Below are 56813 nucleotides of genomic sequence, written 5' to 3'. Positions count from 1 at the left end.
TTTGCCGCCCCAGCCCTGACTGACGACCTGGCCGGCCGGGAGGCCGAAGCCGAGGCTCCAGCCGTTCAGCGCGGCGCCGTTGTTGGTGACGGTGACCGCGCCCTGGTAGCCGCCGGCCCACTGGCCGACGACCGAGTACTCCACCGTGCAGACGGGTGCGGCCGCGGCTCCTGAGGCCGTACCCATGAGGGCGAGCGCGGTGCTCGCCATCGTGAGCGCCGCTCCGGAGAGCAGCGCGGACAGACGTGGGGGATGTCGCATGAGCGAGTCCTCGCAGCGAGGGCACACCACTGACGGTGTGCCGACCGGACGGATTCGCTCCCACTGGTCGGGGCAGACCGTAGCGTCAACCGACGCCAAGCAAAAGAGGTGTTGGGCAAATTCCCCGCCGATTGCCTTCGACTCTTCACGCACCTTGACGCCGCCGTGCCCCAACTGCACAGTGGGAGCGCTCCCACTGGTTCAGGGCTTGTTTCCGGAAACGTTCCGCTCTTCGCTCCCCCCGACTTCACGAGCCGCGAGGAGAACCACCCCCATGCCACGCCTCCGACCAAGAACGCGCCCCCGCCGGCAGCTGACCGCGCTGACCGCGGGGCTCTCCCTCCCTCTCGGTCTCACGGCCGTCGGTGCCACCACGGCCCACGCCGCCGACGTGCGGTGCAGCGTCGACCGCACGACCAACGAAGCGGCTGGTCCTGGCGGATCGGCTCCAGCCACGCCCACGGCGGCTACCGGAACCCGCTCGCCGCCTACGCGCTCAGTGAGTACGCCCCGCTCAGGCCCAAGCCGACCACCGGCGTCGCCGACGGGGCGGCCAGCCTCGACCGGCAGAGCTGGAGTTCTACCGCTGGCTCCAGTCCGAGAGGGCACCATCGCGGGCGGCGCCACCAACAGCCGGAAGGGCCGTGACGCCACCCCGCCGGCCGGCACCCCCACCTTCCACGGCCTCTTCTGCGACGAGAAGCCCGTCTGCCACGGCCCCGCGTCCAACCGGTTCTGGGTCCGGGCGGCCATCGCCCTGGCCATGGGCTCGTACGCGGAACTGCTCGAACATCAGCCGCCCCGCACCGAGCGGCCCCGCGTACGACGTCGTACGGCTCCCGCCTCCGCGCACGACGGCGGCCCGTCCCGCCCCCGGGAAGGGGCGGGACGGGCCGTGGTGTCCGGTGCTCCGGCGGTTACTCGACGATCTTCAGGAGCTTGTTGGCGGTGCCGGGGCTCGCGTTGCCGATCTTGTCGGAGGTGGCTCCGCCGACGAGGGCGTCCGCGACCTGGGTGGGGGTGGCGTCCGGGTGGCCCGCGAGGTAGACGGCGGCGGCGCCGACCACGTGCGGGGTGGCCATGGAGGTGCCGGAGATGGTCTTGGTGCCTGTGTCGCTGTCGTTCCAGTCGGAGGTGATCTCCGAGCCGGGGGCGTAGAGGTCCACGACCGAGCCGAAGTTGGAGAAGCTCGACTGCTGGTCGTCCTCGGTGGAGGAGGCCACGGTGATGGCCTCGGTGACGCGGGAGGGGGAGCCCTGCCCGGCGTCGGAGGACTCGTTTCCGGCGGCGACGCCGAACGTGACGCCGGAGGCGATGGCCTTCCTGACGGCCTCGTCGAGGGCGGGGTCGGCGCCGCCGCCGAGGCTCATGTTGGCGACGGACGGGCCCTGGTGGTTCTCGGTGACCCAGTCGATGCCCGCGATGACCTGCTCGGTGGTGCCCGAGCCGTTGTCGTCGAGGACACGGACGGCGACGATCTTCGCCTTCTTGGCTATGCCGTGGCCGGTTCCCGCGATGGTGCCGGCGACGTGGGTGCCGTGGCCGTTGCCGTCCTGGGCGGTCCCGTCGTTGTCGACGGCGTCGAAGCCGTCGGAGGCGCGGCCTCCGAAGTCCTGGTGGCCGACCCGGACTCCGGTGTCGATGACGTACGCGGTGACGCCCTCACCGGCGGCGTCGGGGTAGGTGTACTTCCGGTCCCCGGCGGTGTCGGTCTGGTCGACGCGGTCGAGGCCCCAGGACGGCGGTTCCTCCTGGGTGGCGCTGATGGAGAAGGTGCGGTTCTGGACCACCTTCGCGACCGCGGGATCGGCGGCGAGCCGCTTGGCCTCCGTCTCGGTGAGGTTGCTGACGGAGAATCCGTTGACGCTGGAGTCGTAGCTGCGGCGCAGGGTGCCGCCGTACTCCTTCGCCAGCTCGGACTTCCCGGCCTTGTCGGTCTTTCCGTCGAGCAGGACGACATAGCTGCCCGCCACGGCGTTCTGGGCGCCGAGGCCGTAGACGGTCCCCTCGGCGGGCGCCGGGCTCGCCCCGGCGAACGGACCGACGGCGACGGTCACGCCCGCCGCCGCAACGATCGCAGTCGCGACGGCGAGGGTGATCCTGAGGGTGCGGGCGCGCTTGTGAGTTGCCATGAAATGGCCTCTTCTCGTCAGGATTTGTGGGGGGTTGGGCCGCCTGCGGGAAGCTCTTCGGCGGCCCGCTCGAAACCCTGACCGATTGACGAGTGCAAATCAAAGGGCCTTCACAGATCCATGACCTTCTCACCAAGGTTTCTTGGAAAGAAAAGGGGCACTTCCGTGCAACTCACCTTTCGGTGAGGGGGTGTCGCAGGGAGGCCGGCCCGGGCCGCCGGTCTCAGCGAACGCCGAGGAGGTGTTCCAGGGCCAGCTGGTCGAGGTGCTCGAAGGCCATCGAGCGGGCCGCCGCCGCGTCCGCGTCGAAGGTCTCGTACGCCGTCGGGTCGGCGAGCAGCCCCGCGAGACCGTCGGCGGCCGTGGGGACGGAGAGCTCGGGCAGTCGGGAGACGGACTGGGCGCCGCGGACGTCCGGGTCCGCGCGGAAGGCAGCCGTGCGCTCCTTGAGGATCAGGTAGTTGCGCATGCAGTTCTTCGCGGACTCCCACACCCCGTCGGCGCCGTCCGTGCGCACCGGCTTGAAGTCGAAGTGGCGCGGGCCCTCGTAGCCGGCCGTCTCCAGCAGGTCCACCAGCCAGAACGCCTGGCGCAGGTCGCCCGCCCCGAAGCGGAGGTCCTGGTCGTACTTGATGCCCGACTGGCCGTTCAGGTCGATGTGGAAGAGCTTGCCCGCCCACAGCGCCTGCGCGATGCCGTGCGGGAAGTTCAGTCCGGCCATCTGCTCGTGACCGGTCTCCGGGTTCACCCCGACGAGTTCGGGGCGCTCCAGGCGCTCGATGAAGGCGAGGGCGTGGCCGATCGTGGGCAGCAGGATGTCGCCGCGCGGCTCGTTCGGCTTGGGCTCGACGGCGAAGCGCAGGTCGTAGCCCTGCTCGGTGACGTACTGGCCGAGCAGGTCGAAGGCCTCCTTGAGTCGGTCGAGGGCGACCCGGACGTCCTTCGCCGCACCGGACTCGGCGCCCTCCCGGCCGCCCCAGGCCACGTAGACGCTCGCGCCGAGCTCGACGGCGAGGTCGATGTTGCGGAGCGTCTTGCGGAGGGCGAAGCGGCGTACGTCCCGGTCGTTGGCGGTGAAGGCGCCGTCCTTGAAGACGGGGTGGGTGAAGAGGTTGGTGGTGGCCATCGGCACCGCGAGTCCGGTGCGGTCGAGTGCGGCCCGGAACCGCTTGACGGCCGCGTCGCGCTCGCCGTCCGGGGCGCCGAAGGGGATGAGGTCGTCGTCGTGGAAGGTGACGCCGTACGCGCCGAGGGCGGCGAGCCGCTCGACCGTCTCGACGGGGTCGAGGGCCGGACGGGTGGCGTCGCCGAAGGGATCGCGGCCCTGCCATCCCACGGTCCACAGGCCGAAGGTGAAACGGTCCTCGGGGGTGGGTGAGAAGCGCTCCGTCATGGTGTCTCCCTGGTACTGGCCGTCGGATTTGTTTTCTGAGATAACTAATACGGGACTGGGGCCGCCCGGCGCCAGACCCGACCGACCGAGTCGCTCCGTGAGCCGATGCCCGATGTCCGAACGGCGACGTCCGACGCGCATCGAGCCGCGAGCCGAGAGAAAGGTGACGGCGTGCCCACCATCCGCTCCGTCGTGATCGGCGTGGACAGCTCCACGCAGTCCGCCAAGGCCGTCGCCGTCGACGCCGACACCGGCGAACTCCTCGCCCTCGGCCGCGCCCCGCACACCGTCACCGGCACCTCCGGCGCCCGCGAGAGCGACCCCGAGGAATGGTGGACCGCCCTCGTCACGGCCGTCCGGGCCGCCGTCCGCGACACCGGTCTCCCGGCCGGATCCGTCACCGGCATCGCCGTCGCCGGACAGCAGCACGGTCTCGTCGCCCTCGGCGCGGACGGGCGCCCCCTGCGCCCCGCGCTGCTCTGGAACGACACCCGCTCCGCCCCTCAGGCCGCCGCCCTCGCCACCCGCCTCGGCGGCCCCGACGGCTGGCTCGAACGCACCGGATCGGTCCCCGTCGCCTCCGTGACCGCCGCCAAATGGCAGTGGCTGCGCGAGCACGAACCCCACCACGCGGAGGCCGCCAGCGGGGTCCGCCTCCCACACGACTTCCTCACCGAACGCCTCACCGGACTCGCCGTGACCGACCCCGGAGACGCCTCGGGGACCTGCTGGTACGGGACCGCCGACGGCACGCACGACCCCGGCGTCCTGGACCTCATCGGCCTCGACCCCGCCCTGCTGCCCACCGTCGCCCCCGGCGGCGCCACCCGCGTCGGCACCCTCGCCCCCGCAGCCGCCGAGGCCCTCGGGCTGCCCCTTACGGTCGCGGTGGCCGCCGGGACCGGCGACAACATGGCCGCCGCCGTCGGCCTCGGCCTCGGCGGCGCCGGACTCCTCGACCACCCGGTGGTCAGCCTCGGCACCTCCGGCACCGTCTTCGCCGCCACCCGCGCCCGCCCGGCCGCCCCCGGACTCGCCGGCTTCGCCGCCACCGACGGCACCTACCTGCCGCTCGCCTGCACCCTCAACTGCACCGTCGCCGTCGACCGGTTCGCCGGTCTGCTCGGCCTGGACCGGGAGGACGCGGCGCCCGGCGGGGAGGTCGTCGTCCTGCCGTACCTCGACGGCGAACGCACCCCCGACCTGCCCCACGCCGCCGGGCTCGTCACCGGCCTCCGGCACGGCACGGACCCCCGGGCCGTCCTCGGCGCCGCCTACGAGGGCGCCGCCTTCACCGTGCTGCGCGCCCTCGACCAGCTCCTCGCCGCCTGTGGACTCGACCCCGCCGAACCCTCCGTACGGGACAGGCCGCTGCGCCTGATCGGCGGTGGCGCTCGGGGCCGGACCTGGTCCGAGACCGTCCGCCGGCTGTCCGGCCGGCCCCTGGTCGTCCCCGCCGCCGACGAGCTCGTCGCCCTCGGCGCGGCGGCCCTCGCGGCCGGGGCGGCGACGGGCGCCGACCCGGTGGCCCTGGCGACGGCCTGGGGTACGGGAGCGGGCGAGGTCCTGCCCCCGCTCACCCGCGACTCCGCGACCTGGGACCGCGTCGAGGGCGTCCTGTCCGCCGCCGCGCCGGCGCTGCTGGGCGGGTCGGGCCGGTGAGGCGTGTTGTGAGCGGGCCCGGAGGTGGTGCCGTAGGAAACGGCCGTCTACCCTGACGAGAACGACGGGGGAGGCCCAAGTGGTGGCTTTGCTGGTGCTGTTCGGGATCTTCGGCGCGGCGGCGGCGTTCATGGTCGTCCTGTTGATGCGCAGGAACGGCGCGCGGACGGAGACGGCCGAGGGCCTGCTCGTGGAGCAGCAGGCCCGCCTTCAGGCCCAGCAGGACCGGGTGTCCTTCGCCGCCAGAGCCGTCCACAACTCGCCCCCCACGGCGAGTGACGCGTACAGCCGCAGAAGAGGCATCCGTCCCTAGCGGAGCCGAGAGGGCCGGACGGTTGTCAGTGCCCCTTCCCATGCTGACGGCATGGAGATCAACGAGCGGACACTCGCGGGGGCCTGGGAGCGGACGGCCACCGGACACGCCCTGCTCCACGAGGTGGGGTTGCCTCCCGTGACGCGTTCGCGCGACGAGCTGGAGCAGTGGGCCGGGCGTGCCGAGGGGGCGGAGGACGGCGAGCTGTGGCTGCTGCTGGCCGAGGACGGCACCGTCCGCGGCCATGACGGCCCCTACCGGGAGTCCTTCGCCACCCGCGATCTCGACGAGGCTGTCTACCTGATCGCCGAGGCCGTGATGAGCAGGCGCGGCGGAAGCGTCGAAGCGGTGGCCGACGCGCTGGAGCGGATCGATCCGGCGTGGGGCAGACGGTTCCGCAGCGGCGGACTGGACGGGTCGGGGACGGTCGAGGCGTGCGGGCGGGACCCGCTGGAGGGGCTCGCCTGGATAGCGCGGTCCTGGCGTGACCAGGACCCGTACACGATCCTGGCCTTCTTCCGCGCGGCGCCCGGGGAGTCCGTCGACGCCGAGCGGCTGGCCCTGCTGTACGGGGCCGATCCCGCGCAGATCGCGGCCGGTACGCGACTGAAGGACCTGCAGGCCCTGGCCGACGGCAGGGTCAACTGGGACCGCCAGTGGGAGAGCTGCTGTTTCGGCCGGGCCGGAGAGTGGACCTTCCTGCTGCACCACGAGAGCCCGCCGGGCGCCTTCGCCGACAAGGAGGCGTACGCGGCGCTCGGGATCGAGGAGAGCGTGTGGCTGACCGCCACCTCGGCGAAGGCCATCTACACCTTCGACTACATCAGGGACGGCCGCCGCGTCGACGACGACCGGGGCGCGCTCGAACTGATCTGGTACGAGCGCGGCCGTGCCCCCTATCCGCGGGGCGGCGAGCTGTACTTCCTCAACCGCGCCGTGCGCCGTGCCGAGCTGGACCACCCCGAACTGACCAGCACGTTCGAGCTGTACTTCCATGCCCTGGAGGAGTCCCTCGGCCTGAGCCTGCCGCGCCGCGACTTCGCGGAGGGAGAGGTGCGCGCCGCGTACTGGGCGGGGGAGCAGTCGTGAGTACGGCGAGGCGGCGCGCCCCCCGACCTTGTCCGAGGGGCGCAGCCGGGGGCGTCCCTCAGGCCCCGCCGGCCGTCGCCGTCACCTGGCGCTGGTGCACCCGCAGATGCAGGGTCGCCAGATCGAGGAGCGGAGTCGCCACGCCCAGCGCGCGCGCCCGGTCCGTGAGGTCACCGAAGAGGTGCTCGACCTCCGTGGGCCGGCCGGCCGTCAGATCGCGGTAGAGGGACGGCACCATCGGCGACCCGGACGCGGACACCACGGCCAGCGTCGCAGCCCGCTCCGCCTCCGGCAGGGGGTGCCCGGCCGCCGCGGCGACCGCCGCCGCCTCGTCGAGCAGCGCCGGACCCAGGACCGGACCGCCCGGCACGTCGTACACATCGCCGACCGTGCCGCGCATCAGGCTCGTGACCGCGCCCAGGGTGGTGATGAACACCCACTTGTGCCACATCGCCGTCACGATGTGCCCCGGCACGGGGGACGCGATCCCCGCCGTGCCCAGCGCCGTACGGACCGCCGCCGCGCGCGCGGAGTCCGTACCGTCCTGCTCGCCGAGCGCCAGGTGGGCCAGCGGGGCGAACCGGCGGATGTCACCGTCCTCGTCGAGCGAGGTGACGACCTTCGCCACGCCCCCGAGGACGGCCGCGGCGCCGAAGCGGGCGTTGAGGGTGTCCAGATGGGCGAGGCCGTTGAGCAGCGGCACGACCACCGTGTCCGGACCGACGGCCGGTGCCACGTCCTCGATCGCCCCGTCCAGACCGGTGGACTTCACCGACAGCAGGACGACGTCGTACGGCCCGTCCAGCGTGTCGGCGGTCACCAGGCGGGGCGTCAGGGCCCACTCCTCGTCACGGGCGACGACCCGGAGCCCGCGCTCGCGCAGCACCGCAGCGCGCGCCGGACGGACCAGGAAGGTGACGTCCTGTCCGGCGCGGGCGAGCAGGGCACCGAAGTAGCCACCGGTGGCACCGGCGCCGACGACCAGGATCCTCATGACTGTGAACCTCTCGTGGAGCGCCCCGCGGGCGCATGGGTGAGCAGGGGAAGGAGCAACCGGTGCGGCCGGGTGAGCGCGGCCGTCACCGGGTCGTCGTCCGGCGTCGAGGGGGCGAGCCCGGGGCCGGGGGCGACCAGGACGTCCGCGACGGGCACGGCCGTGCCGCAGCCCGTACACCTGCCGTCCGAGTCGAGCGGGGCCTCATCGCCGGAGTGCAGGAAGATCCGGCGCGGGCCGCCGCCACCCGGCGCGTAGAACTCCTCGCCCCAGGCGGTGAGCGCGCGGACGGCCGGCCAGAGCGCGACGCCCTTCGGCGTGAGCACGTACACCTCGCGGCGGCCGGTGCCCGTCTCGGGGCGCCGCTCCAGGACCCCCGCCCCGGTGAGGGTGGTGAGCCGGTCGGCGAGCACGGCCCGGGGCACGGCGAGGTGCGCGGCGAACTCGCCGAACCTGCGGACCCCGTAGAAGGCGTCGCGCAGGATCAGCAGCGTCCACCGCTCGCCGACGATCTCCATCGAGCGGGCGAGGGCACAGGTCTGGCCGCGGTAGTCGCGCGGAAGCGTCATGGCGGGAAGGCTAGCCCAGAAGAGTTCGGTGACTGAACTGTTTTTGCGGACCCGACCGTTTCCGGGTGGGCGACCGGACCGACTCCGCCCGGCGACCGGACCGGTTCCGCCTCCCCGACCCGACCGATCCCGGGTGCGGGACCCGACCGTTTCCGGGTGGGCGAAAGCGGCGACTAGGCTCTCGCTCACCATGAACCAGCCCACGGAGCCCAAGGCCGACAAGACGGGAGTGCGCAGGCACAATCTGAGCCTCGTCCTGCGGACCGTCCACGACGCGGGCGAGACCACGCGCGCGGCCGTCGCCGCCCGTGTCGGCCTCACCCGGCCCGCCGTCTCCTCCCTCGTCGAGCAACTGCTCGACCTCGGACTCCTCGTCGAGTCGGGCAAGACGTTCAGCGGGCAGGCCGGACGGCCGGGAACCGTCCTCAAGCCCGCCGACACCGGGCCCGCGGGCCTGGGCGTCGAGATCAACGTCGACTACGTCACCGTCTGCGTCGTCGACCTGACCGGAACCGACCGGGTCCGCCGCACCGAACGCCTCGACAATCGCGCGGCCGACGCCTCCGAGGTCCTCGCCCGCGCCGCCCGTATCGCCGCCGAGGCCGTCGACACGGCCGCCGGACGGGGCCTCGTCCCGGCGGGAGCCGGACTCGCCCTCCCCGGCCTCGTCTCCGGCGGAACGGTCCGCGAGGCCCCCAACCTCGGCTGGCACGAAGTCGCCGCCGAGCGCCTCTTCGCCGCGGCCCTCACCGCGCTGCGCCCCGCAACCGAAGGCCTCCCCCTGACCTCCGACAACGAGGCGAACATGGCGGCCCTCGCCGAGCTGTGGTTCGGCACACTCGGCGACCTCCGCACCTTCCTGCACCTCACGGGAGAGATCGGCGTCGGCGGCGCGATCGTCGTCCACGGCGAACTCCTGCGCGGCGCGCACGGCTTCGCCGGCGAGATCGGGCACCTCGTCGTCGACGCCGAGGGCCCCCGCTGCCGCTGCGGCTCGCGCGGCTGCCTGGAGCAGTACGCCGGGCAGGCGGCCCTGCTCCGGGCGGCCGGGGTCACCGGTGTCCCCGTCCTCGCGGAGCGCGCCGAGGCGGGGGACCCGCGCGCGCTCGCCGCCCTCGCGGAGGCGGGCCGGATGCTCGGACGCGCCCTGTCCGGCGCCGTGAACCTCCTCGACCCCGAGGCGGTGGTCCTCGGCGGCATCTACCCGCAGCTGATGCCGTGGCTGACCCCGGCGCTGACGGAGGAGCTGTCCGCCCGGGTCGTCTCCGGCCTCTGGACCCCGGCCACGGACCGGCTGCGCCCCGCCTCCACCGCCACCGACGCCTCCCGGGGCGCGGCGGCCCTCGTCCTCCACGACGTGCTGGCGGACCCGCTGGCGTACGCGAAGGGCACGGGGGCCTGGCGCAGCCTCAGAACCCTTTAGCCGCAGGCCCCGGCCAGCCGGACGGCCGGTCTGCATCGTGCCCGACCGGTCGTCCGTCGCTCGCTCAGACCGGCACGCCGTGGTTCCGCAGATAGGCCAGCGGGTCGACGTCGGAGCCGAAGTACGGCGAGGTCCGCACCTCGAAGTGCAGATGCGGGCCCGTCACCCGCCCGGTCGCCCCGGAGCGGGCGATCCGCTGCCCGCCGGAGACGCTCTGGCCGGGCGACACGTCGATACGGGACAGGTGGGCGTACTGGGTGTAGCGGCCGTCCGGGTGACGGATCACCACCTCGTATCCGTACGAGCGCCCGTACCCGGCGGTGACCACCCGGCCGGGACCGACGGCGCGGACCGTCGTCCCCGTCGGCACCGCGAAGTCCTGCCCCGTGTGGTAGCCCTTCGACCAGGAGCCGGGCTGGCGGTAGTACCCGGTGTAGACGTGCGAGGAGACCGGCGCGGTCCAGCCCCGCGAGGAGCCGGACGACGGGGTCTGCCCGGTCGGCTGCGCGGGCTTCGGTGTGTGCGCGGGCTTCCCCGCGCCGGCGGACAGGCCGGTCCGCTGCTCGTACTTCGAGGCGTGCCCCGTCCAGTACCAGTGGCCCCCGGACCTGTACCAGTAGACGTGGTCCTGGGCGTCCCAGCCCTGCCGCCCCCGGAACACCGGCTCGCCGGTCCGGCCGCTCCGGGCGGGGGCGGCGGCTCCGGTGCGCCGCTCGTAGGTGCTCGCGTGGCTGGTCCAGCGCCACTCGCCGGCCGCGTTCCTGAACCAGTACTTCGAGCCGTCCCAGCCGGCGTGCGCCGGGGCGGGTTCGGCGGCGGCCGTTCCCGCCCCGGCGCCGGCCAGGGCGACCGCCCCGACCGTCGCGACCACCGCGCGGCGCACCCCGTGCAGGGCCGTACCGCCCGGTCCGCCCGCCGACGTCGCGCGGGCGGCGTCGGCGCAGCCGGCGCAGCGGCAGTCCAGGGGTATCTCATCGGTGAATCCGGGGGTTTCCACGATCCTCTTCACTCCTGATTCGGGTCGGCCGGTCCGCCACTCCGGGTGTAGAAGGCCACGGTCAAGTCCTTGACCAGGGCCTGGCGTTCGAAGTCGTCGAGTTCGACGAGACCTCGGGTGGTCAGCCGCGTGACGGTGTCGTCCACGGCGTCGATGACCCCGGTGAGCACCGAGTCCCGGTGCTTGGCGTCCAGGGCGGCGATCTGCCGCCGTCGCATGGCGGCGGCGACCTCGGGGGCATATTCGATCCGGGTCGGCTGGGCGGAGAAGACGGCGATGCCGACCGGCCTGCACTCGGCGGCGAGCATGCGGGTGAGCGCGTCGCCCACCGCCTCGGCGTCCCGCAGCGTCGGCGCGTCGCCCCGGAAGGCGTCGGCGGGCAGCTGGGAGAGGACGCGGGCGGTCGCCGCCTCCACCTGTTCGCGCAGATAGCCGAGGTGGTCGTCCACCGAGAACAGCGCGCGGGCGGTGTCCCGTACCGACCAGACGACCAGCACCACCACCCGCAGCGCCGAACCCTCGGCGTCGACGACGGAGATGGGTTCGCTGCGCCAGTGCCGCAGCCGTACGTCCATGCGGTGGCGCAGCACGAACGGGCTGATCCAGACGAGACCGGTGCGCCGCACGCTGCCCCGGTAGCGGCCGAACAGGGAGAGCACCCAGGCGGAGCCGGTGCGTCCACGGGTGAGGCCGCCGAAGGAGACGACGGCCACGACGGCGCAGCCGGCGAGCGCGGCCCACTCCCACGGCAGCAGTTCGACGTGGCGCAGCGGGCGGGCCCGCCAGAGGACCGCGGCGGCGCCCGCGAGGGCGGTCAGCCCGGTGAGGACGGCGACCCAGCCGGGGAGCGCGGGACCGGGACGCTCGACGAGGTCGGGGTCGCCGGGCGGCGGACGTCGGGGGCGGGTGTCCGACGGGGCGGTGCGGGCGGGGGCGGGGGAGGGCTTGGTGGGAGCGTGCGGGTGTGCGGGCGCCGTGGTGGCGGTCGTGGACGCGGGTCCCGGCGTGGGTGCGGGCGCGGATATGGCCGAGGTGACGGATGCGGTGAGGGGTTCGGTCGCGGTGACGTTCTCGGGCCGGAAGAGGTCGTTCATGGGTATGCCGTCCGCGGGCCGGCGGATGCGGACGGGCAGGGGCCGCTTCTGTAGCTCGGTCATGAGGCCCTTCCGGCCGAACGGGAGATGACGGCACGTCGGATGATCTTCACGTACCATCGTTACAGGGGTGAATGTCCGGATTGCCGCGACGAAGGTCCTGAATGTCCGGGACTTTGGTCCCTTGGCCAAGGGGTCACGGAGGGTCGTTGTCAGTGGGGGTCCGTACTGTTCTCGGCATGACGACGACGACCTATCTGGAGCTGTCGCAGGACGACGGCGGTGCCCACAAGTTCTACGAAGTGACCGTCGAGGACCTCGCGGTGTCGGTCCGTTACGGCCGCATCGGCACGGCCGGGCAGACCCAGTGCTCCACGTTCCCCACGGCGGCGAAGGCCCAGGCGGCGGCCGCGAAGAAGATAGGGGAGAAGGTCCGCAAGGGGTACGCCCCGGCGGTCCGGGGGCAGCGGGCCGCGCGCTCCGTGACGCGCCGTGAGGTGGCCTCCGCGCCCTCCACCGCGCGCGCCGTCGCCCCCGTCCTGTGGCGCTTCCGGACCGGTTCGTCGGCCTTCGGTATCCATGTCGACGAGGACAACTGCTGGGTGGGCAACCAGGCGGGGGACGTGTTCACGCTCGACCGCTCCGGCGAGGTGCGGGCCCGGTTCAGCCTCCCCGACGGCGTCAAGTGCCTGGTCGCCGACGACTTCTGGATCTACGCCGGCTGCGACGACGGCAAGGTCTACGACCTCTCGTCCAAGCTGCCCTTCGCCGCGTACGACATCGCCACCGACGTCGACATCTTCTGGCTCGACATCCATGAGGGCGTCCTGCACGTGGCCGACCGCTCGGGCCGGCTCACCGTCATCGACCACGAGGACGAGCACCAGTGGGCGCGCGGCGGCCAGGGCGAGCACGCCTGGATGGTCCGCGCCGACGGCGACGCCGTGTACTACGGGGACACGCGGGGCGTCGCCGCCCACGCGCCGGACGGCGGTGGCGAGCTGTGGCACACGGCCACCGAGGGCGGCGTGCTCTTCGGCTGGCAGGAGGACACCGCCGTCTACGCGGGCACGGCCCGCAAGAAGGTCCAGCGGCTCGCGAAGAAGGACGGGCGCGTCGAGGCGGTGTACGCCTGCGACAGCGCGGTGTACTCCTGCGCGACCTCGCCCGGCGGCCGGTTCGTCTTCGCGGCCGACGGGGCCTCCTCCGTCTACTGCTTCGCCGAGGACGGCACCCGGTTGTGGAAGCTCGGTACGGGCGGCGGTTCGGCGCTCTCCATGCAGTACCGCGACGAGCGCCTCTACCTGGTGACCACGGACGGCTCGCTGGTCTGCGTGGACGCCGGTGAGGCGGCGATCGAGGCCGCCCAGGAGGGCACCGTCCCGGTCGCCAAGGACATCAAGCTGGCCGCCGCCCTGCCGGTCTACGAGCCGGCGACGACCGTCACGGCCGTGAGCGCCGTCAGTGACGTGCCCGCCGGATCGGTCGTCGTGGAGTGTCTGACCGAGTCGGGCAGGACCCGGGTGCGGGTTCTCTCCGAGGGCTACGACTCCACGTGGAACGTGCAGTTCCCGAGGGCGATCCGGGAGCCAGGCGCGCGGTACGTGGTCGATGCGCTGCACGCCGCAGCGGGGGGCTTCTACCGGGTCCGCGGCGACATCCGGCGGCTGCTGTGACCGGACCCGCCGAGGGCGCGGGCGCCTTCGAAGCCGCCACCGGCGACGGCCCGCCGGTGCTTCCGGCCGACGCCGAACAGCGGTCGCGGGAGCTGCGTACGGCCCTCGAAGGGCTGCTCCAGATCAGAAGGCTGACCGGGCCCCGGGAAAGCGACCCGAAGGCCGCGCCCGCCGACTGGGAGCGCCGGCAGCCCGTGCGTGCGGTGGCGCTCGCCCTGGAGTCCGGCGGGCTCGCGCCCTCGGCCGTCGACGCCTCGGGGGCGCGGACCGCCACCGGATACCGGGTCAGGGCGGGGGACCGGCCGGGGGCGGCCGTGGTGGAGTGGCTGGGGCCGCCCGGCTCGGGCGCCGCCCAGGAGGAGACGGCGGCGCTGGGCGAGGGAGTACGGGCCCTGGCGCGGCTCGGCTGGGAGGCCCTGCTCTACCGGGGGCCGCGCGGACGGCGCTTCCTGGAGGTGGAGCCGGCGAGGGGTTGAGGGCCCGGCCGTTTCAGGCGATCGAGGCGGAGACGATCGCCGAGACCGCGATGTTGCAGGAGGCGGTCACCCAGACCGCCGGGTGCGGCTCGGGGTCGACCAGCGTCGCGCCCAGCTTCCCCGGCGTGACCAGGTCCACGACCAGGAAGGCCACCGCCATCATCACCAGGCCCAGCAGACCGAACGCGGCGGTCGAGACGAGGCCCTTGCCGAAGTTGTCGTACGTCGTCCAGATCGAGGTGAAGACGATGCCGCCGATGCCGAGGAGGGCCGAGCTGAGCAGGATCGCGGCGTTGCGGTTGCGGTCCTCCCAGATCTGGCGCCCGAGCTTGCCGGGGGTCAGCAGGTCCACGAGAACGATGCCGAGGATCAGCAGGACCACGCCGAGGGCGCCGTAGGCGCCGGCCCGGCCGAGGCCGTTGACGATGTCGCTCATGGGGTGCCGGCTCCGGAAGATCGCGATCACGGGGGATCGGTGGTCAAGGACCGGCAAAATGTAGCGCACGCGTCAACACCGCCCGCCGCCCACCCGGGAATCGGGCGGGCGGCGGGCGGAGCGGGAAGCGACGGACCGGTCGGTCAGACGCCCGGCGGCAGTGTCCTGGCACGGGAGCGCACCCGGAAGGCGGTGACGATCTCGATCACACCGAGGACCACCAGCCAGATACCGCCGAGGAGCATCAGTACCGCCGCCGACTCCAGCGGGGACACGATGAGCACGACGCCGGCGAGCGCGTTGACGATGCCGAGGAAGATCTGCCAGCCGCGCGCCGGCATCCCGGCGTCGGAAACCGCCGCCACGGTCTGGGTGATGCCCCGGAACAGCCAGCCGATGCCGATCCAGAGGGCGAGCAGCAGGATCGACTGCATCGCGCCCCGGAAACACAGCAGGCCGAGCAGGATGGAGAGCGCGCCGCTGATGAACGCCATGACGCGCAGGGCCGTGCTGACATGCGTACCGAAGGCGGCGACCAGCTGCGTCACGCCGCTGAACAGCAGATAGAGACCGAAGAGCACACCGGCCACCATCAGTGAGGTGCCGGGCCACACCAGGACCAGGACGCCGAGCACGATCGCGGCGAGTCCGGCGACGAGCAGCGCCTGCCAGGCGGCCCCCGCGAGCGCGCCCAGCGGGCCGAGCGGTATGTCCTGGCGCTGCGGGCGGTCATGAGTCTGTGTCATGGACGGTTCCGGTCCTTTCGTGGAGGGGTGGGAGCGGTGGTGGGGCGGGGTGGACCCGGGGAGGGGAGCGGGGGCGGGGCTCAGAGCGGGGTCGCGTAGGTACTGAGGAACAGGGCCTCGGCCAGCGCCATGTGCTCGATCTCCGAGGGATCCACGCTCTCGTTGGGCGCGTGGATGAGGCAGCCGGGTTCCTCGACGCCGATCAGGGCGATCTCCGCGTCCGGGAAGTGGGCGCCGAGCACGTTGCACAGGGGGATCGAACCGCCCTGCCCCGACTGGACCATGTCCTTGCCGTACGCCTCGCGGAGCGCCGTCGCGAGGGCCCGGTAGGCGGGGCCGTCGGTGCGTGCCCGGAAGGGCTGGCCGGAGCTCTCCGGCTCCACCTCCACCCGGGCGCCCCACGGGGCGGCCGAGGTCAGATGGCCGGTGAGGGCACGCAGGGCCGTGTCGGCGTCGATGCCCGGCGGGATCCGCAGACTGACCCTGGCCCGTACCTTCGCCTGCACGGCGGCCGAGGACCCCACCACCGGAGGACAGTCGATGCCGAGGACGGTCACGGCCGGCCGCGCCCACAACTCGTCGGCCACCGAACCCGTACCGACCAGGGAGACGCCGTCGAGCACGCCCGCGTCGGTACGGAACTGCTCGGCCGGGTAGTCGACCCCGTCCCAGACTCCGTCGCCCCGCAGGCCCTTGACCGCCGTGTTGCCGTGCTCGTCGCGGAGGCTGTCGAGGATGCGGACGAGCGCGGCGAGCGCGTCCGGCGCCGGGCCGCCGAACATCCCGGAGTGCATGGCGCCCTTGAGGGTGGAGACGGTGACGACGACATTGGTGAGCCCGCGCAGGGAGGTGGTCGTCGTGGGCAGACCGCGCGAGAAGTTGCCGGTGTCGCAGATCAGCAGGGTGTCGGCGGCGAAGAGGTCGGGCTGCAGCGGCACCAACTGCTCCAGACCCGCCGTCCCCTGCTCCTCCGAGCCCTCCGCCACGAACTTGATGTGTACGGGGAAGCCTTGCCCGTCGGGGCCGCCGAGCGCGCGCAGGGCCGTCAGATGCATGGCGATGTTGCCCTTGCAGTCGGCGGCGCCCCGCCCGTACCAGCGGCCGTCGCGTTCGGTGAGCGTGAACGGCGGGGTCTTCCAGGCGTCGTCGTCCAGCGGCGGCTGCACGTCGTAGTGGCAGTACAGGAGGACGGTCGGGGCGCCTTCGGGCCCCGGCGCGTGTCCGACGACCGCGTCCGTGCCGTCCGGGGTGGTGACCCGCCGCATGTCCCGCAGCCCCGCCTCGGTGAAGGCCCGGACGAGGAAGTCGGCCGTCTTCGCGCACTCCTCGGGCGGGAACTGGCGAGGGTCGGCGACCGAACGCATCGCGACGAGTTCGGTCAGGTCCTCCTTCGCCCGTGGCATCAGCGCCCGGACCTTCTCCCGCAGGGCTGCGGTCTCGGTGGACTCGGCGGTCATGCGTACCCACTTCCCTCGGTCCGCCGGCCGGGTGCGGCTCAGGACGCCCCGGGACGGCTACGGCCCTCCCAACCCAATCACCGGCGGACAACTGCCGCAAAAGGTGACTCGAACGGCGTATCGGAGCGGTCTCCCGGACGGCGAGGGTCGCGGCGGGCGACGACAGTGGACGGCGTACGCGTCCCCCCACCTCCCGCACCTGGAGAACCCCATGGCCCAGCAGGCCCACCCCAACCGACGCGACCTGGGACTCCTCGTCCTGCGCGTCGGCACCGGCGCGGTGCTCGCCGCGCACGGCACACAGAAGCTGTTCGGCTGGTTCGGCGGGGGCGGCATCGAGGGCACCAGCAAGGGGATGGAGGCCATGGGCTTCCGGCCGGGCCGGCAGAGCGCGATCGCCGCGGGCCTCGGCGAGGCGGGCGGCGGTGCGCTTCTCGCCCTCGGCCTCGCGACGCCGGCCGCCGGCGCCGCGGCGGCCGGCGCGATGACGGGAGCCGTCTCCGTCCACGCCCCGGCCGGATTCTTCGCCCAGGGCGGCGGCTACGAGTACCCCGCGTTCCTCGGGTTCGTCGCCGCCGCGATCGGTATCACGGGCGCCGGGCGCTACTCCCTCGACCATGCGACGGGGCACGTCCTCGACCGCCCCTGGGTCGTCGCCACCGCCTTCATCGGCACCGCGCTCGCAGCGGCGGCCGTGGTCGGCCGTCGCGCCGACGACCAGGCTGCCGCGCGGGACTCCGAGCCGGAGCCGGAATCCGCCTGACGGCGCTGGAAGAGTCGTGAGGGTCCCTTCGCCCCCCCGTGGCGGGGGTCCCGCACGCGTCGGCACATGGGGAGGGTTAGGCTCGCCGCAGAGGAAGGGACGGCCGCCGCGCATGAAGATCGATCTGACGGACACCGATTCCAGCAAGATCAACAAGGCGATTCTGCAAGGCCGCAGGGCCGTCGGAACCCCCGCCGTCGGGGCCGTGCTCACGCTCGTCGTCGTCACGGACGAGGAGAACGCCTACGACGCGGTCAAGGCGGCCAACGACGCCTCCCGGGAACACCCCTCGCGCACCCTCGTGGTCATCAAGCGGCACGCCCGCACGCCGCGCGAGCGGCACGAGACCCGGCTCGACGCCGAGGTCCGCCTCGGCACCGACGCCGGATCGGGCGAGACGGTCCTGCTCCGGCTGTACGGCGAACTCGGCGCCCGCGCCGACTCCGTCGTCCTGCCGCTGCTCCTGCCGGACGCGCCCGTCGTCGTCTGGTGGCCCGTCGACGCCCCCGAGGTGCCGTCCGTCGATCCCCTCGGCTCGCTCGCCCAGCGACGGATCACCGACATGTACGCGGTGGAGGACCCGCTCGCCGCACTGGAGAGGCGCGCCGTCTCGTACGCCCCCGGCGACACGGACCTCGCCTGGACCCGGCTCACCCCCTGGCGCTCGATGCTGGCCGCCGCGCTCGACCAGGCGCCGTTGACCGTGACCTCCGCGGTCGTCGAGAGCGAGGCGGAGAACCCCAGCGCCGAACTCCTCGCCCGCTGGTTCGAGGTCCGGCTCGGCGTCACCGTCGACCGCGTCGTCACCGACGGCCCCGTCGTCACGGCCGTCCGCATGGGCACCGCGGACGGTGAGATCCGCATCGACCGGCCCGAGGGTCCGGTGGCCCGGCTCTCGATCCCCGGTCAGCCCAGCCGGGTCCTCGCCCTGAAGGTCCGGACCACGGCCGAGTTGATCGCCGAGGAACTGCGCCGCCTCGACCCCGACGAGGCCTACGAGGCCGCCCTGCGCGGCCGGGACTGACGGGCTCGGCCGGGGCCGAGGCACCCGGCGGGGCCGGACGGGCGATTTGAAGCGCCGGTTCTCACCCACCGGGCACCCGCACCGGTTCTCACCGACCGGTCCTCACTCATCCGTCCTCACCCACCCGGTTCTCACCCGCCCGCGTCACCGGCCGGTCCTCACCCGCCCGCGTCCGACGCGCCCGCGACCCGTCACACCGGCCGTGCCCGACGCGTGCCCCCGGCGCGGCCCAGGCGCCCGGCCCTCCTCAGGGCTTGGCGAACACCATGACGTAGTCCGCCATTTCCCGGACCCGCTCCACGTCCGGGTCCGGGAGGGCGAGAAGGCGCTCCCGCGTCTCCTCCACGAGCCGGCCGGCCTCCGCACCCCTGACCGCCCACGCCCCGGTGAACAGGCCGCCCGAAAGGGAACGCGCCATGTCCCGGGCCGACAACCGGAAGGTCATGGGCCGTTCGGACGCCCTGCCCCGGTAGACCAGGCCTCGGGCCTCGGCGATCGGGGCCAGCGTCCACGGGCCGTCCTGGCGGGTCCGGTCCGGGTCCAGCCGCTCCTCCAGGGCCCCGACGACGAGACCGATGTCGTCCGTGGGGCGGGTGCCCCCGGCCGGGATCACCAGATAGCGGCCACCGGGCCGCAGCACCCGGGCGACCTCGTCGAAGACCCGCCCGTGGTCGGGCCCGGCGTGCAGCAGCCAGGTGGACACCGCCTGGCTCACCGACCCGGTCCGCACCGGGAGGCGGCAGGCGTCGGCCACCGCCACCCGCGACCCCAGCCGCGCCCGCGCCAGGGCGAGCATGCCGGGGGAGAGGTCGAGCCCCTGCACCGAGTGTCCGAGCGCGGTCAGTTCGGCCGCGACGATGCCGGTGCCCACGCCGATGTCGAGCACCGGGCGGGCCGGGTCGAGCAGCGGCGCGAGCATCCCGGCGAAACCCGCCGCCCGTGCCGTACCGCCGCGGGAGGCGTCGTAATCCGGGGCGATCTCGTCGAACTCCGCGACCTCGGAGGTCGGTCCCATCCCTGTGTCCTTTCCTCGTCCGGGCCGCGGCTCAGGTCCCGGAGGCGTCGGAAGTGCCGACGGTGCCGACGGTGCCGACGGCGTCGGGGGTGTGCGGGGTGAAGGCCACGGGCAGTGTCGCCATGCCGCGCAGGATGCCCTCGCGCCGGCTCAGGTCCGCGTCCGGGTCGGCCAGCCGGAGGTCGGGGAAGCGGCGCAGCAGCGTGCCGATGGCGATCCTGGCCTCGGCCCGCGCGAGCGGAGCGCCCAGACAGAAGTGCACCCCGTGGCCGAAAGCGAGCTGTTGCGGAACCTCGCGGCGTGCCACGTCGAGGATGTCGGCGCGGTCGTAGCGGGCGGGATCGCGGTTGGCCGCGGCGAGCCCGATGATGATCATCTCGCCCGGCGGGACGGTGACCCCGCCGATCTCGTACGCGTCGACGGTGAACCGGGCGACACCGCGGCTCACCGGGCCCTCGTAGCGCAGGAGTTCCTCGATCGCGCCGGGCAGCAGCGAGGGGTCGCCGCGGAGCTCGGCGAACTGGTCGGGATGGCGCAGGAGGGCGTGGACGCCGTTGGCGATGAGGCTCGCCGTCGTCTCGTGGCCGGCGAGCGTGAGCAGGATGGTCATGGCCGTCAGCTCGCGGTCGCTGATTCGCGCCTCGGCCTGTGCCGCGCACAGTGCGCTCAGCAGGTCGTCCTTGGGGTCGGCCTTGCGCTGCGCGATCAACGGCTCGAAGAACGCGGTGAGTTCGGCGCGGGCCTGAGCGCCCTTGGCGAGCCGTTCCGGTGTGTTGGGAGGCATGATGAGACCGACGGCGAGCCGGGCGAAGTCGGGCTGTCCCTCCGCCGGGATGCCGATGAGTTCGCTGAGCACCGCCATCGGCAGCGGCAGGGCGAACTCGGAGACCAGGTCGGCGGTTCCGCGTGCCGCGACCGCGTCGAGCAGGGCGTCGGTGTGGGCCTGGACCCGGGGCGCGAGCTGCTCGACCCGGCGGGCGGTGAAGGCCTTCGAGGCGAGGGTGCGCAGCCGGGTGTGGTCCTCGCCGTTGGCGACGAGCATGCTGGCCATCAGGACGTTGGTGCGCTCCTGGTGGGCCATCTCCTCCTCAAGTCCGTTGACGCCGACGGGACTACTGCTGAGCCGGGGGTCGGTGAGGGCCGCCACCGCCTCGTCGTAGCCGGTGACCATCCAGACTTCAAGGGTGGGATTCAGTCGTACCCGCTGGACGACTCCGTGCTCGCGGATGCGCTCGAAGAGCGGATAGGGGTTGGGCTGTTGGGCGACGTTTACCGGGACATCGTGAACGATTGTCTGGTCCTGACCGGTCATCTTCCGTAACTCCCCGACGCTTTGTGAAAGATCTCTGGCAGGTAGTCATACCAGCCACCCCAGTTGCGTGGTAGCGTCACCGGCGCTCGGCTCGGATGATGTACGGAGAAGGACCGGCGAACCGTCGGTGACGTACCGGCGAGACCCTCCACCCACCGGTGGCACGGCGTCTCGTCACCGCTCAACTTGGAAGCAGTCAAGGCCTCAACCAGGCCCTATGCGCAGGGGGAGACGTTTCGTGGAGCAAGCGGCAGCCGTAGACCCGATTCTGGATCTGGCCCGTCCGTCGATCCTGCGGAACCCCTACCCGGCGTACGCCCGGATGCGGGAGACCGCCCCGGTCTTCTGGCACGAATTGCTCGGTTCCTGGGTGCTGACCCGGCACGCCGACTGCCTCGCCGTGCTCACCGACAGCAACCGTTTCGCCTCCGACTGGCGCCGTGCCGGCGAGGACATCCCGGCCCCGCTGCTGAGCGTCCAGACCCTCGACCCGCCGGAGCACACCGCCATCCGGCACCTCCTGCTCGACGGCTTCCGCGCCCAGGACCGCCGGACGCTCCACGAGGAGCTGGACCGGTGGATCGCCGAACTCCTCGCCGAGCTGGCCGAGCGTCCCTCGTTCGACTTCGTCGGGGAGCTGGCCGAGCCCGTCGCCCTCCGTTTCGTCACCGCCTTCCTCGGCGTACCGGCGCCCGACCTCGACTGGTTCGTGCCCATGTCCCGTACCGTCGTGGACGGCATGGACGCCGGGCTCTGGCCGGAGAAGCACGAGCCGGCCGTCGTCGCGCGGGCCCGGCTCGCGGAGTACGCGGGCGGGTGGCTCGAAGCTCCGCCCAAGGAGGGCCTCATCGCCCACGTCGCCGAACACGCGGCGGACAGCGGTGTCGCAGAAACGGTTCTTCGCAACAGTCTGCGCGCCGTCCTCCACGCCGGCTACGAATCGGCCTCCCGGCTCCTCGGCAACGCCGCGGCGGCCCTCCTCACCACTCCCGGCGCGCTCGCCGCGTTCCGGGCGAGCCCGTCGACGGCCGTCGACGAACTCATCCGGTACGACGCACCCGTCCAGGCGGACGCCCGGGTCTGCGTCACCGACACCGAACTGGGTGGCGTCACGATGAAGGCGGGTGATCCGGTCACGCTCTTCCTCGGCGCGGCCAACCACGACCCGCTCCGTTTCGGCCACCCCACAGAGCTGCGACTCGACCGCGCCCCGAACCCGCACCTCGGGTTCGGCCGCGGGGCCCATGCCTGTCTGGGCGCGTCCATGGCGATCCGGCTCACCGGATCGGTCCTCGGGACCCTGGCCACGGACCACCCCCACGCACGGGCGGTCGCGGAACCCGAACACCGGCGCAATCTGACCCTTCGCGGTCTCGACCGCTTCGAGGTCACGCTGCGCCCCCATACGGGGGAGGAGGTCACACCATGAAGTACTGGCACTGAAAACACTGAGCGCGCGCCCGCCCATGAGGCGGGACGACGCGCCCGTGCACGGCACACGTGCACCCGCCGGAGCCCGAGTCGGCTGCACGACCGGGCTCCGGCCCCTTCACAGGGCCCGGTCAACCTCCACGACCGAAAGCCCTCCATCCGGACACTTCGCGTCGTCCGCGTCACGAGAGCGTCGCCGGGGCGGTCCCCGTGACATCCTCGGACGAACCGCCCACGCCGTATCCAGTCGTGGGCCTTCGTCGTCCTGCGCGGAGGGACACCATGCTCATCAGCCACACCCTGCGTCACCACGTCCTGCACGTGACCCTCCACCGCGACCTGGACGTCACCAACCGGGCCGCCGCCGCACTCCAGGTCCAGGCCCTCGTGCAGGCCCACCGGCCCACCCGGGTGGTCCTGGCCGTCCCGAGCGCGGACCCCACCCCCGCCACCCTCAGCGCCCTGGCCCGCGCCCACCGCATGTGCACGAGCCTCGGCATCCCCCTCGCCCTCACCGGCGCGAGCACCCGCACCCGCCGCCTCCTGGACGTCACGGGCGAATGACCAGGGGCGGGGGAGGCGGAACAGGCGCTGCCCCCCGGCCCCCACCCCGGGGTCACACGGGCGTCAGGCCGAGCGCAGGGCGTCCGTCGGGGACACTCCGGCCGCGCGCAGGGCCGGGTAGATGCCGGCGACGGCGGCCACCAGGACCGACACCAGGGGTCCGGCGACGACCGTGTACAGCGGGACGGCGGCCGGCCAGCCCTGCCCGAAGGCGTAGCCGTAGACGGTGAGGCCGCCCACCAGCAGTCCGCCGACTCCTCCGATGAAGCCCAACAGCACGGCCTCGATGAGGAACTGGACGGCGATCTGGCCGCTACGGGCGCCGAGCGCGCGGCGGAGTCCGACTTCGCCGCGCCGCTCCATCACGCCCACCACCATGGTGTTCGCGATGCCGACGCCGCCCACGAGCAGGGCGACGGCGGCGAGGGCGAGGACCAGTCCGGTGAGGGAGTTCTTGGTCTCGGCGCGTGCCGTGTACAGGTCCGAGGGGCGGCTGACGGCCACCGTGCTCGGGTGAGCGGGGTCCGCGGTGGCACCGGCCACGGCCTGTACGGCGGGAACCCGTTCGGAGTGGGCCCTGAGGTAGACCATGGCGGCGGTGCCGTCGGAGCCGAGGTCGGCGGTGGCCTTGGGCCAGCCGACGAGCGCGGCGGTGCCCAGCTCGGGCGCGAGTTCGTTGGGAGCCAGGATCCCGATGACGGCGAACCACTGGCCGCCCAGCCAGACCCGCTCGCCCGGCGCGGTCACGCCGAGCCGCTGGGCGGCCTGGTCGCCCAGCACGGTGACCGGGAGGTGCTCCCCGGCCCTGTCCAGCCAGCGCCCGCTGCTCAGGGTGGCGTGCAGGACGTCGAGCAGGTTGAGCCGGGCCGCCAGGACGGTGAGGCTGCCGGTCTGCTGGACGGGAACGAGGTCGTTCCGGTAGACCTGCGCCTTGGTGGCGCCGGTGGCCGTGACCTGCTGTACGGGGGCGATGTTGGCGAGCATCTTCTCCGCTGTGGGCGGCAGCGGCACCGGCTTCTGGTCGCTGCCGTTGCCGGGGGCGACGGTGAGCAGGTTGGAGCCGAGCTGGTCCAGACGCTCCAGCAGGTGCGCCTGGTTGGAGGCGGATATCCCGGTCACGGCGATGACGGCTGCGATGCCCAGCGAGACGCCGAGCGCGGACAGGGCGGAGCGCATCCGGCGCGTGCGCGGCCCGATCATGCCGAGGCGCAGCATGTCCATGGGGCGCAGCCGGGTACGGCGCGCACGGGGGGTCTTGCGAGGGGTCATCGGACGGCTCCCGCGGTTGTCCGGCCCTGCTCGTCGAAGTCGATGCGGCCGTCGTGGATACCGATGCGCCGGGGGAAGGAAGCGGCCAGTTCACGGTCGTGGGTGATGACGACGACGGTGGTGCCGTTGGCGTTCAGGGTCCGCAACAGGTCGACTGCGGCGGCGCCGGAGACGCTGTCAAGGGCGCCGGTGGGTTCGTCCGCGAGCAGCAGCGCGGGGCGGGCGACAAGGGCGCGGGCGATGGCGACGCGCTGCTTCTCGCCGCCGGAGAGCTGGTCGGGGTGGTGGTGCAGCCGGTGTCCGAGGCCCACCTCGTGCAGGGCCTCGACCGCGCGGGCCCGGCGCTGTGCGGCGGGGGCACCGCTGTAGAGGAGGCCGGTGGCGACGTTCTCGACCGTGGTGAGACCGGACAGCAGGAAGAACTGCTGGAAGACGAAACCGATCCGGTGGGCGCGCAGGGCCGCCAGCTCGGGGTCGGAGACGGCGGAGAGGTCGCGCCCTTCGAAGCGCAGCTGTCCCGCCGTCGGCCGGTCGAGAGAGCCGAGCAGGGCGAGGAGGGTGGACTTGCCGGAGCCGGAGGGGCCGACCACGGCGAGGAGTTCTCCCGCCTCGACGGTGAGGTCGATGCCGTGCAGGACGCGCAGCGGCGGTGATCCCGGGTACTCCTTGGTCACGCCTACGAGTTCCAGTACCGGGGTCGTGCCGGCCGGCCGGGGGAGCGTCACTTCGGGATCACCACCTGGTCGCCCGCCCGGACGTCCCCGGTGATCTGCGCCTTGGCGTCGGCGACCAGCCCCAGCTGGACCCTGACGAGCCGGGTGGCGGAGCCGTCGGTGACCTGGACGCCGTAGCCGCCGCCGTCCAGGGCGAGCAGCGCCGTGACGGGGACGATGAGCGCGTCGCTGACGGTGGTGCCGATGACGGTGACGGTCGCGGAGGACGGCCCGGCCTGCGCGGCCTTCCGCTGGCTGTCGAGGGCGATGGTCACGGTGGTCTTGTCCGCGCCGCCCCCTCCCTCCTGGCCGTTGTCCCCGCCGCTGTCGGAGCCGGCCCGGATCAGCGACCGGATGCGGCCGTCGACGGTGGAGCCGTCGGTCAGCTTCACCGTGACCCGGCCGTTGGGCTTGAACTGGGAGAGCTGGTTGTCGGCGGGCTGCACGACGGCGACCAGCTCGGTGCCGGTCACGGTCATCAGCGCGGTGCCCCCGAGGGCCGAGCCGAGCTGCGCGCCCAGATGATGGATCCGTACGGCCGGCCGCGGCAGCACGACGACCCTGCCGAGCGCGACGGTGCCGGTCTGCTTCTCACCGAGGGCCTTCTGCCAGCGCTTGACGGCGGTGGCCGTGCCGGTGGTGAACTTCTGGTCCACCGCCAGGCCCAGCCCGTCGGCGTGGCCGAGCGCGATCAGGTTCCGCTTGAGCTGCTCGACGTCCGGGCCGTCGGTGACACCGGGGCCGAGGTCGCGCCACATCGGCCGCTCACCGGTGAGCAGTACGACGGGCCGGCCGTCCACCTCGTACAGCTCCGCACCGGCCTTGACGACCTTGCCGACGGCGGGCAGCGCGGTGACGGTCCCACGCCCGGCGGCGACGACGGGGGTGGGACCGTCGTAGGCGAGGGCGCCGCCGACCTGGATGCCGCTGGACAGCGAGCCCTGCTGTACGGGGGCGGTGGCGTGGTCGACGGACTGCTGGACGGAGGGGGAGCCGGGGCGCTCCCAGGGGCGCGTGGCGGCGAGCACCCCCGAGCCGCCGAGCACGACGACGAGGGCGAGCGGTACGACGATCCTGCGCCCCCTGCGCCGCACGGGTGCGGGCGAGCCGGCGGCGGCCGTGGTGGTCTCAGCGGTGGTGGTGCCAGCGGCCGTGGTCCGGGTGGCGGTGGTCTCGGTGGCCGTGGTCTCGGCAGGGCGGCTCATGGTCACTCACCGATCGAGTAGCCGGGCATCGGCAGCTTGCCGCAGGCGGGTTGTATGGCATCCCACCGGGCGACGTTGAACGTGGTGGGGGTGAACTTGAGGACCCCGGTCTTGGGGTCGGGGTCGGGAATGTCCGCGTATCCGTTCTTCCGCGCGCACGCGACGAAGGCACGAGCCTGCTCGACGAACTTCGCGTCGTTCTTCTGCGTGGCCTGGTGGATGCCGGGAACCTTGGCATCGCAGAGCTTGCTCGCAGCTTCCATACCGTCGGCTCCGGCGGGATCGCCGACGCCGGCGGCGGGGAAGGTGATGTTGCCGTCCTTGTCCTGCTCGACGCTGTTCTGCCCCTGCTGGTGCATGCAGTTCACCCAGGCCCGCCGCACCGCGTCGTCGTCCTGCGGCTTGTCGCGTCCCGTACCTCCGCCCCCCGCCACATCGGGTGCCGAGGACGGTGAGGAACAGCCGCTCACCGCCAGCGCCGCCGTCACGGCCGCCGCCGCCAGTGCTGTCCGTACGATTCTGGTGCGCATCTTCTGCTTCTCCCTGCTGGAAGCCGGTTTCGACTCCAGCAGTTCTACGGACCGTCGGGTTAGCCATCCGTGAGAGTGTGTCTAACCGCTGGCTCACATCTGCCGGGGCATCCTTGGCCTGGCCCAGGACGGCAGGACCGTACGCAGGTCGGCCCAGGGGCACAGGAGCCCCAGGGCACAGGAGCCCCAGGGCACAGGGGCTCAGGTCGCGGTCGAGCGGAGTGGAACGGAATGCGCGTACTCATCGTGGAGGACGAGGCGGAGCTGGCGGCGATGCTCGCCGACGGTCTGCGCGCCGAGGGCATGGCGTGCGACGTCGCCCACGACGGTGCCCGCGCACTCGAGATGACGGCCGCCGCCGAGTACGACATCCTGCTTCTGGACCGGGACCTGCCGAAACTGAGCGGGGACGCCGTCTGCCGGGCCCTTAACACCGCGGGCTACCCCGCCAGGATCCTGATGCTCACCGCCGCCGGCACTCTCGCCGATCTGGTCGACGGACTGGGGCAGGGCGCCGATGATTACATGGCCAAACCCTTCTCGTATCTGGAACTGATCGCCCGGCTGCGCGCTCTGGGCCGCCGTGCCCCCGCAGGCAGCGGCGCCACCGTGCTCAGCAGGCGCGGCGTCAGCCTCGACACCGTACGCCGGGCCGCCGAACGCGACGGCCGGCCGCTCAAGCTCACCCCCAGGGAACTCGGCGTCCTGGAACTGCTGCTGGCCGCCGACGGCGCCCCGATCGGCACCGAACAGCTGCGGGACAGCCTGTGGGACGCGGCGCTGGACCCGGCCACCACCGCCGTACGGGTGACGGTGCACTCCCTGCGCCGTAAACTCGGCGACCCACCGCTGATCACCCACGACCCGGGCTACGGGTACCGGCTGTGATCCCGTACAGGCTGCCCCTGCGCGGCCGGCTGACCCTGGTGACCACGTCGCTGTTCGCGGTACTCGGCTGCGGGCTGCTCCTGCTGAACTGGCTGAGCTCCCGCGACCTCCTGGAGGCCAACCGCGGTCTCGTCGTATCCGAGAGCGATCTGATCGCTCCATCCTCCCAGCCGTCGCCGACTCCCTCCGGATTCCCGCCCGGGTCCTCCCTGCCCGCCGCGACCACCACCCCCGCCGAGAGCTTCGCCAACTTCCAGGACGTCGTCCTCAGCGACCTGCTGGTGCGGTCCCTGCTCCTGCTCGTCGTCTTCACCGCACTCGCGGCCCTGCTCGCCTGGTGGGCGAGCCGCCGCTCGCTGCACCGCCTCAGCCAGGTCACCGCGGCGGCCCGGCGGATCAGCACCGGCAGCACCCTGGACGAACGGCTCGCCCTGACCGGCCCCAACGACGAGGTCCGCGAGCTCGCCGACACCTTCGACGCCATGGTCGGCCGCCTGGACCGCAGCTTCACCGCCCAGCGCCGCTTCACCGCCCACGCCTCGCACGAACTGCGCACCCCGCTCACCGTTCAGCGCACCGCCCTGGAGATTCCGCTCGCCCAGGGGCGGGTCCCGGCCGATCTGAGACCCTCCATCGAACGGGCCCTGGAGGCCAACGCGCGCACCGAACGCCTGATCGCGGCGCTGCTGACCCTGGCGCGGGGCGAGAGCGAAGAGCTGACGCCTCAGTCGGCCGACCTCGCCGACACCGCCGGAGACGCCCTGACGGACGTGGCCGACGAGGCGCGGGCGTCGGGCACCCGCATCACCGCCGACCTGCGGCCGGCCCCGGTCGCGGGCGACCCTTCACTGCTCCGGCAGATCGCCCTCAACCTGCTGACCAACGCGGTGCGCCACAACCACCCCGACGGCACGGCGACGGTGACCACCGGCACCACGAACGGCCGCGCCTTCATCGAAGTCACCAACACCGGCCCGGTCCTCGACCCGCAGGAGGTCCCCGCACTGTTCGAACCGTTCCAACGCGGCCCGGAGTGCCGCGGCGAGGGCTCCGGACTGGGCCTCGCCGTAGCCCGCGCGATCACCCTGACCCACCAGGGCCAGGTCACCGCCCACCCCCGCCCCGACGGAGGCCTCACCGTCCGAGTCGAACTGCCCCGCCGCGACTGACGGCGCCCAGGGCTCCTGTCGCCCGTCCGCCGGGGTGACTATCTGGCGAAGAGCGGTGCTCAGGGCGCCGGCGGCAAGGAATGTGCGGGTCCAGGGGGGGGCGCACGCACCTTCAGAACCGTTGGACCCACCCTGGTCGAGGAACCGTCAGGTGCCCTGGCACGCTCTGGGGTGTAGAACCTTCGACAAAGGATGACGCGCATGATCACGCTGACCAAGGAAGACGGCCCCGCGGACCTGGACGGGGTGACGCACCTGTCCATAGGCGTCTCTTGGGATCCCACCGCCGGCAGCTCCGGCGGAGTGCTGGGCAAGCTGCGCCGCAAGACCGGCACCGACCTCGACCTGATCGCCGTCGCGATGCAGGGCGGTGACCCGGTGCGCCTCGCGGGGCTGGACTCGCTCGACCCGATGGGCAACGGCTCGCTGGTCCACAGCGGCGACAACCAGACAGGGCACGGTGACGGCGACGACGAGATGGTCACCGTCGAGTTCGCCCGCGTTCCGCCCAACATCACGTCGATCGTCTTCGTCGCCGCCGCGTACAAGAAGGGCAGCTCCTTCCAGAAGGCGCGCAACATCAGCTTCAAGGTCTATGACGCGACCGGGGGCAGTTCCCAGCAGGTCGCCGACATCTGGCCGAGCCTGCTGACCCAGGACAACGGCTGCGCGGTGGCCAAGGCGATGCGCGTCGGCGACGCGTGGAAGCTCGAAGTGATCAATGCGACGGGGAAGATCAAGCAGGGGGACGAGCACGCCCTGATGCGTTTCGCGGTCAGCAAGTAAGAAGTACGGGATTGCGGTGAGCCAGGCGCTCTATGGCGAGCGGTCGTGGAATCCGCTGGCGCGGACGGTCGAGCCGACAGAGGAACAGCTGCGCGGGGGCGGCAGGACAACGCCGCCGGGCGAGCTGGACCTGGGTGCCATGGCGGAGGCGTATCAGCGCGGGAACCGGCTCGGTGGCGGAGGGCCGAGCGGCCGCTGGATCGGCTGGCCCAGGATGCCGGGGTCGTACCGGCGGCCTGCGTCACCGGCACCAGTACGCCGGTGAGGGTGCGGCAGGCCGCCGACTTCGCCCGGGAGCTGGGGGAGTTGGCCGTGCGGCTGAGCGGCGGGCCGGAGGGTGTGCGTGCTTCTGGCCGGCCGTGCCTGGAGCGAAGACGTCCCGCTGTGGATCGCCGCCGCTGGAGTCGGGCCACGACCACTTACGTGTCGGGATGCTCCGGCAGGGCGAGCCAGTCCGACCAGGAGATCTCGCGGCCGAGGAAGCGCGGCTCCTCGAACGGCCAGTCAGCGGCGATCCACTGCGGCACCAGCGCGTCGAGGGCCTGCTCGACCTCGCTGCCCACCAGCTCGTCCACCACCCACCAGGAGATCTCTCCGTCCGAGCCGGCCCTCTCCGGTGGGTCGATGTAGACACAGCCGAGCAGAACGGTCTCAAGCCCTTGCCCGGCATGAGAGGGCGGTTCGTGAAGTTTTGAGGGGTTCTGTCGTCGCCTGATGGTGTGGGTGCGGACGGAATCTTCCGGTCCGCAGCCGGTGGCCTCCTGATGTGGTGGGGTGAGTGAACGCAAGCCATACCCAAGCGACTTATCGGACGAGCAGTGGGCGTTGATCGAGCCGGTGATCACCGCGTGGAAGGACCGGCACCGCTCGGTCAGCGGCCACCAGGGCGCCTACGAGATGCGGGAGATGCCCCTCAGGTCAGCAAACGGTCAGCATGCGTCCCCGCTTGCCGGCCTGCGACCGGCAAGCGGGGAGGTTGAATCGGAGGTCTTCCTTCGCAAGGCGGTCCGGCTGAATCGAGGAGAACAGCCGCCTCTGGTCCTGCGTCCGAGAGGCGGCCCGGTGACGCTCGTGAGCATGGGCCCGCCGGGGCATCGGTCGCCGGTCCCGCGAGCGGGAGCGGCGACCGACACCGTCAAGCGCCGGTGGCGGCAGGGGGCCACCCACCGGCCTGACCCGCCCTCATCGGGCGTCTGCGGCCGCGGCGGAGGAGCGGCAGCTTTCCGGGTTGGGTCGGTGAGGGGGTCAGCGGCACAGTGCCGTTTCGACGGCGGCCTGGGCGTGCTGATCGGTGGCGCTGTCGGCCGGCATGGCGGTCAGCGCGATGTTGACGGCACGGCCGTCCTCCGTGACACCTCCCAAGGTGGCGTATCCCGGAATGGTTCCGCCGTGGCCCCAGTAGACGCCGCCGCACGGCAACGGCGTGCTGCTCAGGCCCAGTCCATAACGGACACCCGGGGCGCCTGCGGGGACGGTGGTGCGCATCTGGGCGAGCTGGGCCGGGGGCAGGAGTTCGCCGCCGAGGAGTGCGGTGTAGAAGCGATTGAGGTCGCTGTTGGTGGTGATCACCGCACCCGCGGCCCAGCCCCAGGACGGGTCCAGTTCGGTGACATCGCGCCAGGGCGAGTCGGCTGTGTCCCGGTGGTAGCCCTTGGCGTGGGGCTCATGGATGGTCATGTCTCCAGGTGTGGGGAAGTAGGTGTGGCGCAACCCGATGCGGTCGACGATGCGCCGGTTGATCTCCTCGCCCAGCGGGCGGCCGGTGACCTTCTGGATGATCAGGCCCGCGACCAGGTAGTTCGTGTTGTTGTACTCCCACTTCGCGCCCGGGGAGAAGTGGGCCTTCTGTACGAGGGCGCTGTCGAGGAGCTCGCGCGGCTCGTAGTACCTCTGCGGATCCTTGAGGACCGCGCGCTTGTCCAGGTATTCGGGCAGACCGCTGGTGTGCTGGAGGAGTTGGCGGATGGTGATGTGTCGTCCGTCGATGCCTTCGCCGCGCAGCAGGCCGGGCAGATAGGTGTCGACGGGGGCGTCCAGGTCGAGCTTCTTCTCGGCGACCAGCTGCAGTGTGACCACGGCTGTGAAGGCCTTGGTGTTGCTGGCCGCCCGTACCTGCCCGTCCTTGGGTACCTTCGCGCCGGTCCTGAGGTCGCCGAAGCCCGCGGTGTAGTGACGCGTCCGGCCCTCGCGGTCCACGACGCTCGCCGAAGCGGAGGGTATCTGGTCGTCGACCACCAAGGTGTTCAGGCTCTTCTGGACGGGGTTCGGCTTGGCGGCGGAGGCCGCGGACGGGAACAGCGCGCCGGTGGTCATGACGGCCCCGGTGAGCACGGTCACGGCGAGCCTCCGTCGGCCGCCTCGCGAAAGAGTGGGGCGGAACCTCGGCGATACACGTGCATGCATGGAACAACTCCTGTCGGTAGGGAACGACATCAGTGGGTCAGTGAGAGGCGGTCGTGGTGTGACGGGCCCGCCGGTGGCTCGGCCTGCTCCTGTGATGGGCGCGGCTCAGGAAGGAACGGCTTTCCGCCCGTTCCCCCGCCGAGGACGGGGAGCACGAGAGAGGCGGGACCTGGTGCCTCTACGTGGTGCGAGGAGACTTTCGGCGGTGTAGCGGCCGGCGGGCCTCGTGGAACCCGCGGCCGACCCCGTCCGGCGCGGTCCCCTCGCCGTAGGACCGGGAGACTTCCTCAAGGGACACGGTGAACCGCGTTGGCCCGCGTCGTCATCGGTTGCATGGTGGGTCCCCCGGTTCCTTGATCGGTCAGAACGGATACCGAACGTAACCGCGCGAGACGAGTGGACGGCAGCGGTCCCTCTCCCCGACCGGGGGTGTAGCGGGCTCCACCTGCCCGGTGCAGCGCGGGCCCATGACAGGGGAACACCCGTGAAGTGCCGTCCCGACCGAGGGACCTGAACGCAAGGGCGCTCCACAGCCTACGATCCGCGAGGTATCTGCTGGAGGGGTTCACCACCCCTCTGCCTTCGCCGGCCGGTGACGTTCTGTCGCCGCTCGTCCGCTTCTCGCTGATCCCCGCCCCGGCCCCGCCGTGGGCGGTGCGGCCGTTGCAACTACTGCGGTCCCTGGCGGCGGTGACCGTGCGCTCCTGAAGGATGTCGGGCACGAGATCGTGGCCGTCGTGGGGAGAACGGCCACCCCTTCGGGAGGTGTAGTCCGCACCCCTCCCGAAACGGGAGTCATCCCTGTCGTTCCGAAAGGACGCCGTTCATAGGTTCCTTTGTACGGACACAGGGCCTTCCTTCCCTCGCCTCTACGGAGAAGCAACTGATGCGCTCACTCACTCGAACCACCGGACGACACACGGTGATCGCGGTATCGGCAGCCTGCCTGATCGTTCCACTGGCGGCCTGCGCACCGGACGGCGGACCGCGACCGCCCGCTTCCACCACCTCGACCGGCGCAGCAGCCCCGTACGCGCCGAAGAACGACGGGAAACGCGACGGACGACTGGACGAGCGGCTGGACCGCACCACGATCCTCGAACTCCAGGAGGAGATGAAGGACAAGCGGCTGACGTCCGAAGAACTGACCCAGGCGTACCTGGGCCGGATCCATCGCCTCAACCCCCGCCTCCATGCCGTCGTCACCGTGAACCCGGACGCGCTGGACCTCGCGCACAAGAGCGACGAGCGGCGCCGCACCGGTGAAGTGCGGGGGCCGCTGGAAGGCATCCCCGTTCTCATCAAGGACAACATCGACACCGCGGACCGCCAGCCCACCACCGCCGGCTCCACGGCCCTGTTGCACTCCAAGCCGACACAGGACGCCTTCCTGGTGAAGAAGCTGCGCGACGCGGGTGCGGTGGTCCTGGGCAAGGCCAACATGTCGGAATGGGCCAACTTCAGGTCTCCCCGGCAGACGGCCGGATGGAGTGCCACGGGCGGCCAGACCCGAAACCCCTACGTACTCGACCGGAGCCCCTGCGGATCGTCCAGTGGCTCCGCGGTCGCCGCCGCGGCCGCCCTGGCCGCCGTGACCATCGGCTCCGAGACCGACGGCTCCATCGTGTGCCCCGCGAGCGTCACCTCCACCGTGGGCGTCAAGCCCACCCTCGGCATGGTCAGCCGCAGCGGCATGATCCCTATCACCGGCAGTCACGACACCGCCGGCCCGATCGCCCGCAACACGACGGACGCAGCCCTGGCGCTCTGGGCCGTCCATGGATCGGACGCCGCCGACACGGCCACCTCTGACGCCGACACCGCCCTCCCCTCCGACTACCGCGAGGTGCTCGACCCGAACGCCCTGCGCGGCAAGCGCATCGGCGTGTGGCGCAAGGGACACACCGGCATCGACCCGGACGTGGACCGCGCCTTCGACATTGCTGTCCAGCGGCTCCGAGAGCTCGGCGCGACCGTCGTCGAGGGCGCGGACGTGGCCGACTCCCAAGACATGATGCGCAAGGACATGCTTCCAGCCGTGCTGACCGAGTTCAAGCACGACCTCAACGCCTACCTGGCCGCCACCCCGGGCCCCCACCCCAAGAACCTCACCGAACTCATCGCGTTCAACAAGCGGAACTCCACCGTCGAGATGCCGAAGTTCGGCCAGGAACTCTTCGAGATGGCCGACCAGACCGACGGAGACGTCAACGCCCCGGCCTACCGCCGGCACCGCAGCGCCGCGACCTGTCAGGCCCGTCAAGCCATTGACGACGTGCTCGCCGACCACCGGCTCGATGCCATCGTCACCCCCACCAACATCCCCGCTCCCACCGTCGAAGCGCTCGACCCCACCCCCTTCGAAAGCTCCACCCGCAACTCCGCGGTGGCCGGCTACCCCCACATCACCGTGCCCGCCGGCTACGCACGGGACACGCTGCCGCTGGGCGTCTCCTTCCTCGGAACGCGCTACAGCGACGCGAACCTGCTCAGCTACGCGTACGCCTTCGAGCGAGCCACCCCGGTCCGCAAGGCGCCCACCTACCTCCCGACCCTGCCCGGCCGGTCCTAGCCGACAGGATTTCGCTGCCTGAGTGGCTGTGTTTCTCGACGGACTCGGGCCGCGGAGCGTCACCGAGGCCGGTCGCCTGAGCGGTGGGTACCTCGCCGAACGCGTTCGGGCCACGGCGCGCTGTCCGGATCGACCACGTCATGGCCCGGTGTTATCCGTCTCCCCCTGCCCCTTCCGTTGGTGGCGTGCGGGTTGGGCCGGACGGGACGGAGCCGTTCCTGGAGGGGTGGGCGGTGTCAGGCGGAGGTGAAGCATCGCCTCGAAGCGGGCCGCCGGGTCGCCGGGATCGAAGCCCGATACCTGCGCGAGGCGTTTGAGTCGGTAGCGGAAGGTGTTGGGGTGGACATGGATCGCGGCGGAGGCGCCGATGACATCGCCGAAGTTGTCGAGCCAGGCGGCAAGCGTCTCGGTGAGCGCGCTGTGGTGCTCGGCGTCGTACGCGCGGAGACGGGTGACGGGATCGTCGGACGGATGGGAGTCGGTGTGGACCTGGTCGGCGAGATCGAGGAGCAGGGAGGGCAGGTAGACGTCTTTGAGCGCGGCGGCGCGGTGGGGAGTGCCGGTGGCGGTGAGCACCCGCAGGGCGCGGTCGGCGTCGGCGCGCGAGCGGGGCAGATGGCTCGGGTCGGCGGCGGGTCGGCCGATTCCGATGACGGCCGGGACCCTGCTGCCCACCCGGGAGAGGAACGCGTCGGCCACGCGTGTGGCCGTCTCCTCGGCGCTGCCCGGCAGCACGGCGTACGTCACGTCGCCGAGGTACGCCGTGGCGGCCCGGGGATGGACCGCGGAGAGGTGAAGCGCGAGTGCTTCCGCGGCGCGACGGCCCGTGGCGAGCAGGTCGGGAGCGATGTCGTCGCCGAGCACGGCGAGTGCCAGGACACAGGCCGGCTGGTGGGTCAGCCCGAGTCGGGCCGCGGCCCGGGGCGCGGCGGCGCCCCCTTCCAGGACGGTGGCCACGAGGTCGGCGCGCAACCGGTGTCCGACGTCCTCACCGGCCCGGCGACGCAGCAGATGCAGCGCGGCGACGTTCGCGGCCTCGGCGAGTGCGCGTTCGCCGTCCGGGCCCAGGCGGTCCCGGATGATCACCCAGATGGACCCGAGGATCTCCCCGCCGGCCCGGACGGCGATCGCCGCCCGGGGCTTGTCGTGCGGACCGGCGACGTACAGCACCCCCTCGTTGCGGTAGAGCGCGTGGAAGGCGCCGCGGGCCTCCAGGTCGCGCAGCTTGTCGGCCGGCACCTGACGGTCCAGGACCGTCGTGATCCGGGCCGGGTCGCCCTCGTCCTGACGGCTGGAGAAGGCGAGGACCTTCCCGCCGCGGTCCTCCACCGTGACCGGACCGTCGAGGAGCGCGGCGATCGCGTTGGCGAGGGCGAACAGATCGCCCGAGAGCGGGTTGTCCCACGGCGCGCCGCCGGGGTCCTCGTCCGCGAAGTCGTCGACGGCCAGCAGTCCGCGCAGCAGCGCGGCCGCCTGGGCCCAGGAGGCGCCCGGGGCGAGTCCGAGGACGGGCACGCCGGTACGGTCCGAGGCCGCCGTGACCGTCTCGTCGACGGCCACCGGGGACCGTACGACGACCGCCGCCGCGCCGAGCCCGGCCGCCCGCTCCGTCAGCGCGGCGACCGAGTCGGAGCCGGCGACGCCGACGCCGAGGACGACGGCACCCGGCCATCGCGCGGGCTCCTCCAGGGGATCGTGGATCAGCACGCCGGACACCGGACGGGACGGGTCGGGCGTGCCGGCGGCGAGCTCCACGAGGGTCGACCCGAGATCGGCCAGGACCCGCCCGAGGACGACCGGGGCCGTGGTCATCGTCCCGCCGCCACCGGGGCCCGCAGCGCGTCGACCGCGATCCGGGCCGCCCGCCCGATGGCCCGGTCCGCCGCGGGAGCGAGCTCCCGTGGCCTCGCGGCCCGGGTGAACACGGCGACCGCGTAACGGCCGCCGTCGGGGTGCTCGACGACTCCGGCCTCGTTGCGCCAACCCGGCAGGGTGCCCGTCTTGCCCGCGACGCGGTAGCCGTCGCCGAATCCGGACGCCAGCCGGTGCGGCCAGATCTGGCGGGCCATCACCTCCCTCACCTCGCGGCAGGCCGCGGCCGGGCCCGCCTCGTCCCGCCAGATCTGGGTGAGGAGGTCGGCCGTGTCGCGGGCCGTGGACCGGGTGGTACGGCCCGGGTCGCACACGGACAACCGCGTGACCTCCTCGGCGGGCAGAGCGGCGAGTACGGGCTGCGCCTCGGCCAGGGAGGTGACGCCGAGGTCGGCGAGCAGCGCGCCGACGAGGTCGGAGCAGCCCCCCACCAGACGGGTCCGACGGCGGCCGAGAGCGGCGAGGAGCCCGTTGACCCGGGCGAGACCCACCTGGCGCAGGACGACGTCGGTGGCGGCGTTGTCGCTCATCGTCAGCATCATGCCGACGAGGTCGCGCAGACTCATCTCCACCGCATCCACGCAGCCGGAGGTGCCGATGCCGCCGTCCCGGAACCGTAGCGGCACGGGATGGCGCTCGGTGCGGTCCAGCCGGCCGGCCTCCGCCTCGCACGCGTACGCCAGGGCGATCGGGATCTTGAAGACCGAGGCCGCCGCGACGGGGGCGTCCTCATCGAGGCCGACGGCCGCCCGGCCGTCGATGTCCCGGGCGAAGAGGTGCCCCCGGACCCCGGCTTCCGCGAAGACGGCCTCCATCGCCCGGCGCGCGGCGACGGCCGTGAGGACGGTGCTCATGGCGTGATCCATTCGGTCGACACGGTGACGTCGGCGAGCAGCCCGGGAACGGGCGTCACTCCGAGCCCCGCGCCGTCGGGCACGTCGAGGTGCCCGTCGCGCAGGACGAACGGCTCGGTGATGTCCGTGCGGTAGTAGCGGTCCGACGCCGAGACGTCGCCGGGGAGGGTGAAGCCGGGGAGGGCCGCCAGCGCGACGTTCGCCGCCCGGCCGAGCCCTGTCTCCAGCATGCCGCCGCACCACACGGGCACCCCGTGCGCGGTGCTCACGTCGTGGATCCGCCGGGCCTCCAGATAGCCGCCGACCCGGCCGGGCTTGATGTTGACGACCGCGCACGCGCCCAGGGCGATGGCGTCGGCCGCCGAGCGGGCGGACACGACCGACTCGTCGAGGCAGACCGGGGTGCGCAGCCGCTCCGCGAGCAGGGCGTGGGCGCGCATGTCCTCCTCGTCGAGCGGCTGCTCGATCAGGAGCAGGCCGAACTCGTCCAGCCGGGCCAGGTGGGGGGCGTCGGCCAGGGTGTACGCGGTGTTGGCGTCGACCTGGAGCGGCACGTCCGCACCGAACCGCTCCCGCACGGCCCGCACGGGTTCGACGTCCCAGCCCGGCTGGATCTTGAGCTTGATGCGGCGGTAGCCCTCCTCCAGGTATCCGTCGACCGCGTCGAGCAGCTCGGGGACCGAGTCCATGATGCCCACCGAGACGCCGGCCGGGACCCGGTCCGAGGTGGCGCCGAGCCACCCGGCGAAGGACAGCGAGCGGGCCCGCAGCCACGCGTCCAGGACGGCCATCTCCACCGCGCTCTTGGCCATCCGGTGCCCCTTGAAGGAGGCCAGTGCCGGGGCGACCGTCCACGGGGTCACCTCCGGCCGGGCGAAGAGGGCGGGCAGCAGGTGGCGGCGCAGCACGTCGGAGGCCGCAGCGGTGTACTCGGAGGAGTACACCGGGGAGGTCATGGTGGAGCACTCGCCCCAGCCGTCCCCTCCGGTGGTCTCGATCCGCAGCAGAAGGAGGTCACGCGTGGTCTGTGTGCCGAAGGACGTCCGGAACGGCGAGACCAGGGGCATCGCGATCCGGCGCAGTTCCGCTCCGAGGATCTTCATGCGTCAAACTCCAGACGTGGTGACAGGACGTACCAGCCGTCCCGGGTGAAGGTGGTGACGGTGTGTCGCCCGTCGGCCATCAGGCCGCCGAGGACGTCGCGCACGGCCGGGCGCCAGGCGCCGGCGACCGCGCGGTCGCCGGCGCGCAGCGCCTCGATGTCGGGCGGGACGCGGACCAGGACGGTCCGCCCGGACAGGTCGCCGGGCCGCCCGCCCCTGACGGGGTGGGCGTCGGGGCCGATGTCGAGGGCCACCACGGGCGGCTCTCCGGTGCGCCCGCTGCTCGGCGTGGGACGGGGGGCCTGCCCGGCGGTGAGGTCCCAGCGCACGAGCAGCCGGTCGGAGTCGGTGCCCGCGTTGACGCCGTCCCGCATGGCGCCGTAGAAGTTCGGAAGGTACTCCGTGGGTACGGCGCCGAGTTTGCGGAGGTTGAAGTAGGCGTTGCGGCTGACCAGCGGATCGTACGTCCACGTGATCGTGGAGATGCCGCGGGCGAGCGACCAGGCACGCTGGTGCAGTTTGAGCGCGAAGCCGATGCTGCGGCCGACGGCCCCGACGTCGACGGCGGCGATGTGGGAGTGGAGCCCCGTGGTGGACAGCAGCCCGAGGCACGTGCCGATCATCCGGCCGTCCTGCTCGACGGCGACGACGTAACTGCCGGAGTGGGCCAGCACCAGGAGGAGTTCCGGAGTCATCACGGGGTTGTCCGGTGCCGGGCGCCACACGCGGTGGAGCAGGTCGCGCGCCTCGCGCATGGCGTCCAGGTCGTGCAGCTCGCGGAGGGTGACCCCGGCGGCCAGCGCGGCGCGCTCGGCAGACAACAGGGCGGGACCCAGCTCCTTCGAGGGAGTGGTGCGCGGGCCGGCTATCACGACCGCCCGCACAGCTCGTCGACGAGCGCGGCCAGCAGCGCGGCACGCGTCGGGAGTTCGGCGACGAGGACGTGCTCGTCGTCAGCGTGCGCGCCACCGCCGACCGCGCCCAGGCCGTCCAAGGTGGGGGTGCCGACACCGGCGGTGAAGTTGCCGTCGGAGCCGCCTCCGACGGCCGCGCCCCGCAAGGGCCCCAGGCCGAGCGCCGTGTGCAGCTCCTCGGCCAGGCCGAACAGGCCGGCCGACGAACGGGCCGGGAGCGGGGGCCGGTTGAGGCCGCCGGTGAGGGTGAGCCGGGCGCCGTCCAGCGTGCACGCCAGACCGCGCAGGGCGGAGTCGACCCGCAGCTGTTCCCGCTTCGTCCGTGCCCTGACGTCGATCTGGAGGGACGCCGTGTCGGGCACGGTGTTCCGGGTCGTGCCGGCGCCGGCGACGGTGGGCGTCACGGTGGTGCCGGCCGCCCGGTCGGTCAGACCGTCGACGGCGAGGACCTGATGGGCCAGCTCCGTGGTGGCGTTGACGCCCCGCTCCGGCTCCAGGCCGGCGTGCGCGGCGCGCCCGGTGATCGTCAGGTCGTAGAGGGAGGCGCCCTTGCGTTCCGTCTTCAGCGCCCTGTCCTCGGCGGCCTCCAGGACCAGGACCGCCCCCGTGCGGCGGGCCTCGTCCTCGATCAGGGCGCGGGAGTCGGCGGAGCCGCCCTCCTCGTCGGAGGTGACCAGGATGGTGACCCCGTCCAGGTCGTCGAGGCTCGCCAGCGCGTGGAAGAGCTGGACCAGACCGGCCTTCATGTCGAAGCAGCCGGGCCCCGTGAGGACGCCGTCCGTGACCGCGAAGGGGTGGGTGGCCAGGGAGCCGACCGGCCAGACGGTGTCGAGGTGACCGAGCAGCAGGACCCGGTCGCCGCTGCCGAAGCGCCAGCGCAGGTGCGGCCTGCCGGTGTCCTGGAGCCATTGCGGGGACTGGCCGGTGAGCCGGGTGCCGAGCGCGGCCAGGACGGCGGCGCAGTGGGCGACGGCGTCGACGTCCGACGTCGGGGACTCCGCGGTGACGAGGGCCTCGACGTCGTCGATCATCTCGGGGAGCCGGGCCCGCAGCCGGGCGACGGCGGCGGGTGAGGCGGAGCGCGGGCGCGCGGGAGTGCGGGGCCGGGCCGTGGAGGGGTTCATCTCAGCTCACCTTCGGGGTCGCACGGCCGCCGTGGTGCACGAAGCGCGAGCCGTCGGGCAGGGTGAAGAACGCGACCGGCATCCAGCCGCCGTCGTCGGGGCGCCGGGCCACGAAGGTCCCGGGCGACAGGGGGCGCAGCGGATACTCGGTCTCGGGCCGCTCCGCCAGACCGGCCAGGATCCCGGTGAAACGGTCGCGCAGCAGCAGCCCGCCGTCCCGTTCGACGACCTCGATCCGGGTGGAGCTACGCTCGTACACGCCCGTCACGTCGGCCGGGTCCACGTCGACCGGGGCTTCGGCGGGGAGCAGGGGAGCCGGCATGGACACGCCCGCGAGTTCGTCGGCGATCTCCCGGAACAGCTCCGCGTACAGGGCGCCGGCGTTGCCGCCGTTCGCGAACAGGCAGATCGCGAGATCGACCTCGGGCAGCACCCGCAGGTACGCGCTCTGGCCGATGGTGCTGCCGTCGTGCCCGTACGTCGCGAGTCCGTCCCACTCGCCGAGCACCCAGCCGAGGCCCCAGGCACGGCCGGCCGGGTACGGACCGGGTAGTTCGACCTGCGGGGTCTGCATGGCCCGCACGGAGTCGCCGCTGAGCAGCCGGGTGCCGTCCCCCGTGGAGCCTCCGTCCAGGTGGAGGCGGACGAAGGCCAGGACGTCGGCGGTGGTGGAGCAGATGAGACCGGTCGGGCCCGTGGAGCGTGCCATCGACCACTCCGCGACGACCTGCGGCGGGTCGCCGTAGTGTCCCGTGGCGGCGCGGTGGCGCAGGACGTCGTCGGGGAGGGTCGCGGTGTGGGTGAGCCCGAGGGGCCGGAAGAGCCGGTCCCGCATCAGGGCGTCCCAGCGGATTCCGGTGACCCGTTCCATCACCCGGCCGATCAGCGTGTATCCGGCGTTGCAGTACGACATGGTGGCACCGAGCGGATGACACGCCGGCAGGTCGGCGAGCAGTTCCGCGTACCGCTCCAGACAGTCGTCGCCCCGGCCGGTGTCCGGGAAGTAGTCGCCGTCGATGCCGCTGGTGTGGGCGAGCAGATGCCGCAGCGTCACGCTCCGGGTCAGGTGCTCGTCGGCGAGGCGGAGCTCCGGCATGACCTCGACGAGGGGGCGGTCCAGGGTCAGGGCCCCCTCGTCCACGAGACCCATCGCGGCCGTGGCGGTCCACACCTTGGTGATGGAACCGATCTGCCACAGCGTGTCGGTGGTCGCCTCGATCCGGGCACCGGCGTTGGCGAGGCCGGCGGCGGCCTCGATCCGCCGCCCCTGGTACCAGATGCCCAGACCCGCTCCGGGCACCGAGTGGCGGGCGGCGAGTGCGGTCAGACGTGCGGTCCAGTGGGCCGTGTCGGGAGGGACGGTCGGTTTCGCGGTCACGATGAACTCCTGAGGGGCGCGTGGATCGTGTGGGTGGCGCGGTTCGTGTGGGTGCGCGGACGGTGTGCGTGGCGCGGGTGGTGTGCCGCCGCGGAGGGCGGGTGCCGGTCGCGGCTCCCCTGCCTGGTGGGGCGGAGGGCCGCGACCGGCCGTGCGGAGGCCGGCCGGATGGGGCGGGGTCCGTACGGGGCGGAGCCGGTGCCCCTCGTGGGGGCGGCTCCGGGCTCGGCGGAGTCGGCGTCAGGGCGACGCGGAGCGCCGAGAGTCGGGGGCCGGGCGCCGGTGAGCGCGGAGCCCGGCGGGCGGGTGCCGGAGGTCAGCGGGAGCTGGCGGGTTCGGGGGCCGAAGCGGCGTGCGGGACCGGGCCGCCGAAGGGGCGGAGAGTGTGCCCGGTGACCCAGTCGACGACACGGCGGCAGTAGTCGGCGCGCTGCGACGGCCGGCCGTTCAGGACGAACAGGTGCGAGCCGCCGGGGTAGAGGACCATCCGGACGGTCACCCCGCGGGTGCGCAGCGCGTGGAACCACTGCTCGGCCTGGCCCGCCGGGCAGACGTCGTCGGCCAGACCGTGCAGGATCAGCGTGGGGGCCCGCACCGCGTCCACGTGGGCGAGCGGGGAGAGCTCCCGCCGCCGGTCGGCGTCCGCGATCTCCTCGTGCGCGATCTCCAGGCCCTCCACGGAGGTGGCGACGAGTGACGGCAGGTCGGCGATCAGACCGCCCGGCACGACCGCGGCGAAGAAGTCGCTGCGGGCGGAGAGCCAACAGCTGAGGTAGCCGCCGTAGCTGTAGCCGGTGAGGGCGATCCGCTCCGGATCGACGAGCCCTTCGGCGACCAGCGCCCCGACCGGCTCCAGCACGTCGCGCTCGTCGCCCTCGCCCCAGGCGTCGACGGCGGCGGTGAGGAAGTCCTCGCCGTAGCCGTCGCTGCCGCGGATGTTGAGGGCGAGGATCGTCCAGCCGCGGCTGACCAGCTCCTGGTGGTAGAGGTGGACGGGGTCGGCGTGCGGGGCCCAGCAGTTGTGCGGACCGCCGTGGAGATCGACGAGCAGCGGCCCGCCGGCGGGTGTCCGGGGGTCACGGGTGACCAGACCGTGCACCCGCGTGCCGTCCGAGATCACGAACTCCCGCTCGGTGACGGGCGCGAGCGTCACCTCGGGGAGCGCCCCGGCCATGTGCGCGGTGAGCCGGGCGAGTGCGCCGGTCTCCAGGTCGAGGAGCGCGATCTCCCCGTACGAGGCGCCGTCCGCCACGGCGAGCGCTGCCTTCCCCGCCGCGACCGAGCAGCCCGACACCCCGCTGCCCGCGGGAAGCGGAAGCTCCACGGCCGCGGCGCTCCCGAGGCCGGGTCCGTCGTCCAGCGGCAGCCGGTACGGCCGGGTGGCGCCCCGGTCCCGGGCGCAGAAGACGACGCTCTCGCCCTTCGAGCCGTGGAACTGGGGGAGGGCGCCCGGATAGCCCGAGCCGCCGGACATGACGTTGCGGTCCAGTCCGACGGCGAGCGCCGTGGGCGCCGAGCCGTCCAGCGGTTGGAGCCGCAGCGACTCGTGGCCGGCCCCGTGGGCGGTGCGGCCGGTCAGCAACAGGGCGTCGCCGCCCGGGTGCCAGGCGACCGCGCGGACCGGTCCGACGGCGGGCCCGACGGGGGTCGGCAGGGGCGAAGGGCCGAAGGCGTCGACGACATGGGCGGCGACGGTCCCCGTGAGGTCGTAGTCCCTGCCGACGACGGCGGGAAAGGCCAGTCGGGTGCCGTCCGGCGACCAGGCGGGCGTACCCGTGACGTGGAAGTCGCCGAGGGTCAGCCGGGTGACCCGGCCCGAGGCGGTCTCCACGACGAACAGCTGGGTGCGGGCGGTGCCGCGCATGCCCTGCCCGTCCACCTTGCCGAGGCGGTCCACGATGACGGGTTCGTCCGGCGCCTGGCGGTGGACCTCGGCGGTGACGGCGATCCGCGAGCCGTCCGGGCTCCACACGGGTATCGTCGCGCCGTGGTCGAGCTCGGTCAGCCGGCGGACCTCGACGTCGTCGAGGCGGAGCAGATGGAGCTGCCCGCCGCGCAGGAACGCCAGGGTCGTGCCGTCCGGGGACCAGCTCGGGGTGTGGTCGTCCGGCCCGGAGGTGAGGCGGTGGGGAGCGGGGCCCGCCGGCCCGCCGCCGGTGGAGACGAGCCACAGCGAACGCACCGGCCGGTCGAGCCCGGCGTCCTGGGTCGTCAGGGTGTACGCGACGCGGCTGCCGTCGGGCGCCAGCGCCGGCTGGTCGGGGATCGCGAACCGGTACAGGTCGTCGATGCGCAGGGGCCTGGTCGTGGTCACGGGGTCTCCTCCAGTGTGGGAACGCAGGACAGCAGGGACGCGGTCACCGCGTGGCCGGGGGCGTGCAGGACCCGGTCGGCGGGCCCGTGCTCGACGAGCCGGCCGCGGTCCATCACGGCCACCTGGTCGGCCAGGTAGCGGACGACCGCGAGGTCGTGGGAGATGAAGAGCAGGGAGAAGCGGAGTTCCCGCTGGAGACGGCGCAGCAGGTTGAGCACGGCGCCCTGGACGGAGACGTCGAGCGCCGAGGTGATCTCGTCGGCGACCAGGACGCCGGGCCGGGCCGCCAGCGCCCGGGCCAGCGCGACGCGCTGCCGCTGGCCGCCGGAGAGCTCTGCCGGGGTGAGGGGCGCCCGGCCGGGATCGAGCCCGACGAGTTCCAGGTAGTGTGCCGCCTCCTCCGCCCGGGCCCGCGCGGTCGCCCCGGGCCGGGGCGACCACCGCGACGGCGGCAGCGCCTCCGCGACGGCGGCGCCGACGGTCATCCTCGGGTCGAGCGAGGCGTACGGGCTCTGGAAGACGAGCTGCACCGGGCCACGGCGGGGCCGGTGGGCCACGGGCGTGCCGTCCACGAGGATCTGGCCCCCTGTGATGGGCGCCAGTCCCACCGTGGCGCGGCCGAGCGAGGACTTGCCGCACCCCGAGCCGCCGACCAGGCCGGTGATCCCGCCGTCGGGGACCAGGAGGTCGACGCCGTCGACGGCGGTGAAGCGGCCGTAACGGACCCGCAGTTGTCGGAGTTCGAGGGAACTCATGCGGTGGCCTCCTCGGTGGTGGACGCGTCCCGGACCTCCGGGATCGGGTTGCCCGGGCCGGGAGCGGCCGGCGTCAGCGGGTGCCAGCAGGCGACACGGGCGGCCGTCCCGTGCGGGACGAGCTCCGGGGCGTCGGTGCGGCAGCGGCCGTCGGCGTGCGCGCAGCGGGCGGCGAAGGGGCAGCCCGGGTGTGCGTCGTCGGGTTCCGGAGGCCGGCCCGGGATCGTCGCCAGCTCGCGGTCCCGGTCGGTGGTCAGGGTCGGTACGGCCCCGATCAGGGCGCGGGTGTACGGATGCGCGGCCCGCCCCGCCAGGTCCGCGACCGGCAGGTCCTCGACGATCCGGCCCGCGTACATCACCAGCACCCGATCGCAGACCCCGGCCACGATCGCCAGGTCGTGGGAGATCAGGAGCAGGGCCGCCCCGGACTCCCGCCGGACCTCGCCCAGCAGGTCGAGCACCTGCCGCTGGACCGTCACGTCCAGCGCGGTCGTGGGCTCGTCCGCGATGATCAGCCGCGGCGTGCCCATCAGACCCATGCCGATCACGGCCCGCTGGCGCATGCCGCCCGAGTAGGAGTGCGGCCGCTGCCGCGCCCGGCGCGCCGCGTCGGGGATCCGGACCGCGCGCAGCCGGTCGACGGCGCGGGCCCAGGCCGCCGAGCGGGCGGCCCGCTCGTGGACCTCGACGACCTCCGACAGCTGCCGGCCGACGCTGAGCGCCGGGTTGAGCGAGGCCATCGGATCCTGGAAGACCATGGCCAGGGCCGTACCGCGGGGCCGTTCGGCGAGCAGGTCCCGGTCCTCGAAGCGGAGCGTGCCGGCCTCCACCAGGCCGGGCGAGGGCACCAGGCCGGCCACGGCCTGCGCGGTCAGGCTCTTGCCCGAGCCGGACTCGCCGACCAGACCGATCGCCTCGCCCTCCCCGATGCTCAGAGAGGCGCCGCGCACCGGCCGCCGCCCATCGGGGAAGGTGACCCGCAGGTCGTGCACCTGGAGCAGGGCCCCGTCGGGGCGGGCCGGCCGCGGCGCGGGACCCGGCGCCGCCACGGCACCGCCGGCGGGGGGCCGCACCGGGCGGCCGGCCTGGGCGAACACCTCGCCGACCAGTGCGAACACCACCCCGGTGAGGACCACGGCCGCGCCCGGAGCGAGCGCCGCGACCGGGTTGAGGTAGAGCCGGTCCAGCTGGTCGTCGAGCAGCCGTCCCCAGTCGTACGACGGCGCCTGCACCCCCAGGCCCAGGAAGGACAGCCCGGAGAAGGCGACCAGGGTGCCCGCCGCGGCCTGGGCCGCGAAGAGCAGACAGGGTTCGGCGATGTTCGGCAGCAGGTGACGGGTGACCATGCGCAGTCGGCCGACCCCGAGGATCCGGGCCGCGGCCACGTACTCCGACCCGGCGACGGAAGCGGTCAGGTTCTGCACCAGCCGCGCCCCGGGCGGGACCATGGCCAGCCCGACGGCCAGGACCGCGCCCGTGGCCCCGACGCCGAAGACGGTCGCGAGGAAGAGGACGAAGAGCAGACCGGGGAAGCTGATCAGGACACCCACGACCGCCGTCACCCCACGCCCCGCGCGACGGCCGAGGACCGCCGGCGCGACGCCGAGGAGCAGGCCGCCGAGCACGCCGATCGTGGTCGCGGCGAGCGTGAGCCCGAGCGTGAGCCGGGTCGCCACCACCACCCGGGCGGCGATGTCCCGGCCGAGGTTGTCGGTGCCGAGCGGATGGACCGCACCGGGCCCCTGGAGCATGGCCCCGGTATCCACCCGCTCGGCGGCGGGGCCCAGGACGACCGGTCCGAGGAGGGCGACCAGGGCGAGCGCCAGGACGCCGGTGAGGGCGGTCAGCCCCACGGGGGTGCGCAGGGCGTGCCGGAGTCGGCATGCGTACGACATCGTCAGCTCCCTCGGACGGTGGATCGGGGGTCCGCGACGGCCACGGCCACGTCGACGGCGAAGGTGATCAGCAGCGCGGCCGCCCCGTAGACCAGGACCACGGCCTGAACCATCGGATAGTCCTTCTCGGTGATCGCCTGGACGATCGTGGCGCCGAGGCCGGGCCACGCGAAGACGTTCTCGACCAGGACCGTGCCGGTCAGCAGCGCCATCAGCGTCAGACCGCCGACGGTCAGGGAGGAGGCCAGCAGATTGGGCAGGGCGTGGCGCAGATAGCGCAGCCGGGCGGGCAGCCGCTTGGCGTACGCGGTGCGCATGTACTCCTCGCCCAGGACCCGCAGCGTCTCCACCCGGACGATCCGGGCGAGCGCGGCGGCGGGGACGACGGACAGCGCGACGACGGGCAGCACGTAGGAGTCGGGACCGCCGCGGGAGGCCACGGGAAAGAGGGGGAAGGCGACCGCGAAGCAGGCCACCAGCGCGACGGCGAGCAGGAACTCGGGCACCGCGGCGAGGGCGCCGGTCACCGAGCCGAAGGCCAGCTCACCTCGGCGACGGCGCCCGTCACGGGTGAGGACGGCGGCCCACATGCCGCCGGGGACGGCGGTCAGGACCACCACGAGGAAGGCCGGCAGGGCGAGTGACAGCGTGGCCGGCAGGCGGGCGGCGATGACGTCGGAGACCGGGAGCCCGGCACCGATCGACTTGCCGAGCCGGCCCTGGAACAGCTCGGCGAGGTAGTGCGCGAACTGCTGCGGCACCGGCCGGTCCAGGCCGAGCGCCTGTCTGCGGGCCTCGACCAGCGCCGGGTCGGCGGTGGGGCCAAGCGCCGTGCGGACGGGGTCGCCCGGGAGCAGGTGGATCATGGCGAAGGAGGCGGTGACCAGGGCCGCGAGCGAGACGACGAGCCGTCCCGTACGGCGCAGGGCGAAGACGGTCCACGGTCCCGGCGCGGTGCGGCGGGGCCGGGCCGGCGGCGCGTCGACCGGGTTCGTCTCCGCGCCGCTCCGGGCCGTGGTGGCGGTGGCCCGGGGCGTCCCGGCCGTGGCTCCGGCCGGTGCGGCGGCGGGCCGGGTGTCCGCGGGATCGTGGGGCACAGGGGGCTTCCTCATGTCGTCACCCCTTGCGCAGGCTGTCGGGGACGATGCCGCCGCCGTCGACCTCGAAGCGGATGCCCCTGCCGAAGGTCCGGACCGTGCTGTCGGCGAACGGGGTGACGTCGGTGCGCCGGATCAGCGCGGCGTCGGCCCGGTTCCACAGCGGACAGCCGGCCCGGCCGGGGCGGGCGGCGGCCTCGGCGGCCAGCCGTCGGTAGTCCGGGTTGTCCACGGAGCCGAGGTTGCTGCCGGCCGGCGGGGGAGGGCCGTCGAAGAAGCGGGTCAGCTGGTCGGGCAGCGGCACGCTGATCGGGCTCCAGGCCACGTCCCAGTCACCGCGCGAGAGCGCGGCGAGCAGGCCGGAGCCGTCGATCGGCTCGGCGGTGGCCTTCACCCCGAAGGCGTTCCACTCCTTGACGGTCAGCTCGACCGCCGCCGTGACCTGTGGCCCGGCGATGACGGGGTGGACCAGGGTGACGGAGAGCGGCCGGCCGTCCTTCTCCCAGACGCCGCCGTTCTTCCTCCAGCCGGCACCGGTCAGTTCGGCCGCGGCCTTCGCCGGGTCGTGCGGCGGCACGTTCCCGGTCACGGTGTCGCCGGTGCAGGGGGTCGGCGGGGTCTCCCCGAGATTGGTGGCGGGCGTTCCGGTGCCACCGGTGGCGACGGAGCCGATCCGCTCCAGGTCGAGGGCGCCGACCAGGGCCCGCCGAACGGCCTGCGCGGCGGTGGGCCGGGCCGCGGACTCGTGGAAGAGCAGTTGGCCGGTGGGTGTCCGGGTGCCCTTCCACGAAACGCCCGCCGCGATGAGCCGTTCCGCGTCCGGCCCGTTGACCTGCCCCGCGTCGATCTGCCCGCCGAGCAGCAGGTTGGCGGTCGTCGACTCGTCCGCCACGACCTTGAACACCAGTTTCTCGGGACCGGCCGCGTCCGCCGGTGCCGAGCCCGTCCCGGCCGGATCCGTCCGGCGCATGTACGTGTAGTGGTCGCCGGGGACGGCTTCCGTGAGCCGGTAGGCGCCCGTGGCGGCGGTGGCCCGCGAGAGCCGGGACGGATCGGTGAGGGCCTTCCGGCACACCAGGGGCAGCATGCGGGCCATCTCCATGAGGAATGGGGCCGAGCCCGAGGTGGTGACGGTGACCGTCCGCGTCGACTCGTCCGCCGTGGCCCTCGCCCCCGCGTTCGCGGGCACGGCGAGACCGAGCAGCGGAGACCGGTTCGCGGGGTCGGCGACGTGGTTGTATCCGGCGGCGACGTCGGCTGCCGTGAGCGGACTGCCGTCCTCACAGGTCAGCCCGGGCCGCAGGACGAAGCGTGCGCGGCCGTCGCGGACCGACCAGCTCTCGGCCGCCCCCGCGGTCGTCGACCCGTCGGCGGCGAGGCGCACCAGGGTCGCGTAGGCGAACCGGTTCATCATCAGCGCCGTGCTGTCGACGGTGCCGAGGGGACTGAGGCTGCCCGGGTCGGTGCGGATGGCGAGGGTGACCGTCCGCGCCCCGTCGGCGGACGCCCCGCCGCCGCAGGAGGTGGACATCAGCGCTGTCGCCGTGACCACGGCGAGCGCGCTGGCCACCCGCTCGCGCCGTCCAGCGGCCCTCCTCGGTGAGGTCATGGTGTGTCTCCTTACTGATGACGGACCTGGAGCCCGTCGGCCGGGCGGGGCGGGACGGTGTGCTGGGGCCGGCGCGGCGGCCGGCCCGGGCGGCCACCGGCGGAAGGGCCGGTGGCCGGGTGCGGTGCGGTCGTTCAGGCGCGGGGGATGGCACGGGTCCCGTGCAGGTACTCGGCCCGGTCGCCGTCCCCGAGGAAGGTGACGGTCGGGAACTCGCCGTTCTCCTGCGCCGTGCCGATGAGCGTGTGCGCGTCGAGCGGGACCATCGTCAGGTCGCTCAGCGGGTCGGTGCCGTGCAGCTCCGCGCTGGGGCCGAGCGGCCACAGGACGAGCCGGAGACCGTCCTCGGTCTCGGTCACCTCTGCCCTCTGGGTGACCGACTCGTACCGTCCGGCGAAGTACCGGGGGTCGACCGCGGGAAGTGCGGTGGGCGGCGTGGGCATCGGGGGGACGGTGACCCCGGCGAGTTCGGCGAGGAGTTCCGTGACCAGCCCGTGCAGGCCGAAGAACTCACCGCCGTTGATGAGGATCACCACCGCCACGTCCTTGCCCGGGACGGCACGGAGCAGGGCGGTCTGGCCCATGGTGCCGCCGTCGTGGCCGATGACCGGACCCCCCTCCCAGTCGAAGATCTCCCAGCCGAGGCTCCAGTGGTCGCCCAGCCGGCCCGCGCCCGGGACCACGACCTCGGGGCGTCGCATCGCGGCGACGGACTCCTCGCTCAACAGCCGGGTGCCGTCGGGGGCCAGGCCGTCGGCGAGGTGGAGCCGGGCGAAGCGCAGCTGGTCGCGGGCGGTCAGCGTCAGGGTGGCGCCGGCCGGGGCGTTGGAGCGCGGCATCTCCCAGAACGGCGCCTTCACCGGCTCGCCGTCGGGTCCGGAGACGTGGCCCATCGCCACCCGGTGCCGGATCGCCCGGCCCGGCGAGGTGACGGCGTGGGTCATCCCGAGGGGCGCGGCGATCCGCTCGTGCAGGGCCGCCTCCCACGTCAGGCCCGTGAGCACCTCGATGATCCGTCCGAGGACGACGTAGCCGCTGTTGCAGTACGAGAACATCTCGCCGGACGGGAAGAGCTGCCGGGCGGGGGTGGGCAGCGCCGCCACGAAACGCTCGACGGCGTCGTCGCCGGGGCCGTGGTCGGAGAAGATGTCACCCTCGAACCCTCCTGTGTGACAAAGGAGCTGACGCACCGTCACAGTTTTTGAGGTGTGTGCGTCGGCGACCCGGAAGCCGGGCAGGTGGTCGGCGACCGGGGAGTCCAGCGTGAGCAGTCCCTCGTCGACCAGCTGCATGATCAGGGTGGCCGTCCACACCTTGGTGATCGATCCGGTCTGGAAGACCGAGTCGGTGGTCACCGGGTAGCCGAAGTCCCGGTCGAGCACGCCGTAGGCGGCCTCGGTGACCTCGTCGCCGTGCAGGACGGCGATGCTCGCGCCCGGAATGCCGTGCCGCACGGCCACCTCGGCGAGCCGTTCGCGCAGATCCTCGGAATTCATGGAAGTGCCTCCGAAACAGAGAGCCGCTCGTGGTCGAGGGGCGGGGAAGTGGAAGGGCGGGGGGCGGGATCCGCCGTCGGATCCCGCCGTGCCGTGGGAACCGTCCGGGGTGATGGGTGAACGGTAGGAAGCGGGCACCCGGCCTGTGATCGTCGTGGAGCACGAAGGAACGGATCCCCTGTGGTGCCCCCGTCCGAAGACGGGCGCGTCAGGGGCGCGCGGCCTCCTACTCGATCCGGGGCGAGCCGCGACGACGTACCAGCCGCCGTGCCGGCAGCATGACCGCCGACATGCCCGCCAGGCAGACCACGCCGAGGATCGCGGCGCAGACGGCGGGGGAGACGGACAGGGCGGTCAGCCCGGTCACCGCGAGGGCGAAGGTCAGCAAGGTCAGGGCCGCCACCAGCGTGCCGACGATCGTGCCCGTCCCGAGGACGAGCAGCGTCTCCAGGCGCAGCATGGACAGGATCTGGCGGCGCGTCGCGCCGATCAGGCGGAGCAGGGACAGCTCGCGCCGGCGGGACGCGGTGGCGACGGCCAGCGTGGTCACCACGCCGATCAGGGTGAACAGGGCGATGGCCGCGACCGCCATCAGCCCCGGAAGCCCCTGACTCCGTGCCTGCTCGGTCAGCGCCGCGCCGTACGCGGACGCGGATGTGGCGTGTACCCCGGGGAGCCGCTCGGTCACCGGCCGGAGGTCGGCGTCCCCCTTCACCAGCAGGTAGTCGTCGTGACCGGCGTCGGTGACGTGTTCGGCGACCAGGTCGTGCGGCAGCAGGACGTCGCCGAAGCCCATCCCGCGGTCGTAGACGGCGACCACCCGGGGGTGGGTCAGCGTGCCGTCGCCGAGCCACAGGGTCATGGTCTCGCCGAGGTCGTCGGCGTCGCCGACGTTCGAGCTGACCGCGACGGTGTCGTCTCCGCGCAGATCTGCCAGCGAACCCGAGGTGACGCCCGGATCCAGGTTCGACAGGGCGCCCTTGAGGCCCTGCGCGGGCAGCGACTGGAGCTGGTCGCCGACCGATTTCACGACGGTGGTGCGCTTGACGGCCGTCACCGCCTCCGCCCCCGGCATCCTCCGCACCTCCTCGTACGCCGCGCTCGGCACGCCCGGACCGTCCGCGACGAGCACGTGGTCCGCGAGCAGTCCGGCGGCCGACTGGGTGCGGGTGGCGTTGACGGCCGTGTTCTGGACGAAGAGCTGGCCGGCCCCGAAGGAGAGCGCCAGCGCGATCGGCGTGATCACCGACGCCAGCCGGACGGCGGCGACGGAGGCCGTCTCCGCGGCGAGCCGGCCCGGGACCGGGAAGAGCAGCCGCAGCGGAGGGCTCAGGACCCGGATGCCGGCCCGCGCGATCCAGGGCCCCAGCAGCGCGGCGGCCCAGATCAGGGTGAGCGCCAGTCCGCCCATGGCCGCCCTGGCGATCTGCCCGCCGAAGGCGAGCGCCGTGGAGGCCGCGCCCAGCCCGACGGCCAGGAAGACGAGCCCGGTGACCATCCGCCAGCGCGGCAGCCGCGCCGGCTCCGTCGCCGCCTCGCCCAGGGCCTCGACCGGCCGGACGCGGGAGACGCGCCGGGCCGCGAGCCAGGCCGAGCCGACCGCGGTGAGCACGGTCAGCAGCACGGTGCCGGCGACGGGCAGCGGACCCAGCACGAGCGACAACTCCCGCGGGAGCACACCGTGATCGGCCATGAAGCGGTGCAGGACCGCTCCGAGCCCGAGCGACCCCAGGCCGCCGAGGAACGCGGCGGGCACGGCGGCCTTGAGGGTGCCGCGGACGATCAGCCGCCGCACCTGCCGGGGGGTGGCGCCGATGGCGCGCATCACCGCGAGCTCGCGGGTCCGGTCCCGTACGGAGATGTCCAGCAGCCCGGTCAGGATCAGCAGCACGACCAGCAGGGCGATGCCGCCGATCGACGCGCTCACCCCGATCAGGTCGAGCCGCGCCGCCGCCACCCCCGGGTTCTCAACGTCTCCGCGCGAGGCACCGGTCGCGACCAGCAGACCGGGGGCCGCCGCCGCGAGCGCCTCGGAGGACGTGCCGTCCTCGCCGAGGACCACCAGCGCGTCGGCCCGGCCGGGATGGCCGGCGAGCGTCCGCGCCGTCCGGTCGCCGAACCACACGACCGCACGGCCAGCGCTGTCCGCCCCCGAACCGCCCGAGACCAGCCCGCTGACCCGGTACGACTCTGGTGCACGGCCGCCCGCCTGCAGCCGGACGGTGTCCCCGACCTCCGCGCCGCTCCCGGCGGCCATCGCCACCTCGTGCGGTGCCAGCGGGGCACGACCCGACCGCAGTTCGACCGGGCCGAGCGCGGTCGACTCCCATCCGCGACCGGTGAGCACGGTGCCGTCCGCGGTGACCACGGGCACGGACACGTCCGCGACGACCCGGACGACCCCCGGCACCTCCGCCAGCCGTTCGGCCGGGGCGATCGACACCCGGGCCCGTTCGAGCAGGGGTCTGACCTCCGTGCGCTGGGACTCGCCGGAGTCCACGATCTTCTCGACCCGCTGGCTCGCGGCGACGACGGCCACGGCAGGGGCGTAGCGGTCGACCGCCCCGTGCGCCCGCAGCGCCGATTCCAGGAGGACGCCGAACGCGCCCGTCAGCGCGGCGGCGAAGAGCAGCGCCGCCGCCACGCCAGCGGCGATCCCGCGCCTCACAGCGAGTCCCAGCGGGCCAGGACGGCCTCCGCGGACGGCGCGGTCAGTTCGTCGACGATCCGGCCCCCTCCGAGGAAGACGACGCTGTCGGCCCACGAGGCCGCCACCGGATCGTGGGTGACGAGGACGACGGTCCGCCCCATCTCGTCGACCGCCTCGCGCAACAGCTTCAGGACGTGCCCGGCCGACCTCGGGTCGAGCGCGGCCGTCGGCTCGTCGGCGAAGACGATTTCGGGGCGCGTCACCAGCGCCCGGGCGACCGCGACGCGCTGCTGCTGGCCACCCGACAGCCGCGCCGGGAGGTGCTTGAGGAGGCCCGCCATGCCCACCCGGTGGACGATCTCCGTCAGCCACTGCCGGTCGGCCTTCTTGCCGCCGAGTGACAGGGGGAGGGTGATGTTCCGTTCGACGTCCATCGACGGCATCAGGTTGTAGCCCTGGAAGACGAAGCCGATCCGCTCGCGGCGCAGCCGGGTCAGCTCGGCCTCGCGCAGCCCGCCCATGTCCACGTCGCCCAGCCGCACCGACCCGTTCGTCGGCCGGTCGAGACCGGACGCGCAGTGCAGGAACGTGCTCTTGCCCGAGCCGGACGGGCCCATGATCGCGGTGAAGCTGCCGGTGCGGAACCCCCAGCTCACCTGCTCCAGCGCGGTCACGTCGCCGTAGGACTTGGAGACCTGGTCCAGAGACACGGCGTACGGTGTGTCCCCGTTCGTCGTCGTCCGTCGCATGATGTGGCCCTTCGATGCTTTTGGTCGGTCATGATCAGGCTTCGAAACTAGGCTCGGGACAGGGGCGGCCGGCAGCGGTCGGCCCCCCGCTCCGGGGGTGTAGCAGGCTCCACCACGAAGGTGGAGCGGGCACTTATGACAAGGAATCAACCGTGACGTACCGTCGTGACCCATGGACTTGAAGGCACGCGCACGTCACAGCCTGCGTTCCACGCGGTATGTCCTCGGCGGCCTCACGACCGCCCTGCCCGCCCTGGCCGGCTACGTGCTGCTGCCGCTGGTCGCCGTCGCGCTCATCGTCGCGCCGGTCCTGCCCTGGGCGATCCGCCCCCTGCGGTCCCTCGCCGACGCCGAGCGCCGCCGCACGGAACGACGCCTCGGCCGGGCGGTACGACGCCCGTACCCGACGCTCCAGGGCAGTGCCCGCCGGCAGACCCTCCAGCTGCTGCGATCCTCCGGGACCGGCAAGGACGTGGCGTGGATGCTGCTCCACGGCATGGTCGGCCTGATCCTGCCCGTCCTCGTCCTCGGCGCCCTCTTCAGCCTCCTGCTGACCCTCTCGATCCCGATGTGGTGGTGGACCCTCCCCAGCGGCACCCTCACCCTCCTGGCCGCCCCCCTCACGACCTGGCTGCAGGCGATCGTCCTGTCCGCCGTCTGCGTCTGGATCTTCGTCCTCCTCTTCCTCTGGCTCGCCCCCGCCGCCGCCCTGTTGGAGACCCGCGTCGCGGAGATGCTGCTGGGGAACTGGACCGGCTCCGGACGCCGGATCGAGGAGCTGACCGCCTCCCGGGCCGGGGCGCTCCAGGCGCACGAGGCGGAACTCCGCAGGATCGAGAGGGACTTGCACGACGGCACCCAGGCGCAACTCGTCGCGGTCGCCATGCGGCTCGGCCTGGCCGACCGCCGGTTCGAGAAGGACCCCGAGAGCGCCAGGAAGCTCATGCTCGACGCCAGGACGACGGTGGACGAGGCACTCGTCCAGCTGCGCACGGTGATCCGCGGCATCCACCCGCCGATCCTCTCCGACCGCGGACTGAACGGCGCGATCCGCTCGCTCGCCACGGGACGGACGATCCCGATCGCCCTCGACCTGCCCGAGCCCGTCCGCCGTCCGCCGGCCGCCGTCGAGGCCGCCGCCTACTTCGTGGTCGCCGAGGCCCTCACCAACATCGCCCGGCACAGCGAAGCGGCTCAGGCCCGGGTGTCCCTCCGGTACGAACGGACCGGCCTGCGCGTCCTCGTCCAGGACGACGGGCGTGGCGGCGCCGTGCCGGGCGCCGGCGCGGGAAGCGGACTCGACGGCGTACGCCAGCGCGTCGCCGCCCTGGACGGTGCGACGAGGATCGACAGCCCTGTCGGTTCCGGAACAACGATTGAGGTGGTACTGCCGTGCGGATCGTGATCGCGGAGGACAACGTCCTTCTCCGCGAGGGCCTGATTCTGTTGCTGGAGGACGTCGGCCACGAGATCGTCGCCGTCGTGGGGAGCGGGCCCGAGGTGGTGCCCACCCTGCTGGAACACCGGCCCGACGCGGCCGTCCTCGACGTCCGGCTGCCCCCCGGATTCCGTGACGAGGGCCTGAGAGCGGCCATCGAGGCCCGCAGGCTGATGCCCGGCCTGCCCATCCTCGTCCTGTCCCAGTACGTCGAGGAGAGCTACGCCGCCGAGCTGCTGGGCCAGGGCGCCTCCGGCGTCGGCTATCTGCTCAAGGACCGGGTCTCCCGCATCGAGGAGTTCCAGCAGGCCCTGGAGCGGGTCGCCGCCGGAGGCACCGCGCTCGACCCCGACGTGGTCTCCCAGCTCATGACCCGTCGCGACCCCCTGGACGAGCTGTCCCCGCGTGAACGCGAGGTCCTCAGCCTCATGGCCCAGGGCCTCGACAACCCGACGATCGCGACCACCCTGTTCATCACCGAGCGCTCGGTGAGCAAGCACATCGGCAACATCCTCGCCAAGCTGAACCTGCCCCCCAGCGACAGCGGCCACCGCCGGGTCCTCGCCGTCCTCGCCTACCTGAAGGCATGACCTCGCGCGCACGGACCGTGACGGCGGTCGCCGTCCCCACCCCGCAGGTGTAGCGGGCTACACCTGCGGGGTGGGAGCAGGACCCGATGTGCCGACAGGGGGTCGGCGGCGAGAGTGGACGACGTAAACGACCCGCTCTCGCCGTCCCTCGGGGGGACGTCGGGGACACACTCAGGAGGAACCCCCATGAGGCCCGCACTCTGGCTGCTGCTCGCCATCTCCACCGCCGCCGCGGTCTACGTCAGCACCTTCGCCGACTACATCGGCACCACCCGGGTCCTGGCCTCGGTGGGGTCGGGCGTCGTCTTCGTCGGCTCGGCCCTCGGTCTGTGGCTGACCAGCAGCAAGGAGTGATCCGGGCGGGCGGGTAACGAGTGAAGAGGCTGTCCGGCAGGATCCGGACGGCCTCTTCCGCATGGTTCGCTCGGCGTCCTGAAGGCGCGATGGAGACCCGCTACACTCCCGCCACCCGGCGAAAGACCAGGTCGGACAGTGAAGTCCTGCTGGAGTACTAGACGCAACGCCGTTCAGTTAGGCGTAGAGGCTGTTCGTCAAGGCCGGTGAACGAGGCAGCGGAGCTGCTGTAGAAGAGGTTTGTCCTCCAAGACATCCT

General features: G+C 73.1%; 48 protein-coding genes and 3 pseudogenes (1 of these 51 running past the window's edge). 19 read left to right on the top strand and 32 right to left on the bottom strand.

The genetic code is table 11. The features are described from left to right. Positions 1-261 carry the 5' portion of a cellulase family glycosylhydrolase gene (locus ABT154_RS23915; protein ID WP_351858849.1) on the bottom strand. 1266 nt of this gene lie to the left of the window's left edge, so only the first 261 of its 1527 coding nucleotides appear in the window; it begins with the start codon at positions 259-261; its stop codon lies off the left edge, out of view. A gap of 414 nt (positions 262-675) precedes the next feature. Between ABT154_RS23915 and ABT154_RS23910 the strand changes: the two are divergent. Next, positions 676-1000, top strand: a pseudogene (locus ABT154_RS23910) (glycoside hydrolase family 48 protein); the annotation flags it as partial. Between the two features lie 178 nt (positions 1001-1178). Here ABT154_RS23910 and ABT154_RS23905 read toward each other — a convergent pair. Continuing rightward, complete coding sequence (locus tag ABT154_RS23905; protein ID WP_351858847.1) at positions 1179-2393, bottom strand: S8 family peptidase; 1215 nt, start codon at positions 2391-2393, stop codon at positions 1179-1181. A 223-nt stretch (positions 2394-2616) separates the two neighbouring features. Continuing rightward, positions 2617-3786, bottom strand: coding sequence for a xylose isomerase (gene xylA / locus ABT154_RS23900; protein WP_351858845.1), 1170 nt, complete (start codon positions 3784-3786; stop codon positions 2617-2619). Positions 3787-3957: 171 nt separating this feature from the next. On the opposite strand from xylA, the gene xylB reads away from it, so the two are divergent. From xylB to ABT154_RS23885, 3 genes are all read left to right on the top strand, one after another. Beyond that, positions 3958-5448: a xylulokinase gene (xylB, locus tag ABT154_RS23895; protein WP_351858843.1), complete on the top strand. Its 1491-nt coding sequence runs from the start codon at positions 3958-3960 to the stop codon at positions 5446-5448. A gap of 79 nt (positions 5449-5527) precedes the next feature. Then, on the top strand, positions 5528-5761 hold the full coding sequence (locus ABT154_RS23890; protein WP_351858841.1) for a hypothetical protein: 234 nt from the start codon (positions 5528-5530) through the stop codon (positions 5759-5761). Between the two features lie 51 nt (positions 5762-5812). Then, positions 5813-6850 (top strand): hypothetical protein, encoded by a 1038-nt coding sequence (locus tag ABT154_RS23885; protein WP_351858839.1) that lies wholly within the window; start codon positions 5813-5815, stop codon positions 6848-6850. 58 nt (positions 6851-6908) lie between these two features. On the opposite strand, the gene ABT154_RS23880 is transcribed toward ABT154_RS23885, so the two are convergent. Continuing rightward, entirely contained in the window at positions 6909-7844 is a 936-nt protein-coding gene (locus ABT154_RS23880) for a ketopantoate reductase family protein (protein ID WP_351858837.1), read from the bottom strand. Next, positions 7841-8413, bottom strand: a complete 573-nt coding sequence (locus ABT154_RS23875; RefSeq protein WP_351858835.1) for a winged helix-turn-helix transcriptional regulator — start codon at positions 8411-8413, stop codon at positions 7841-7843. Before ABT154_RS23875 ends, ABT154_RS23880 begins: the two co-directional genes overlap by 4 nt. Positions 8414-8603: 190 nt before the next feature. On the opposite strand from ABT154_RS23875, the gene ABT154_RS23870 reads away from it, so the two are divergent. Beyond that, positions 8604-9836 carry an ROK family protein gene (locus ABT154_RS23870; protein WP_351858833.1) on the top strand — a complete coding sequence of 411 codons (1233 nt, stop codon included), beginning with the start codon at positions 8604-8606 and terminating at the stop codon, positions 9834-9836. Between the two features lie 64 nt (positions 9837-9900). Here the strand turns inward: ABT154_RS23870 and ABT154_RS23865 are convergent, their stop codons facing one another. Both ABT154_RS23865 and ABT154_RS23860 read right to left on the bottom strand, forming a co-directional pair. Then, on the bottom strand, positions 9901-10833 hold the full coding sequence (locus ABT154_RS23865; protein WP_351858831.1) for a M23 family metallopeptidase: 933 nt from the start codon (positions 10831-10833) through the stop codon (positions 9901-9903). 8 nt (positions 10834-10841) lie between these two features. Further along, positions 10842-11990 carry an SPFH domain-containing protein gene (locus ABT154_RS23860; protein WP_351858829.1) on the bottom strand — a complete coding sequence of 383 codons (1149 nt, stop codon included), beginning with the start codon at positions 11988-11990 and terminating at the stop codon, positions 10842-10844. Positions 11991-12166: 176 nt separating this feature from the next. Between ABT154_RS23860 and ABT154_RS23855 the strand changes: the two genes are divergently transcribed. Both ABT154_RS23855 and ABT154_RS23850 read left to right on the top strand, forming a co-directional pair. After that, on the top strand, positions 12167-13603 hold the full coding sequence (locus ABT154_RS23855) for a WGR domain-containing protein (RefSeq protein ID WP_351858827.1): 1437 nt from the start codon (positions 12167-12169) through the stop codon (positions 13601-13603). After that, positions 13600-14079 carry a hypothetical protein gene (locus tag ABT154_RS23850; RefSeq protein WP_351858826.1) on the top strand — a complete coding sequence of 160 codons (480 nt, stop codon included), beginning with the start codon at positions 13600-13602 and terminating at the stop codon, positions 14077-14079. The genes ABT154_RS23855 and ABT154_RS23850 overlap by 4 nt, the downstream gene beginning before the upstream one ends. 13 nt (positions 14080-14092) lie before the next feature. Here the strand turns inward: ABT154_RS23850 and ABT154_RS23845 are convergent, their stop codons facing one another. From ABT154_RS23845 to ABT154_RS23835, 3 genes are all read right to left on the bottom strand, one after another. Further along, positions 14093-14515, bottom strand: a complete 423-nt coding sequence (locus ABT154_RS23845) for a DUF350 domain-containing protein (protein ID WP_056562064.1) — start codon at positions 14513-14515, stop codon at positions 14093-14095. Positions 14516-14658: 143 nt separating this feature from the next. Continuing rightward, on the bottom strand, positions 14659-15261 hold the full coding sequence (locus ABT154_RS23840) for an HdeD family acid-resistance protein (protein ID WP_351858824.1): 603 nt from the start codon (positions 15259-15261) through the stop codon (positions 14659-14661). A gap of 80 nt (positions 15262-15341) precedes the next feature. Continuing rightward, positions 15342-16718: a dipeptidase gene (locus ABT154_RS23835; RefSeq protein ID WP_351858822.1), complete on the bottom strand. Its 1377-nt coding sequence runs from the start codon at positions 16716-16718 to the stop codon at positions 15342-15344. Positions 16719-16929: 211 nt separating this feature from the next. Between ABT154_RS23835 and ABT154_RS23830 the strand changes: the two genes are divergently transcribed. Together ABT154_RS23830 and opcA are read left to right on the top strand one after the other, a co-directional pair. Continuing rightward, on the top strand, positions 16930-17481 hold the full coding sequence (locus ABT154_RS23830) for a DoxX family protein (RefSeq protein ID WP_351858820.1): 552 nt from the start codon (positions 16930-16932) through the stop codon (positions 17479-17481). Between the two features lie 112 nt (positions 17482-17593). Next, the gene (gene opcA / locus ABT154_RS23825; RefSeq protein WP_351858818.1) at positions 17594-18505 is read left to right on the top strand and encodes a glucose-6-phosphate dehydrogenase assembly protein OpcA; all 912 of its coding nucleotides are present in this window, start codon (positions 17594-17596) and stop codon (positions 18503-18505) included. Between the two features lie 247 nt (positions 18506-18752). Here the strand turns inward: opcA and ABT154_RS23820 are convergent, their stop codons facing one another. After that, on the bottom strand, positions 18753-19520 hold the full coding sequence (locus ABT154_RS23820; RefSeq protein WP_351858817.1) for a class I SAM-dependent methyltransferase: 768 nt from the start codon (positions 19518-19520) through the stop codon (positions 18753-18755). A gap of 31 nt (positions 19521-19551) precedes the next feature. Continuing rightward, complete coding sequence (locus ABT154_RS23815) at positions 19552-20832, bottom strand: cytochrome P450 family protein (protein ID WP_351858816.1); 1281 nt, start codon at positions 20830-20832, stop codon at positions 19552-19554. A 238-nt stretch (positions 20833-21070) separates the two neighbouring features. Here ABT154_RS23815 and ABT154_RS23810 point away from each other — a divergent pair, with 238 nt between their 5' ends. Both ABT154_RS23810 and ABT154_RS23805 read left to right on the top strand, forming a co-directional pair. Next, complete coding sequence (locus tag ABT154_RS23810; protein WP_351858815.1) at positions 21071-22261, top strand: cytochrome P450; 1191 nt, start codon at positions 21071-21073, stop codon at positions 22259-22261. Positions 22262-22545: 284 nt separating this feature from the next. Then, entirely contained in the window at positions 22546-22827 is a 282-nt protein-coding gene (locus ABT154_RS23805) for a hypothetical protein (protein ID WP_351858814.1), read from the top strand. Between the two features lie 63 nt (positions 22828-22890). On the opposite strand, the gene ABT154_RS23800 is transcribed toward ABT154_RS23805, so the two are convergent. The 4 genes from ABT154_RS23800 to ABT154_RS23785 are packed head-to-tail and all read right to left on the bottom strand — an operon-like array spanning position 22891 to position 26544. After that, on the bottom strand, positions 22891-24096 hold the full coding sequence (locus ABT154_RS23800; protein WP_351858813.1) for an ABC transporter permease: 1206 nt from the start codon (positions 24094-24096) through the stop codon (positions 22891-22893). After that, positions 24093-24770, bottom strand: coding sequence for an ABC transporter ATP-binding protein (locus ABT154_RS23795; protein WP_351858812.1), 678 nt, complete (start codon positions 24768-24770; stop codon positions 24093-24095). The genes ABT154_RS23800 and ABT154_RS23795 overlap by 4 nt, the downstream gene beginning before the upstream one ends. A 47-nt stretch (positions 24771-24817) precedes the next feature. After that, the gene (locus tag ABT154_RS23790; RefSeq protein WP_351858811.1) at positions 24818-26014 is read right to left on the bottom strand and encodes a peptidoglycan-binding protein; all 1197 of its coding nucleotides are present in this window, start codon (positions 26012-26014) and stop codon (positions 24818-24820) included. A gap of 2 nt (positions 26015-26016) precedes the next feature. Continuing rightward, positions 26017-26544, bottom strand: a complete 528-nt coding sequence (locus ABT154_RS23785; RefSeq protein ID WP_351858810.1) for a hypothetical protein — start codon at positions 26542-26544, stop codon at positions 26017-26019. 231 nt (positions 26545-26775) lie between these two features. Here ABT154_RS23785 and ABT154_RS23780 point away from each other — a divergent pair, with 231 nt between their 5' ends. The 3 genes from ABT154_RS23780 to ABT154_RS23770 all read left to right on the top strand — a co-directional run bounded on the left by ABT154_RS23780 (position 26776) and on the right by ABT154_RS23770 (position 29387). Then, positions 26776-27432, top strand: a complete 657-nt coding sequence (locus ABT154_RS23780) for a response regulator transcription factor (RefSeq protein WP_351858809.1) — start codon at positions 26776-26778, stop codon at positions 27430-27432. Continuing rightward, a complete protein-coding gene (locus ABT154_RS23775) occupies positions 27429-28601 on the top strand; it encodes a sensor histidine kinase (protein WP_351858808.1) in 1173 nt (390 codons plus the stop codon). The genes ABT154_RS23780 and ABT154_RS23775 overlap by 4 nt, the downstream gene beginning before the upstream one ends. A gap of 201 nt (positions 28602-28802) precedes the next feature. After that, complete coding sequence (locus ABT154_RS23770; protein WP_351858807.1) at positions 28803-29387, top strand: TerD family protein; 585 nt, start codon at positions 28803-28805, stop codon at positions 29385-29387. A gap of 419 nt (positions 29388-29806) precedes the next feature. Here ABT154_RS23770 and ABT154_RS23765 read toward each other — a convergent pair. Continuing rightward, positions 29807-30040 (bottom strand): annotated as a pseudogene (locus ABT154_RS23765) (N-acetyltransferase); the annotation flags it as partial. Positions 30041-30161: 121 nt separating this feature from the next. Here ABT154_RS23765 and ABT154_RS23760 point away from each other — a divergent pair. Further along, positions 30162-30245: pseudogene (locus ABT154_RS23760) on the top strand (transposase); the annotation flags it as partial. Between the two features lie 387 nt (positions 30246-30632). Here the strand turns inward: ABT154_RS23760 and ABT154_RS23755 are convergent. Beyond that, positions 30633-31700 (bottom strand): serine hydrolase domain-containing protein, encoded by a 1068-nt coding sequence (locus ABT154_RS23755; protein WP_351858984.1) that lies wholly within the window; start codon positions 31698-31700, stop codon positions 30633-30635. A 976-nt stretch (positions 31701-32676) separates the two neighbouring features. Here ABT154_RS23755 and ABT154_RS23750 point away from each other — a divergent pair. After that, positions 32677-34362, top strand: a complete 1686-nt coding sequence (locus tag ABT154_RS23750) for an amidase (RefSeq protein WP_351858806.1) — start codon at positions 32677-32679, stop codon at positions 34360-34362. A gap of 138 nt (positions 34363-34500) precedes the next feature. On the opposite strand, the gene ABT154_RS23745 is transcribed toward ABT154_RS23750, so the two are convergent. The 14 genes from ABT154_RS23745 to ABT154_RS23680 form a co-directional block, all read right to left on the bottom strand. After that, the gene (locus ABT154_RS23745) at positions 34501-36174 is read right to left on the bottom strand and encodes a PucR family transcriptional regulator (protein WP_351858805.1); all 1674 of its coding nucleotides are present in this window, start codon (positions 36172-36174) and stop codon (positions 34501-34503) included. Further along, positions 36171-37088 (bottom strand): serine hydrolase, encoded by a 918-nt coding sequence (locus tag ABT154_RS23740; protein ID WP_351858804.1) that lies wholly within the window; start codon positions 37086-37088, stop codon positions 36171-36173. Before ABT154_RS23740 ends, ABT154_RS23745 begins: the two co-directional genes overlap by 4 nt. Beyond that, the gene (menC, locus tag ABT154_RS23735; RefSeq protein WP_351858803.1) at positions 37085-38191 is read right to left on the bottom strand and encodes an o-succinylbenzoate synthase; all 1107 of its coding nucleotides are present in this window, start codon (positions 38189-38191) and stop codon (positions 37085-37087) included. The genes ABT154_RS23740 and menC overlap by 4 nt, the downstream gene beginning before the upstream one ends. Further along, a complete protein-coding gene (locus ABT154_RS23730; protein WP_351858802.1) occupies positions 38188-39063 on the bottom strand; it encodes a GNAT family N-acetyltransferase in 876 nt (291 codons plus the stop codon). Before ABT154_RS23730 ends, menC begins: the two co-directional genes overlap by 4 nt. Then, the gene (locus ABT154_RS23725; protein WP_351858982.1) at positions 39060-40136 is read right to left on the bottom strand and encodes a M20 family metallopeptidase; all 1077 of its coding nucleotides are present in this window, start codon (positions 40134-40136) and stop codon (positions 39060-39062) included. The genes ABT154_RS23730 and ABT154_RS23725 overlap by 4 nt, the downstream gene beginning before the upstream one ends. A 94-nt stretch (positions 40137-40230) precedes the next feature. Continuing rightward, positions 40231-41607 carry a serine hydrolase domain-containing protein gene (locus ABT154_RS23720; protein WP_351858801.1) on the bottom strand — a complete coding sequence of 459 codons (1377 nt, stop codon included), beginning with the start codon at positions 41605-41607 and terminating at the stop codon, positions 40231-40233. Between the two features lie 316 nt (positions 41608-41923). After that, on the bottom strand, positions 41924-43921 hold the full coding sequence (locus ABT154_RS23715) for a S9 family peptidase (RefSeq protein WP_351858800.1): 1998 nt from the start codon (positions 43919-43921) through the stop codon (positions 41924-41926). After that, the gene (locus tag ABT154_RS23710) at positions 43918-44676 is read right to left on the bottom strand and encodes an ATP-binding cassette domain-containing protein (protein ID WP_351858799.1); all 759 of its coding nucleotides are present in this window, start codon (positions 44674-44676) and stop codon (positions 43918-43920) included. The genes ABT154_RS23715 and ABT154_RS23710 overlap by 4 nt, the downstream gene beginning before the upstream one ends. Beyond that, positions 44673-46571: a dipeptide/oligopeptide/nickel ABC transporter permease/ATP-binding protein gene (locus ABT154_RS23705; protein ID WP_351858798.1), complete on the bottom strand. Its 1899-nt coding sequence runs from the start codon at positions 46569-46571 to the stop codon at positions 44673-44675. Before ABT154_RS23705 ends, ABT154_RS23710 begins: the two co-directional genes overlap by 4 nt. A gap of 2 nt (positions 46572-46573) precedes the next feature. Next, positions 46574-47683 (bottom strand): ABC transporter permease, encoded by a 1110-nt coding sequence (locus ABT154_RS23700; RefSeq protein WP_351858797.1) that lies wholly within the window; start codon positions 47681-47683, stop codon positions 46574-46576. Positions 47684-47687: 4 nt separating this feature from the next. Next, the gene (locus tag ABT154_RS23695) at positions 47688-49277 is read right to left on the bottom strand and encodes an ABC transporter substrate-binding protein (protein WP_351858796.1); all 1590 of its coding nucleotides are present in this window, start codon (positions 49275-49277) and stop codon (positions 47688-47690) included. A 134-nt stretch (positions 49278-49411) separates the two neighbouring features. Next, complete coding sequence (locus ABT154_RS23690; protein WP_351858795.1) at positions 49412-50773, bottom strand: serine hydrolase domain-containing protein; 1362 nt, start codon at positions 50771-50773, stop codon at positions 49412-49414. A 226-nt stretch (positions 50774-50999) separates the two neighbouring features. Continuing rightward, on the bottom strand, positions 51000-53441 hold the full coding sequence (locus ABT154_RS23685; protein ID WP_351858794.1) for an ABC transporter permease: 2442 nt from the start codon (positions 53439-53441) through the stop codon (positions 51000-51002). After that, positions 53438-54172: an ABC transporter ATP-binding protein gene (locus ABT154_RS23680; protein WP_351858793.1), complete on the bottom strand. Its 735-nt coding sequence runs from the start codon at positions 54170-54172 to the stop codon at positions 53438-53440. Before ABT154_RS23680 ends, ABT154_RS23685 begins: the two co-directional genes overlap by 4 nt. Before the next feature lie 172 nt (positions 54173-54344). Here ABT154_RS23680 and ABT154_RS23675 point away from each other — a divergent pair, with 172 nt between their 5' ends. The 3 genes from ABT154_RS23675 (at position 54345) to ABT154_RS23665 (ending at position 56554) form a co-directional block, all read left to right on the top strand. Next, positions 54345-55577 carry a sensor histidine kinase gene (locus tag ABT154_RS23675; RefSeq protein ID WP_351858792.1) on the top strand — a complete coding sequence of 411 codons (1233 nt, stop codon included), beginning with the start codon at positions 54345-54347 and terminating at the stop codon, positions 55575-55577. Continuing rightward, on the top strand, positions 55565-56200 hold the full coding sequence (locus ABT154_RS23670; RefSeq protein WP_351858791.1) for a LuxR C-terminal-related transcriptional regulator: 636 nt from the start codon (positions 55565-55567) through the stop codon (positions 56198-56200). The genes ABT154_RS23675 and ABT154_RS23670 overlap by 13 nt, the downstream gene beginning before the upstream one ends. Positions 56201-56386: 186 nt before the next feature. Next, positions 56387-56554 (top strand): hypothetical protein, encoded by a 168-nt coding sequence (locus ABT154_RS23665; protein ID WP_351858790.1) that lies wholly within the window; start codon positions 56387-56389, stop codon positions 56552-56554. Positions 56555-56813 lie beyond the last annotated feature (259 nt).

This window comes from Streptomyces sp. NPDC001728 (genome assembly GCF_040297565.1).
Lineage (GTDB): Bacteria > Actinomycetota > Actinomycetes > Streptomycetales > Streptomycetaceae > Streptomyces.
Note: the sequence above shows the minus strand (reverse complement) of the source record. Positions and strands in the feature narration are given on the sequence as shown.

Bases quoted from the DNA above. Each gene is read 5' to 3' on its own strand.
- ABT154_RS23905 (WP_351858847.1), bottom strand. From the start codon at position 2,393: ATGGCAACTCACAAGCGCGCCCGCACCCTCAGGATCACCCTCGCCGTC.
- xylA (WP_351858845.1), bottom strand. From the start codon at position 3,786: ATGACGGAGCGCTTCTCACCCACCCCCGAGGACCGTTTCACCTTCGGC.
- ABT154_RS23885 (WP_351858839.1), top strand. From the start codon at position 5,813: ATGGAGATCAACGAGCGGACACTCGCGGGGGCCTGGGAGCGGACGGCC.
- ABT154_RS23880 (WP_351858837.1), bottom strand. From the start codon at position 7,844: ATGAGGATCCTGGTCGTCGGCGCCGGTGCCACCGGTGGCTACTTCGGT.
- ABT154_RS23875 (WP_351858835.1), bottom strand. From the start codon at position 8,413: ATGACGCTTCCGCGCGACTACCGCGGCCAGACCTGTGCCCTCGCCCGC.
- ABT154_RS23870 (WP_351858833.1), top strand. From the start codon at position 8,604: ATGAACCAGCCCACGGAGCCCAAGGCCGACAAGACGGGAGTGCGCAGG.
- ABT154_RS23860 (WP_351858829.1), bottom strand. From the start codon at position 11,990: ATGACCGAGCTACAGAAGCGGCCCCTGCCCGTCCGCATCCGCCGGCCC.
- ABT154_RS23855 (WP_351858827.1), top strand. From the start codon at position 12,167: ATGACGACGACGACCTATCTGGAGCTGTCGCAGGACGACGGCGGTGCC.
- ABT154_RS23845 (WP_056562064.1), bottom strand. From the start codon at position 14,515: ATGAGCGACATCGTCAACGGCCTCGGCCGGGCCGGCGCCTACGGCGCC.
- ABT154_RS23840 (WP_351858824.1), bottom strand. From the start codon at position 15,261: ATGACACAGACTCATGACCGCCCGCAGCGCCAGGACATACCGCTCGGC.
- ABT154_RS23835 (WP_351858822.1), bottom strand. From the start codon at position 16,718: ATGACCGCCGAGTCCACCGAGACCGCAGCCCTGCGGGAGAAGGTCCGG.
- ABT154_RS23830 (WP_351858820.1), top strand. From the start codon at position 16,930: ATGGCCCAGCAGGCCCACCCCAACCGACGCGACCTGGGACTCCTCGTC.
- opcA (WP_351858818.1), top strand. From the start codon at position 17,594: ATGAAGATCGATCTGACGGACACCGATTCCAGCAAGATCAACAAGGCG.
- ABT154_RS23820 (WP_351858817.1), bottom strand. From the start codon at position 19,520: ATGGGACCGACCTCCGAGGTCGCGGAGTTCGACGAGATCGCCCCGGAT.
- ABT154_RS23815 (WP_351858816.1), bottom strand. From the start codon at position 20,832: ATGACCGGTCAGGACCAGACAATCGTTCACGATGTCCCGGTAAACGTC.
- ABT154_RS23805 (WP_351858814.1), top strand. From the start codon at position 22,546: ATGCTCATCAGCCACACCCTGCGTCACCACGTCCTGCACGTGACCCTC.
- ABT154_RS23800 (WP_351858813.1), bottom strand. From the start codon at position 24,096: ATGACCCCTCGCAAGACCCCCCGTGCGCGCCGTACCCGGCTGCGCCCC.
- ABT154_RS23790 (WP_351858811.1), bottom strand. From the start codon at position 26,014: ATGAGCCGCCCTGCCGAGACCACGGCCACCGAGACCACCGCCACCCGG.
- ABT154_RS23785 (WP_351858810.1), bottom strand. From the start codon at position 26,544: ATGCGCACCAGAATCGTACGGACAGCACTGGCGGCGGCGGCCGTGACG.
- ABT154_RS23780 (WP_351858809.1), top strand. From the start codon at position 26,776: ATGCGCGTACTCATCGTGGAGGACGAGGCGGAGCTGGCGGCGATGCTC.
- ABT154_RS23770 (WP_351858807.1), top strand. From the start codon at position 28,803: ATGATCACGCTGACCAAGGAAGACGGCCCCGCGGACCTGGACGGGGTG.
- ABT154_RS23755 (WP_351858984.1), bottom strand. From the start codon at position 31,700: ATGACCACCGGCGCGCTGTTCCCGTCCGCGGCCTCCGCCGCCAAGCCG.
- ABT154_RS23750 (WP_351858806.1), top strand. From the start codon at position 32,677: ATGCGCTCACTCACTCGAACCACCGGACGACACACGGTGATCGCGGTA.
- ABT154_RS23745 (WP_351858805.1), bottom strand. From the start codon at position 36,174: ATGACCACGGCCCCGGTCGTCCTCGGGCGGGTCCTGGCCGATCTCGGG.
- ABT154_RS23740 (WP_351858804.1), bottom strand. From the start codon at position 37,088: ATGAGCACCGTCCTCACGGCCGTCGCCGCGCGCCGGGCGATGGAGGCC.
- menC (WP_351858803.1), bottom strand. From the start codon at position 38,191: ATGAAGATCCTCGGAGCGGAACTGCGCCGGATCGCGATGCCCCTGGTC.
- ABT154_RS23725 (WP_351858982.1), bottom strand. From the start codon at position 40,136: ATGATCGACGACGTCGAGGCCCTCGTCACCGCGGAGTCCCCGACGTCG.
- ABT154_RS23710 (WP_351858799.1), bottom strand. From the start codon at position 44,676: ATGAGTTCCCTCGAACTCCGACAACTGCGGGTCCGTTACGGCCGCTTC.
- ABT154_RS23705 (WP_351858798.1), bottom strand. From the start codon at position 46,571: ATGTCGTACGCATGCCGACTCCGGCACGCCCTGCGCACCCCCGTGGGG.
- ABT154_RS23700 (WP_351858797.1), bottom strand. From the start codon at position 47,683: ATGAGGAAGCCCCCTGTGCCCCACGATCCCGCGGACACCCGGCCCGCC.
- ABT154_RS23695 (WP_351858796.1), bottom strand. From the start codon at position 49,277: ATGACCTCACCGAGGAGGGCCGCTGGACGGCGCGAGCGGGTGGCCAGC.
- ABT154_RS23690 (WP_351858795.1), bottom strand. From the start codon at position 50,773: ATGAATTCCGAGGATCTGCGCGAACGGCTCGCCGAGGTGGCCGTGCGG.
- ABT154_RS23680 (WP_351858793.1), bottom strand. From the start codon at position 54,172: ATGCGACGGACGACGACGAACGGGGACACACCGTACGCCGTGTCTCTG.
- ABT154_RS23675 (WP_351858792.1), top strand. From the start codon at position 54,345: ATGGACTTGAAGGCACGCGCACGTCACAGCCTGCGTTCCACGCGGTAT.
- ABT154_RS23665 (WP_351858790.1), top strand. From the start codon at position 56,387: ATGAGGCCCGCACTCTGGCTGCTGCTCGCCATCTCCACCGCCGCCGCG.